63 protein-coding genes are annotated in these 56,747 nt (G+C 28.3%); 22 read left to right on the top strand and 41 right to left on the bottom strand.

Annotated features, from left to right (window positions below):
• Positions 1-192 precede the first annotated feature (192 nt).
• On the bottom strand, positions 193-993 hold the full coding sequence (thyX, locus tag QIA46_RS04845) for an FAD-dependent thymidylate synthase (protein WP_317268658.1): 801 nt from the start codon (positions 991-993) through the stop codon (positions 193-195).
• A 219-nt stretch (positions 994-1,212) separates the two neighbouring features.
• The gene (locus tag QIA46_RS04840; RefSeq protein WP_317268657.1) at positions 1,213-2,082 is read right to left on the bottom strand and encodes an OMS28 family porin; all 870 of its coding nucleotides are present in this window, start codon (positions 2,080-2,082) and stop codon (positions 1,213-1,215) included.
• 517 nt (positions 2,083-2,599) lie between these two features.
• Here QIA46_RS04840 and QIA46_RS04835 point away from each other — a divergent pair.
• The 11 genes from QIA46_RS04835 to QIA46_RS04785 all read left to right on the top strand — a co-directional run bounded on the left by QIA46_RS04835 (position 2,600) and on the right by QIA46_RS04785 (position 14,617).
• The gene (locus QIA46_RS04835; protein WP_317268656.1) at positions 2,600-3,478 is read left to right on the top strand and encodes a complement regulator-acquiring protein; all 879 of its coding nucleotides are present in this window, start codon (positions 2,600-2,602) and stop codon (positions 3,476-3,478) included.
• A gap of 214 nt (positions 3,479-3,692) precedes the next feature.
• The gene (locus QIA46_RS04830) at positions 3,693-4,502 is read left to right on the top strand and encodes a complement regulator-acquiring protein (RefSeq protein WP_317268655.1); all 810 of its coding nucleotides are present in this window, start codon (positions 3,693-3,695) and stop codon (positions 4,500-4,502) included.
• Positions 4,503-4,759: 257 nt separating this feature from the next.
• Positions 4,760-5,617 (top strand): complement regulator-acquiring protein, encoded by an 858-nt coding sequence (locus QIA46_RS04825; protein ID WP_317268654.1) that lies wholly within the window; start codon positions 4,760-4,762, stop codon positions 5,615-5,617.
• A 176-nt stretch (positions 5,618-5,793) separates the two neighbouring features.
• Positions 5,794-6,624: a complement regulator-acquiring protein gene (locus QIA46_RS04820; protein ID WP_317268653.1), complete on the top strand. Its 831-nt coding sequence runs from the start codon at positions 5,794-5,796 to the stop codon at positions 6,622-6,624.
• A gap of 254 nt (positions 6,625-6,878) precedes the next feature.
• Positions 6,879-7,673, top strand: coding sequence for a complement regulator-acquiring protein (locus QIA46_RS04815; RefSeq protein ID WP_317268652.1), 795 nt, complete (start codon positions 6,879-6,881; stop codon positions 7,671-7,673).
• Positions 7,674-7,915: 242 nt separating this feature from the next.
• On the top strand, positions 7,916-8,665 hold the full coding sequence (locus tag QIA46_RS04810; protein ID WP_317268651.1) for a complement regulator-acquiring protein: 750 nt from the start codon (positions 7,916-7,918) through the stop codon (positions 8,663-8,665).
• Between the two features lie 274 nt (positions 8,666-8,939).
• A complete protein-coding gene (locus tag QIA46_RS04805; protein WP_317268650.1) occupies positions 8,940-9,719 on the top strand; it encodes a complement regulator-acquiring protein in 780 nt (259 codons plus the stop codon).
• Positions 9,720-9,999: 280 nt separating this feature from the next.
• Positions 10,000-10,761 (top strand): complement regulator-acquiring protein, encoded by a 762-nt coding sequence (locus QIA46_RS04800; RefSeq protein WP_317260610.1) that lies wholly within the window; start codon positions 10,000-10,002, stop codon positions 10,759-10,761.
• A gap of 427 nt (positions 10,762-11,188) precedes the next feature.
• Complete coding sequence (locus QIA46_RS04795; RefSeq protein ID WP_317268649.1) at positions 11,189-12,442, top strand: complement regulator-acquiring protein; 1,254 nt, start codon at positions 11,189-11,191, stop codon at positions 12,440-12,442.
• 169 nt (positions 12,443-12,611) lie between these two features.
• The gene (locus QIA46_RS04790; protein WP_317268648.1) at positions 12,612-13,484 is read left to right on the top strand and encodes a complement regulator-acquiring protein; all 873 of its coding nucleotides are present in this window, start codon (positions 12,612-12,614) and stop codon (positions 13,482-13,484) included.
• A 167-nt stretch (positions 13,485-13,651) separates the two neighbouring features.
• The gene (locus QIA46_RS04785) at positions 13,652-14,617 is read left to right on the top strand and encodes a complement regulator-acquiring protein (protein ID WP_317268647.1); all 966 of its coding nucleotides are present in this window, start codon (positions 13,652-13,654) and stop codon (positions 14,615-14,617) included.
• Positions 14,618-14,867: 250 nt separating this feature from the next.
• Here the strand turns inward: QIA46_RS04785 and QIA46_RS04780 are convergent, their stop codons facing one another.
• Entirely contained in the window at positions 14,868-15,089 is a 222-nt protein-coding gene (locus QIA46_RS04780) for an Lp6.6 family lipoprotein (RefSeq protein ID WP_317268646.1), read from the bottom strand.
• Positions 15,090-15,335: 246 nt separating this feature from the next.
• Between QIA46_RS04780 and QIA46_RS04775 the strand changes: the two genes are divergently transcribed.
• From QIA46_RS04775 to QIA46_RS04760, 4 genes are all read left to right on the top strand, one after another.
• Complete coding sequence (locus QIA46_RS04775; protein ID WP_301341197.1) at positions 15,336-15,959, top strand: hypothetical protein; 624 nt, start codon at positions 15,336-15,338, stop codon at positions 15,957-15,959.
• Positions 15,960-16,311: 352 nt separating this feature from the next.
• Positions 16,312-17,175, top strand: a complete 864-nt coding sequence (locus QIA46_RS04770; RefSeq protein ID WP_301341196.1) for a hypothetical protein — start codon at positions 16,312-16,314, stop codon at positions 17,173-17,175.
• A gap of 99 nt (positions 17,176-17,274) precedes the next feature.
• Entirely contained in the window at positions 17,275-17,517 is a 243-nt protein-coding gene (locus QIA46_RS04765) for a hypothetical protein (protein WP_301341195.1), read from the top strand.
• 480 nt (positions 17,518-17,997) lie between these two features.
• Positions 17,998-19,176, top strand: coding sequence for a hypothetical protein (locus QIA46_RS04760; RefSeq protein ID WP_317268645.1), 1,179 nt, complete (start codon positions 17,998-18,000; stop codon positions 19,174-19,176).
• Between the two features lie 60 nt (positions 19,177-19,236).
• Here QIA46_RS04760 and QIA46_RS04755 read toward each other — a convergent pair whose 3' ends face one another.
• The 19 genes from QIA46_RS04755 to QIA46_RS04665 all read right to left on the bottom strand — a co-directional run bounded on the left by QIA46_RS04755 (position 19,237) and on the right by QIA46_RS04665 (position 33,119).
• A complete protein-coding gene (locus QIA46_RS04755; protein WP_317268644.1) occupies positions 19,237-19,806 on the bottom strand; it encodes a DUF777 family protein in 570 nt (189 codons plus the stop codon).
• Complete coding sequence (locus QIA46_RS04750) at positions 19,796-20,734, bottom strand: DUF693 family protein (protein WP_301341192.1); 939 nt, start codon at positions 20,732-20,734, stop codon at positions 19,796-19,798. Before QIA46_RS04750 ends, QIA46_RS04755 begins: the two co-directional genes overlap by 11 nt.
• 107 nt (positions 20,735-20,841) lie before the next feature.
• The gene (locus QIA46_RS04745; RefSeq protein WP_317268643.1) at positions 20,842-21,795 is read right to left on the bottom strand and encodes a hypothetical protein; all 954 of its coding nucleotides are present in this window, start codon (positions 21,793-21,795) and stop codon (positions 20,842-20,844) included.
• Positions 21,796-21,834: 39 nt separating this feature from the next.
• On the bottom strand, positions 21,835-22,398 hold the full coding sequence (locus QIA46_RS04740; protein WP_301341190.1) for a DUF792 family protein: 564 nt from the start codon (positions 22,396-22,398) through the stop codon (positions 21,835-21,837).
• Between the two features lie 15 nt (positions 22,399-22,413).
• Positions 22,414-23,793: a hypothetical protein gene (locus QIA46_RS04735; protein ID WP_317268642.1), complete on the bottom strand. Its 1,380-nt coding sequence runs from the start codon at positions 23,791-23,793 to the stop codon at positions 22,414-22,416.
• Positions 23,794-23,828: 35 nt separating this feature from the next.
• Positions 23,829-24,032 carry a DUF1322 family protein gene (locus QIA46_RS04730; RefSeq protein ID WP_301341188.1) on the bottom strand — a complete coding sequence of 68 codons (204 nt, stop codon included), beginning with the start codon at positions 24,030-24,032 and terminating at the stop codon, positions 23,829-23,831.
• Complete coding sequence (locus QIA46_RS04725) at positions 24,025-24,513, bottom strand: DUF1473 family protein (protein WP_316256553.1); 489 nt, start codon at positions 24,511-24,513, stop codon at positions 24,025-24,027. The genes QIA46_RS04730 and QIA46_RS04725 overlap by 8 nt, the downstream gene beginning before the upstream one ends.
• 99 nt (positions 24,514-24,612) lie before the next feature.
• The gene (locus QIA46_RS04720; protein ID WP_010257097.1) at positions 24,613-25,035 is read right to left on the bottom strand and encodes a DUF1463 domain-containing protein; all 423 of its coding nucleotides are present in this window, start codon (positions 25,033-25,035) and stop codon (positions 24,613-24,615) included.
• Positions 25,035-26,105 carry a DUF787 family protein gene (locus QIA46_RS04715; RefSeq protein ID WP_317268641.1) on the bottom strand — a complete coding sequence of 357 codons (1,071 nt, stop codon included), beginning with the start codon at positions 26,103-26,105 and terminating at the stop codon, positions 25,035-25,037. Before QIA46_RS04715 ends, QIA46_RS04720 begins: the two co-directional genes overlap by 1 nt.
• Before the next feature lie 107 nt (positions 26,106-26,212).
• Entirely contained in the window at positions 26,213-26,752 is a 540-nt protein-coding gene (locus tag QIA46_RS04710; RefSeq protein ID WP_301341185.1) for a DUF764 family protein, read from the bottom strand.
• Complete coding sequence (locus QIA46_RS04705; protein WP_301341184.1) at positions 26,733-27,026, bottom strand: hypothetical protein; 294 nt, start codon at positions 27,024-27,026, stop codon at positions 26,733-26,735. Before QIA46_RS04705 ends, QIA46_RS04710 begins: the two co-directional genes overlap by 20 nt.
• Positions 27,023-27,397 (bottom strand): DUF1506 family protein, encoded by a 375-nt coding sequence (locus QIA46_RS04700; RefSeq protein WP_317268640.1) that lies wholly within the window; start codon positions 27,395-27,397, stop codon positions 27,023-27,025. The genes QIA46_RS04705 and QIA46_RS04700 overlap by 4 nt, the downstream gene beginning before the upstream one ends.
• Positions 27,394-27,846, bottom strand: coding sequence for a DUF3890 domain-containing protein (locus QIA46_RS04695; RefSeq protein WP_301341182.1), 453 nt, complete (start codon positions 27,844-27,846; stop codon positions 27,394-27,396). Before QIA46_RS04695 ends, QIA46_RS04700 begins: the two co-directional genes overlap by 4 nt.
• 3 nt (positions 27,847-27,849) lie before the next feature.
• Complete coding sequence (locus QIA46_RS04690) at positions 27,850-28,767, bottom strand: hypothetical protein (protein WP_301341181.1); 918 nt, start codon at positions 28,765-28,767, stop codon at positions 27,850-27,852.
• Positions 28,768-28,797: 30 nt separating this feature from the next.
• Positions 28,798-29,409, bottom strand: coding sequence for a DUF228 domain-containing protein (locus QIA46_RS04685; protein ID WP_317268639.1), 612 nt, complete (start codon positions 29,407-29,409; stop codon positions 28,798-28,800).
• A gap of 130 nt (positions 29,410-29,539) precedes the next feature.
• The gene (locus QIA46_RS04680) at positions 29,540-30,136 is read right to left on the bottom strand and encodes a DUF1357 family protein (protein ID WP_317268638.1); all 597 of its coding nucleotides are present in this window, start codon (positions 30,134-30,136) and stop codon (positions 29,540-29,542) included.
• An 11-nt stretch (positions 30,137-30,147) separates the two neighbouring features.
• The gene (locus tag QIA46_RS04675; RefSeq protein ID WP_317268637.1) at positions 30,148-31,389 is read right to left on the bottom strand and encodes an anti-CBASS protein Acb1 family protein; all 1,242 of its coding nucleotides are present in this window, start codon (positions 31,387-31,389) and stop codon (positions 30,148-30,150) included.
• Positions 31,390-31,749: 360 nt separating this feature from the next.
• Positions 31,750-32,355, bottom strand: a complete 606-nt coding sequence (locus QIA46_RS04670; RefSeq protein ID WP_317268636.1) for a hypothetical protein — start codon at positions 32,353-32,355, stop codon at positions 31,750-31,752.
• Positions 32,356-32,477: 122 nt separating this feature from the next.
• Entirely contained in the window at positions 32,478-33,119 is a 642-nt protein-coding gene (locus QIA46_RS04665) for a hypothetical protein (protein WP_317268635.1), read from the bottom strand.
• Between the two features lie 413 nt (positions 33,120-33,532).
• Here QIA46_RS04665 and QIA46_RS04660 point away from each other — a divergent pair, with 413 nt between their 5' ends.
• Positions 33,533-35,119 (top strand): peptide ABC transporter substrate-binding protein, encoded by a 1,587-nt coding sequence (locus QIA46_RS04660; protein WP_317268634.1) that lies wholly within the window; start codon positions 33,533-33,535, stop codon positions 35,117-35,119.
• Between the two features lie 63 nt (positions 35,120-35,182).
• On the opposite strand, the gene QIA46_RS04655 is transcribed toward QIA46_RS04660, so the two are convergent.
• The 3 genes from QIA46_RS04655 to QIA46_RS04645 all read right to left on the bottom strand — a co-directional run bounded on the left by QIA46_RS04655 (position 35,183) and on the right by QIA46_RS04645 (position 38,603).
• Positions 35,183-35,650, bottom strand: a complete 468-nt coding sequence (locus QIA46_RS04655; RefSeq protein WP_301341174.1) for a hypothetical protein — start codon at positions 35,648-35,650, stop codon at positions 35,183-35,185.
• A 1,003-nt stretch (positions 35,651-36,653) separates the two neighbouring features.
• Positions 36,654-38,006, bottom strand: a complete 1,353-nt coding sequence (locus QIA46_RS04650) for a PBSX family phage terminase large subunit (RefSeq protein ID WP_317268633.1) — start codon at positions 38,004-38,006, stop codon at positions 36,654-36,656.
• Positions 38,007-38,009: 3 nt separating this feature from the next.
• Entirely contained in the window at positions 38,010-38,603 is a 594-nt protein-coding gene (locus QIA46_RS04645; protein WP_317268632.1) for a hypothetical protein, read from the bottom strand.
• 134 nt (positions 38,604-38,737) lie between these two features.
• Here QIA46_RS04645 and QIA46_RS04640 point away from each other — a divergent pair, with 134 nt between their 5' ends.
• The 3 genes from QIA46_RS04640 (at position 38,738) to dbpA (ending at position 40,735) form a co-directional block, all read left to right on the top strand.
• Positions 38,738-39,043 carry a hypothetical protein gene (locus QIA46_RS04640; RefSeq protein ID WP_317268631.1) on the top strand — a complete coding sequence of 102 codons (306 nt, stop codon included), beginning with the start codon at positions 38,738-38,740 and terminating at the stop codon, positions 39,041-39,043.
• Between the two features lie 453 nt (positions 39,044-39,496).
• A complete protein-coding gene (dbpB, locus tag QIA46_RS04635; protein WP_317268630.1) occupies positions 39,497-40,051 on the top strand; it encodes a decorin-binding protein DbpB in 555 nt (184 codons plus the stop codon).
• Positions 40,052-40,174: 123 nt separating this feature from the next.
• On the top strand, positions 40,175-40,735 hold the full coding sequence (gene dbpA, locus QIA46_RS04630) for a decorin-binding protein DbpA (protein ID WP_317268629.1): 561 nt from the start codon (positions 40,175-40,177) through the stop codon (positions 40,733-40,735).
• Between the two features lie 198 nt (positions 40,736-40,933).
• Here the strand turns inward: dbpA and QIA46_RS04625 are convergent, their stop codons facing one another.
• The 14 genes from QIA46_RS04625 to QIA46_RS04560 form a co-directional block, all read right to left on the bottom strand.
• The gene (locus QIA46_RS04625; protein ID WP_418905861.1) at positions 40,934-41,377 is read right to left on the bottom strand and encodes a DUF261 domain-containing protein; all 444 of its coding nucleotides are present in this window, start codon (positions 41,375-41,377) and stop codon (positions 40,934-40,936) included.
• A 472-nt stretch (positions 41,378-41,849) separates the two neighbouring features.
• Positions 41,850-42,395, bottom strand: a complete 546-nt coding sequence (locus tag QIA46_RS04620; protein WP_301341167.1) for a chromosome replication/partitioning protein — start codon at positions 42,393-42,395, stop codon at positions 41,850-41,852.
• A gap of 29 nt (positions 42,396-42,424) precedes the next feature.
• Entirely contained in the window at positions 42,425-43,177 is a 753-nt protein-coding gene (locus tag QIA46_RS04615; RefSeq protein ID WP_301341166.1) for a ParA family protein, read from the bottom strand.
• Positions 43,153-43,737: a DUF226 domain-containing protein gene (locus tag QIA46_RS04610; protein ID WP_317260591.1), complete on the bottom strand. Its 585-nt coding sequence runs from the start codon at positions 43,735-43,737 to the stop codon at positions 43,153-43,155. Before QIA46_RS04610 ends, QIA46_RS04615 begins: the two co-directional genes overlap by 25 nt.
• 55 nt (positions 43,738-43,792) lie before the next feature.
• Positions 43,793-44,989: a plasmid maintenance protein gene (locus QIA46_RS04605; RefSeq protein WP_317268627.1), complete on the bottom strand. Its 1,197-nt coding sequence runs from the start codon at positions 44,987-44,989 to the stop codon at positions 43,793-43,795.
• A gap of 590 nt (positions 44,990-45,579) precedes the next feature.
• Positions 45,580-46,476 carry an outer surface lipoprotein OspB gene (gene ospB, locus QIA46_RS04600; protein ID WP_317268626.1) on the bottom strand — a complete coding sequence of 299 codons (897 nt, stop codon included), beginning with the start codon at positions 46,474-46,476 and terminating at the stop codon, positions 45,580-45,582.
• 9 nt (positions 46,477-46,485) lie between these two features.
• The gene (gene ospA / locus QIA46_RS04595; RefSeq protein WP_317268625.1) at positions 46,486-47,307 is read right to left on the bottom strand and encodes an outer surface lipoprotein OspA; all 822 of its coding nucleotides are present in this window, start codon (positions 47,305-47,307) and stop codon (positions 46,486-46,488) included.
• 241 nt (positions 47,308-47,548) lie between these two features.
• Positions 47,549-47,914: a BBA14 family lipoprotein gene (locus tag QIA46_RS04590; RefSeq protein WP_317268624.1), complete on the bottom strand. Its 366-nt coding sequence runs from the start codon at positions 47,912-47,914 to the stop codon at positions 47,549-47,551.
• Positions 47,904-48,329, bottom strand: a complete 426-nt coding sequence (locus tag QIA46_RS04585; protein WP_316256532.1) for a BlyB family putative holin accessory protein — start codon at positions 48,327-48,329, stop codon at positions 47,904-47,906. The genes QIA46_RS04590 and QIA46_RS04585 overlap by 11 nt, the downstream gene beginning before the upstream one ends.
• Positions 48,326-48,505: a BlyA family holin gene (locus tag QIA46_RS04580; RefSeq protein WP_301341159.1), complete on the bottom strand. Its 180-nt coding sequence runs from the start codon at positions 48,503-48,505 to the stop codon at positions 48,326-48,328. Before QIA46_RS04580 ends, QIA46_RS04585 begins: the two co-directional genes overlap by 4 nt.
• Before the next feature lie 22 nt (positions 48,506-48,527).
• Complete coding sequence (locus QIA46_RS04575) at positions 48,528-49,574, bottom strand: DUF685 domain-containing protein (protein WP_317268623.1); 1,047 nt, start codon at positions 49,572-49,574, stop codon at positions 48,528-48,530.
• Between the two features lie 95 nt (positions 49,575-49,669).
• Entirely contained in the window at positions 49,670-50,296 is a 627-nt protein-coding gene (locus tag QIA46_RS04570) for a DUF735 family protein (RefSeq protein WP_317268622.1), read from the bottom strand.
• Positions 50,297-50,298: 2 nt separating this feature from the next.
• Positions 50,299-51,171: a DUF276 domain-containing protein gene (locus QIA46_RS04565; protein WP_317268621.1), complete on the bottom strand. Its 873-nt coding sequence runs from the start codon at positions 51,169-51,171 to the stop codon at positions 50,299-50,301.
• On the bottom strand, positions 51,168-51,503 hold the full coding sequence (locus tag QIA46_RS04560) for a contractile injection system sheath initiator (protein ID WP_301341155.1): 336 nt from the start codon (positions 51,501-51,503) through the stop codon (positions 51,168-51,170). The genes QIA46_RS04565 and QIA46_RS04560 overlap by 4 nt, the downstream gene beginning before the upstream one ends.
• Positions 51,504-51,672: 169 nt before the next feature.
• Here QIA46_RS04560 and QIA46_RS04555 point away from each other — a divergent pair, with 169 nt between their 5' ends.
• From QIA46_RS04555 to QIA46_RS04545, 3 genes are all read left to right on the top strand, one after another.
• On the top strand, positions 51,673-52,146 hold the full coding sequence (locus tag QIA46_RS04555; RefSeq protein ID WP_316256530.1) for a BBA07 family lipoprotein: 474 nt from the start codon (positions 51,673-51,675) through the stop codon (positions 52,144-52,146).
• Between the two features lie 401 nt (positions 52,147-52,547).
• Entirely contained in the window at positions 52,548-53,801 is a 1,254-nt protein-coding gene (locus QIA46_RS04550) for a hypothetical protein (protein ID WP_301341153.1), read from the top strand.
• Between the two features lie 100 nt (positions 53,802-53,901).
• Positions 53,902-54,750 carry a S2/P23 family protein gene (locus tag QIA46_RS04545; protein ID WP_317268620.1) on the top strand — a complete coding sequence of 283 codons (849 nt, stop codon included), beginning with the start codon at positions 53,902-53,904 and terminating at the stop codon, positions 54,748-54,750.
• Between the two features lie 75 nt (positions 54,751-54,825).
• On the opposite strand, the gene QIA46_RS04540 is transcribed toward QIA46_RS04545, so the two are convergent.
• Together QIA46_RS04540 and QIA46_RS04535 are read right to left on the bottom strand one after the other, a co-directional pair.
• On the bottom strand, positions 54,826-55,335 hold the full coding sequence (locus QIA46_RS04540; protein ID WP_301341151.1) for a BBA03 family outer surface lipoprotein: 510 nt from the start codon (positions 55,333-55,335) through the stop codon (positions 54,826-54,828).
• Positions 55,336-55,658: 323 nt separating this feature from the next.
• The gene (locus QIA46_RS04535) at positions 55,659-56,144 is read right to left on the bottom strand and encodes a P13 family porin (protein WP_301341150.1); all 486 of its coding nucleotides are present in this window, start codon (positions 56,142-56,144) and stop codon (positions 55,659-55,661) included.
• Positions 56,145-56,747: the final 603 nt, after the last annotated feature.

Raw genomic sequence — 56,747 nt, 5'->3', positions numbered from 1 at the left:
TAATAAGAGTTTATTAGTATACTAATAAACTCTTATTATAATGCCTCTTTTGTAATTTTATAACATTAATTTTTAATTTACATTTACATTTACATTGTCAAAAATTACATTTTACAGCCAGCGGCTAGCAATTTAATTTTTGATCGTAAATCGAAAATTCTTATAATTAAAGAATACTAAACCCTTAAAAAATTAATCAATTCCTAGCTTATCTTTTAATAGCTCCAATTTTTTAGCATCCATATTAAACTTATTTAAATCTAAAGCGTTAATAATTGCTATTATCTCTTCACTAGAAAATCTCTTTCCCCTTAAAAAATGATTTTCAAAACTATTAAAAGCCATGGGTACAATTTCTCTTACTATGCTTACCAATGCTTTAGCATATTCGCGCATTTCTTTTGGTGAATTCTCTTTAATTTCTTTTGGACTGTCTAAGGCTAATCGCAACTTAATAAAATGAAAAAGATTATTTAAATCAATTTGCCAATACCATTCAGTATATAAACTTAAAGGCAAAACTATTCTTGAGAGTTCTTTTGGAATATTAGAATTGATCATATCTTGATAAAGCTCATAAGAATGTTTTTGATGATGCTTTATTTTGTCTGATAAACTTTTTTTCAAAGGTTTAAATTCTATTTTAGATTTATTATTAAAAATTTGACACTTTAAATCTTCTTCTAAAGGAACATAAAATTCCTCTCTTGCCAAGCTGTAGCATCCAGAAACTTCATTAATCCTTGCGGTTCTATGCCTCATCCATTGCCTTGCAATAAATATTGGAGCTTTAACATGAAATGTAAAAACTACCTGCTCCAATGGACTTGTGTGCCCATTTCTTATCAAATAATCAATAAGTTCTTCATCTTTTCTTTTAACACCTTCTCCTCGATAAGAAATCCTTGCTGCTTCAACTATTCGCTTATCATCTCCCATAAAATCAATAAGCTTTAAAAACCCATTATCCAAAATTTTATATTCTTTATTCAAAAACTAAGCTCCTTGCTTAAGGCAAATTTATTAACCTTTTAAGAATGTAATTAATGTAATTATTCAAGTGAATATAGAATGTAAATATTATATCATAAACAACCTTAATAAGGGATTTAATATTGATCTTAGTAAAATAAAAAAAGGCAGAAGCTATATAACTTAGCTTCAAACCTTTTTGCTTTAACCTCTAATTATTTATAAATCTGTATAATCTAACTATCTCATATATAAAGAAATGGTCATTACTTTTGCAAGATCTCTTGCGCCTTGAGCCACCTTAACAACATTAGAAATAGCCTTTGCAACATCTTTTTTTGCTACTGCTTGATCCTTATTTGATGGATTTAAACCATTAACCATATTGAGAACTTTTTGAGCCTCTTGAACTGTTTCATCCAAAGCCCTTTCAGAAGCCATTAAAGTTTCTTTAACTTGCTCTACCTTAGCAAATTCTTCTTTTGTCAACTCCAATTCTTTATTATTTGGAGATTTATTTGACATTATTTGCTTTTCTATTAAGAATGTTGCTTCTCCAGCAACAGAAACAGCCTTTTGGGTTTCTTGAACAGCCTTTTTAGATATTTCAACAACTTTGTTTGCATCCTCAGCAACTATTCCTGAACACTTGGCCACAATAGTTGCTTCTCGTGATGCAACAACAGCTCCTTTGGCAACATCTGAGATTAAAGACATTGAACCTACAAACTTTTTAACTACCGCCGCATCATTTGACTCTACCAACTCAAGAGATGACTCTCTAACTCCCTCTAATTTACTAGTAATATCTTCGGTTACCTTGCTAATAGTATCTAGGGCCTGATCAACTTGATCTTTTTGATCCAAGTTTTTGTTATCCTTTTGATCCAAGCTTTTGTTATCTTTTTGATCCAAGCTTTTGTTATCTTTTTGATCCAAGTTTTTGTCATCTTTTTGATCTAATTTTTTGTCATCTTTTTGATCTGGTTGTTCTAAAACATTGGATTGAGACTTGAGAATATTTACATTGTTAGAATCTGCAAACACATTTAAATTTACAAATCCAAACAATAATCCATTAATTATTAAATTACTAAATATTTTAGTCATTGTTAATTCTCCTTATTTAAACATTTATTTTTAATATTTTAAAACATAACTAAATTAGAATCAATACATATTTGTATAAAAACATATAATTAACTTTTTTAATTAAGAATGACTTTGAAAAAATAAAGCTTTTAACAAAGATTAAACACTCAAAATTTACATTAAAATGGGGAGAACGGTGTTATTTTATAATATTTAGATTTATTATTATAAAATAACACATGAAAAATATACTGCAATCATCAGCAAAAACAAGACTGTTGGGGAATATTTTTAAAATTAATAAAAAGCAAAAAGTAAAACATTAATATTAACTCACTACCAACAAATTTAAAAACCAAACGGAAAATTTTTGGGTTTTAAGAATATGTTAAACGTTTTATTTATTAAATTTTATTTTAAATAAATAAAACAACCATTGAAAATTAAAGAAATTGAAATACATTTATATTAGAAATAAAAAATATTGAGCTTGCCAAATAATAACTAATGATTAATTTTTTTTAAGGATTATGTTTTGAATAAAAACACAATTTGGAAAACATTAAAGCTGTTTCAAATAACTTTACTGGTCTCATGTTCTTTTTATTCTAAATCAAACAACACAGAAGCAACAAGCGAATTGCAACCAAACCTCATTGAAGCTAAAAGCCTTGGCGTTAAAAAAGCAGTAAATCTCAAAAAGAGCCAAAATTTACAACAAAGCCAGCTTTTAAACGATGAAAAGGAAGCGATAATTAAAAAAATTGCACAGGAATTTGATGAGAATGAAAAATTAATTCAAAAAATTAATTCAAATATCGAAATATTTACTCAAAAAATAAACACAGATATTCAAAAAATCGAACCTGTTGATCAATTTGGAATAAATATTGCCGCATTCCCAGAAAAACAAGACATGAATATTGATTTCATGTTAAAAGAAAATCGATTTAGAAGATTGTTTTACTCATCTTTAAATTATGATGAAAATAAAATCAAAAAATTAACAACAATACTTGCACAAACATCAAGCTCAAATGGACACCATTACACACTTATTGGTTTAATTTTTTGGACAGGATTTAAGATCCAAGAAGCATTGGAGGGCGCCGTTAAGCTTTTAACCAAAGACGAGCAAAGACGCCTAATGTTTAACTTTAGAACAAAAACGGTAAAAGGGATTCAAGAAAAATTTGAAAAACTAATACAAGAGAAAAATTCTTGGATAAAAACTATTGACAACATTATTGGTGAATATGACAACAATACGGGGGGAGCCAAAACTGATGGAAAAATTTTAGGAGAAATAATAAGGGTTGGATACGAACATAAATTCAATCCAAATGAAAGTATGCAAATTTTAAATGATATTGAAACGCCGCTAAAAACCTGTTGTGACCACATACACTACTAATTATCGGTGTGTGTGGAATAGTGGTGTTACTAATTAAGGGGGTTAGAAATATTGGAAAAAACTTAAAAAATTAAAAACATAAAATATAAATTAAATTTTTTAATACTAAATAATAATATTGTTATTCAAAAGATCTTAAAATACAGTTGTATTATTTTGTATTAAAATCAACAAACATTAATTTTAACTTATAAATATGCACAAGGAGATTATTTTGACAAAAAATAAATCAAATAGCATTAAGCTTAATATCATTACAACAATACTAACTTTAATTTGCATTTCATGCGCTGTTAATCCAAATAATCCAAAAGTAAATAGCCGAACCGATATAAAAGAAAACTTCAGAGATTTTGAAAATGAATCTGAAAATCTAAAGTCTTTAAAGCAGCAACCTCAAGAAGAAACTACAGCCTCAAAATTAGAAGCAATTGGCAAGAAATTAGAAGCTCAAAAAATTGAAGAAACTGCAAAAATAGCTAACATTGCTTCTGCACAAGCTGATTTCATAGAAACTCTTGATAATAAAATCCAACCCTTTTATTTTTCTGAAAAACAAATGGCTGAAGAAGCTAAAAAAAATGTAAAAATGCAAATAAAACGAATGATTTACTCATCTTTAAATTACGACACAACAAAAATAAACAATTTAAAAGACATTCTTTACAGTATTATAGATAAGGATGAAGGGAAGCACAAAAATATAGCTTTAAAATTCTTTTATAAAACAACAACAGATATTCAAACACATCTGGAAAATCATTTACAATTAATAAAAACCAAATCATCTTTAACCCCAAAAGAATTAGAAGAGCTACTAATAAGCGCAGAATTTAGCTTAAAGCTAAAAGAAAAATTTGCAAAACAGTTAATAAAAACTGCTGAAGAACTGAAAACCCACCCAGCATTAACTGACACAGATTATTTGGTAGATGACATAGCGCTGCACATAGTGGACAATTACAATTACGATTACGCTATCGATGAAATTATTAAATATAACCAAAAAGAATTAAATAAATAAAAACTTAATAAAAGCAACAAATAAATGTTGCACTTGAAATTTTTTTCTAAAAAGAGAAGTTAATTCTTCTCTTTTTTTTTTAGGCTTACAATCTAAATCCGAATAAATCCAGATAAATCCAAACTAAACCCAACAATAAATTTAATCTGCAAATATCAAATAAGAATATTGTTATTTGACAATTGTTGCAATATAATAATATTATTAGATTGTATTAGAATTAATAAATACTGGTTTTAATTTATAAGGAGAGTATTTTGACAAAAGCCAATCCAAATATAATCAAGCTTAATCTCATTGCAACAATATTAACTCTAATTTGCATCTCATGCACTGTTAACCCAATTGATCCAAAAGTAAACGACTACACCAATTCAAAAGAAAACACCGAAAATCCTAAGAATACATCTGGAGAATTTACATCTTCAAATCAAAAATCTACAAAAGAAACTATAATCTCAAAATTAAAAGAATTTGGGAAAAAAATAGAAGCTCAAAAAATTGAAGAAACTAACAAAGTAGGCACCCTTGACAAGAACAATTTAGCAGATAATATTGGGGTCTACCCCGTGTCTTATGATAAAGAAGCTATAGAAAAACTTAAACAAACTTTAAAAACTCCATTAATCACAATAGATGAAGAAACCCAAAAAACTGAAAAACTACAAATAGAGCGAATAATTCAATCATCTTTAAATTACGACACAATAAAAATAAAGAATTTAGAAGAAATTCTTAAAACACTCAAAGATGGCAACATTGATGAGGAAAATGTAATCAGATCATTGCTTTATAGCAAAGCTTTGGGCATTCAAAAACAAATAGACAATCATCTGGGATTAATAAAAGAAGATAAATTAAACGCCCTAAGCGAAGAAGAATTAAAAGAGCTGCTAATGCACGTAGAATTTGACTTAACACTAAAAGAAAAGTTTAAAAAAACCTTGGAAAAAACTGTCAACGAATTTTACAAAGAAATTCAATACCCTGAAAATACCGAAAAAAAATATTATGTATTAGAGCACATAATTAACAATTTTCAAATATTTGATTATTTTACTTACGATGCTAAATCTAAACAAGAAAAATTCAATGCATTAAAATCAATAATCTAAAGAAAAAATAATATATTGCACTTAATGTTTTAAAAAAGAGAAGTTAATTCTTCTCTTTTTTTTTAGGTTTAAATTTCAAATAATAAAATTGATATTTTAACATATTGAAATATACTTACATGATTAACTCACATTAAAATTAACAAATATTAGTTTTAAGTTATAAGGAGAGTATTTTGACAACAACTAAACTAAACGAAATTAATCTTAACATCATTACAGTGATATTAACTTTAATTTGCATCTCATGCACCGTTAATCCAATTACCCCTAAAGTAAAAAGCTATACTAATTTACAAGAAAACACCGAAATTTTTGAAAAAAATCTTGAAGGCTTTGGGTCTTCTGATCAAAAATTTGTTGAAACTACAGCCTCAAAATTAAAAGAAATTGGCAAGAAATTAGAAGCTCAAAAAAATGAAGAAACCACAAAAGTAGCCGGAACACTTGCTGGGGTTAATTTAGTAGATAATCTTAAAATCTACCCTATGTATTATGGAAAATATGAAAAAGCTCAAGCAACTAAGTTTACTGTAGTAGATGAAGACACTCAAAAAACTGAAAAACTACAAATAGAGCAAATAATTTACTCTTCTTTAAATTACGAAAAAGAAAAAATCGATAAATTAAAAGAAATTCTTGAAAAACTCAAAGGTGAGCCCGATTGCGAAAATGCAGTTAGATCATTACTTTATCGCAAAGCTTTGGGCATTCAACAACAAATAGACAAACATCTAGAATTAATAAAAGAAGAAAAATTAAATGCTCTAAGCGAAGAAGAATTAAAAGAGCTGCTAATCCACGTAGAATTTGACTTAATGCTAAAAGAAAAGTTTAAAAAAACCTTGGAAAAAACTGTTAACGAAGTTGCCGAAGAAATTGAAGAAATTCTAGAAGATTATCAAAAAAATTACTTGGTAGGCTACATATATGAAAATTACGAAATATTTGATTATTCTAATTACGACATTAAATCTAAACAAGAAAAATTCAATGAATTAAAATAAACAATCTAAAAAAATAATATATTAAACTTAATGTTTTAAAAAAGAGAAGTTAATTCTTCTCTTTTTTTAGGCTTAAAGTCTAACTCCAAATAACCGTTTAAATACAAATAAATCCAAACTAAAACCAATAACAAATTTAATCTTTTTGAATACAAACTAATAATATTATTATTTGACAATTGTTACAATGTGGTTATAATATTATTTTGTATTATAATTAATTAGTATTAGTTTTAACTTATAAGGAGAGTATTTTGACAACAACTAAACTAAACGCAATTAATCTTAACATCATTACAGTGATATTAACTTTAATTTGCATCTCATGTGCACCTTTTAGCAAAATCGATCCCAAAGCACCTGGAAATACTAAGCTTAAAAAAACCTCTAAGCTTAAAAAAAATACCAATCGGGAAAAAATTCAAAACCCTGAAGATGCCCCTGGGGACTTTAAACCTTCCGGTCAAGAATTTATGAAAACTACAGAATTAGAATTAAAAGAAATTGCTAAGAAGCTGGAAGATCAAAAAAAAGAAGAAACTACACAAATGGCTAAAATTGCCAAGGAAGAATCTAATCTCTTAGATCCGTATATTAGTGCTCATGGCGGACTAGCTAACGAGGAGGATAGAATAATTTTAAAAAGAATGCTTTATTCGTCCCTAGACTATAAAAAAGAAAATATAGAGACATTAAAAGAAATTCTTGAAACACTTATAAATAATTCCGAAATTGATCATAAAATTTCTGGAATATTCCTTCATCGCATAACGATAGGCATTCAACTACAACTAGAAAATCACCTAAAATCAATAAATGAAAAACTGGGCACTCAAAGCAAAGAAAATTCAAAAGAAGATTTAAAAGGGTTGCTAGTACGCGTAAAAGCTGACTTACAGCTAAAAGAAAGGTTTAAAAAAGCCTTAAACGAAACTATTGAGGCTTACCGTAAAAATACTAAAAACATTAAAGACAATAAAATACTAGCGGAACACTTTAATCAAAATTTCAAAGAATTTGATACTTACAAACCGCCTATCTCTAAATAATCTTTAAGAGAAAAGAATATGTTGCACTTGATATTTCAAAAAGAGAAGTTAATTCTTCTCTTTTTTTAGGCTTAAAATTTAAATCTAGATAAACACAAATAAATCCAAACTAAAAATAGTAATTAATTTAATCTTTTAAATATTTAACAATAATTAAACTACTTGACAATTGTTACAATATTGTTATATTATTACTTTGCATTATAACTAATTAATATTAGTCCTAATACAAGGAGAACATTTTGAAAAACGCTAACCCAAACATAATTAAGCTTAATATCATTACAATGATATTAACTTTAATTTTTATTTCATGTATGCCTTTAAATAAAATTGACCCCAAAGCAAATGAAACCATTAATCCAAAAAACAACCAAAATCCTGAAGATGCCTCTGGGGGTTTAGGGCTTTACGATCAAAAATCCAAAAAAGATATAATCTCAGAATTAAAAAAAATCGGTAAATACCTGGAAGATCAAAAAAATGTATACCAGAAAGAAATAGCTATAATTACTGCTGGAAAATTTGATTTCCTGGAAACTTTTATACCCACAATCGTCCCTAACATTCTTCTTTTTAGTGAAGAGAACATAGCGAAAATGAAAATGACACTTTATTCATCTTTGCATTACAAAAAAGAATATATAAATACATTAAAAGAAATTCTTGAGAAACTTAACCAAGATCCTGAACACAAAATAATACTTACAAGATTTTCAAATCTTTTCTTATCTAGAATTCAAGGCAAACTAAATAGGAATTTAGAATCAATACAAAAGGGAGTAGACAGTCTAGACCTAAAAGAAGCCAAATCTTTGCTTACGAAAATAAACTCCAATTTAAACCTAAAAGAAAGCTTTCAAAAAACCTTAAACTATACTATGGAGGCTTACAATAAAAATACCGACAACATTAAAAGCGATGTAAATAAGCTAGCAGAACATTTTGATACATATTACGAAGGCTTTGGGAGTTTAATGCCTATATCTTAATAATCTTTAAGAGATATAATATGTTGCACTTGATATTTCAAAAAGAGAAGTTAATTCTTCTCTTTTTTTAGGCTTAAAATTCAAATCTAGATAAACACAAATAAATCCAAACTAAAAATAATAATAAAATTAATAAAAATTTAATCTTCTTTAAGCTTTTAAGATTTTAATCTTAAATAAGAATATTGTCATTTAACAATTGTTGCAATATGATTATAATATTATTTAATAATAAAATTAATAAATATTAATTTTAATTTATAAGGAGAGTATTTTGACAAAAGCCAAATCAAATATAATCAAGCTTAATATCATTATGGTGATATTAACTTTAATTTGCATTTCATGCGCACCTTTGAGCAAAATCGATCCTAAAGTAAATGAAAGCACCAATCCAAAAAAACGCACCAATCCAGAGAAAAGCACCAATCCAGAGAAAAGCACTCAAAATCCTGAGGATACCCCTGGAGACTTTAGGCCTTCCGATCAAGAACTTTTAGAAAATATAATCTCAGAATTAAAAGCAATTGGCAAGAAACTGGAAGATCAAAAAAAAGAAGAAGATACGCAAATAGCTAAAATTGCCGCTGATAATTTTGATTTCCTAAACACTTTTAAAGTCGCCTCTTTGGATACCATTGATGACAGTATTCGAATTAAAACAAAAAGAATTATTTACTCATCCTTAGATTATCAAAAAGAAAAAATAAATACATTAAAAGGAATTTTTGAAACACTTCAAAAAAATCCCAAAAACTATAATATAGTTGGGAAATTGCTTTACCACATATCAGTTAGTACTCAACTCCAAATAGAGGAGAGTTTAGCATTAATACAAAATGAAATAGACAATTTAAACCTAAAAGAAGCTAAATCATTACTAGCGGAAATAAAATCCGACTTAAAGAAAAAGAAAAGAATTAAAAAAACCTTAAACGAAACTCTTAAAGCTTACAATCAAGATGATCAAGGCATTAAAACCAATGAAGAAAAGCTAGCAGAACATTTTAATAAATATTACGAAGACTTCGATACTTTAATGCCTCTATCTTAATAATATTTAAGAAAAATAATATGTTGCACTTGATATTTCAAAAAGAGAAGTTAATTCTTCTCTTTTTTTTGGGCTTAAAATTTAAATCCAAATAAACCCAATTAAATCCAAACTAAAAATAATAACAAAATTAATAAAAATTTAATCTTTTTAAGATTTTTAGATTTTAGATTAAATATCAAATAATAATATTGTCAATTGACAATTGTTGCAATATAGTTATAATATTAATTTGTATTAAACTTAATAAGTATTAGTTTTAATTTATAAGGAGAGTATTTTGACAAAAGCCAAACTAAATATAATCAAGCTTAATATTATTACGGTGATATTAACTTTAATTTGCATCTCATGTGCACCTTTGAGCAAAATCGATCCTAAAGTAAATGAAAGCACCAATTCAAAAAAAAGCACAAATCCAGAAAAAAACATTCAAAATCCTGAAGATCTCTCTGGGGAACTTGGGCCTTCTGATCAAGAACTTTTAAAAACTACAATTTTAGAATTAAAAGAAATTGGCAAGGAACTGGAAGATCAAAGAAAAGAAGAAGATACACAAATGGCTAAAATTGTCGCTGATAATTTTGATTTTCTGGATACTTTTAAAGTCGACCCTCGCGATATTATTGAAGAAGACCCCAAAACAAAAATAAAAAGAATTATTTACTCATCTTTAGATTATGAAAAAGAAAAAATAGATACATTAAAAAAAATTCTTGAAAAACTAAAAGAAAATTCCGAAAACCATAATATAGTTGGGAGATTGATTCACCACATATCATGGGCCACTCAATTCCGAATAGAGAAGAATTTAGCATCAATAAAAAATACCGCAGACAATTTACACCTAGAAAGAGCTAGATCATTGCTAGCGGAAATAAAATCCGACTTAAAAATAAAGCAAAGGCTTAAAAAAACCTTAAACGAAACTATTGAGGCTTATAAGCAAGATGATCAAGGCATTAAAAACGATGAGGTAAAGCTAGCAGAACACTTTAATCAATATTACAAAAACACTGATACTTTAAGGCCTCTATCTTAATAATCTTTAAGAAAAATAATATGTTGCACTTGATATTTTAAAAAGAGAAGTTAATTCTTCTCTTTTTTTTAGGCTTAAAATCTAACTCCAACTAAACCCAATCAAATCCAAGCTAAAACACAAAAATGTCTTTCGATTTTTATAAGAGTTTAAATTTAAATTAAAATAATTTGATATACATTTGTAATATGTAATAAAAATTATTTTGTACCCCGCTGCTACATTTTTATAAAAGGAGAATATTGTGAAATAATGTAAAGCAAAAAAAATAAAAAAAATTAAACCTTTGCCAGATTAAAATATTTTTATTTATATTTATTGATTATTCTATAATTTGAACTAAGTTTTTAATAATTAGTAATTAATTTTAAATTTTAATTAATTTTGATTATTAAAATTCATTAAAAAGAAATCGAGGAATAGTATTTTGAAAATCAAACCATTAATACACTTAAAGCTCCTGGGATTGTTTTTATTTTCCTGCACAGTTGATGCTAATCTAAATGAAGATTATAAAAGCAAAGTAAAAGGAATGCTCAACCGCACAAAAGATGATAAAGAAAAAGCATCGGGTAATAAAAAACCAAACGCTGCAAAAAACATACCGGTAGTTGATAAAGTAGCAGCAGAGCTTAAAAAACAAGATCAAGTGGCAAAAACTCAAGCGGCAAAAACCAAAGGATTGCAAAATCAACCACAAATAGCAAAAGTAGCAACACAGCAAACTTTAAGTTTTGGAGCAGATCTATCAAATCTTTCAAAAACAACAAATATAAACACAAGCATACCTACAGAGGGCATAACAAAAACAAAAGATGTATCGCTGTCACCCCTGCCAATCATAAGAAGAACTACTCAAGGGGGTAAAGCTGCGCCCAGAACTACAAGCACCTTTAGCGGCACAAATAACAAACCACCAGCATTTACCTTAAGTTACACCTTTAGCCAACCAACAAGCCCGCCAACAAGCCCAATCATTGACGTGCAAGCAACAACATCTTCTAGCGGGAGAAGCAAATTACAAGAATTAAAAAATGAACTTATTAGAACAATTGCTGAAGAAAAAAATACTACACAAAACAACTTTGGATTTAGGGAAACTCACGATCAATTTAATATGAAAGATTATGTATTTGATCTAATAGATGTTATTTCAAGTGGTAAAGTTTTTGACAGAAGTTACGCGCCAAAGCTTAGCTCCGACACGCCAGAAGCAAAAAATGAAAGAAATAGATTATACGCACTTATGGATTTTGATCCAAGCAAAATTGCACGATTTGGATCAATAATGGACCTTCTTTACGATGAGGAGCAAAATCACAGCTTAATAAGAGAATTAATAATATCAGGGCTTGGAACACAAATTTCTTTTGAACTTGCACTAGACGAAATAAATAAAAAAATTGAAATCTTTAACGAGGATTACTTAAACACTAAAATTAACAGTTTTGATTTCACCTCTAAGCTAAACACGCTTCAATCAAAACTAGATCAAATAGTAGATGAAAAAGACGAATGGGCAAGACACGCCTTTGAGCTTATTAATTATGCAGACCCTAATTATTACTCAGGCGACTCTAAATCTTTAGCAGAGTACATTCAAAACAACTACTTAGACAAAATGCAAAATGCTCGCCAGTCTATTCTTGAAACATACATTAGTATCACAGAGCTCAAATAGTTTATTTAAAAAACGAAAATAAACTATTTTACAACTATTTAATCAAAAGAAGAGATCTGGACTCTTCTTTTTTTTATTGTTCTATTTTAAATTTGAACTAAATTTAAATCATTAAGTATTAATTTTAAATAATTAAAATTACTTAAAATTTTTATTAAAGGAGTAAATTTTGAATAAAACAAAATTATCAATATTTATCACATTAGGGATACTGACATTTTTCTCTTGCGATCTAGACAATAAAAGCAGTAAAAACAATAAAATCAAAGTAGCAAGCTTTACAGAAACAAAATACGATGAATTAAATCTTCAAAAAGACATAAAAAAGGGAGCAAAAAAACAAGCCCTTCAAAGATCAAAAAAAGACTTAAAAACTTCAAATAAAGGGGAATTAGATCTAATTGACAAGCTCTTTGAGATTTTAGCAAGAGAAATGACAATAATAAAAAAAGAAAAACTTCAAACAGAAATACCCAGTCAATTTGGACTAAAAAATAGCATGTTTGAGCTACTTAATGTTTACAAAATTGACCCCCAAAATGGCAAAAGACTTCAAGAAAAAATGAACTCAGGCCTTAGAGAATCTCAAAAAATGAGAAGACAGTTTTATTCATCACTAAGCTACAACACAACTGACATTTTCAATTTAGCAGAGATTGTAAACAAGCTTTACAACAACCCAAAAGCCCACGACACAATAAAAAAAATATCCGGGGGCATACGAATTCAACAAGGATTTGAAGTTGCGCTTGAAGACTTAGCAATGAACATGGACAAGCTAAGAGAAAATGATTTTAATAAAGATACTTTAGAAGAAATTTATAATTTAATTATTGAGTTTACCTTAATAAAAAAAGAATGGCTTAATACAATAGAAACATTGATTAAAAGTTCAAATTCCACCTTGGAGCTACAATACAATACAGAAAAGCTAAAAGACCACATCGAGCAACTCTACAAAGACAAAATGATTTCTCTTTGCTTGAAATCCGAGCAAACATTAATTTCTTTAGATACATTATTTAAATTTAATAATAAATAATTAAAAATTATTAAAAAATAAAACCTTATTCCCAAAGAGAGCTACAGCTCTCTTTTTTTTTGAATTCTTTTTGCACAATAACAATTTTGAATTAAAGTTATTAATTGGGTAATTAAAATTATTAATTAATAATTAATTACTTAAAATTTTTATTGAAGGATAACATTTTGAAAAATAATAAATTAATTGCAATATTTTTATTGCATACATTAACTGTGCTAATTTTGCTTTCTTGCTCTCTAGAGGTAAAAGATGGCGATGAAAATAAAAAGCATAAAAAAGAAAAGACAAAAATATCAAAAACGGAAAACAATTCGTTAAAAAATAAAAAGATGTCTAAAAACGGTAAATCAAAAATAGACAATCTGCTTGTTGCTATTAATACTCTAAAAAATCCGCCAAAAATCTCAGCTGGCAATAAAAACAAACCTAACTCAGCGGCTTTAAAGCAAAAAAACAATCCCAACAATGCTAATGTTGCTCCAAAACAAATATTAGATCCTGAGGCTACAGAACTAATACAAAAAATATTAGATAGATCTGAGAATATTATTCAAATAAGTGAGATTGATTCTTACAAGGGTGAGCCGGATGATCAATTCGGAATGAAAAAAGAAATATTTAGTAAAATATTTTTCAATGCAAACTCAACAGTGCATTTTGACGAAAACGAATATACAAGTGAAAGAAGAATGCTTTACACATCTTTAAATTTTAACGAAGGAAAAATTATAGAACTTGGGAAAATTTTATCAAAACTCTCTCAAGACTCAAACTACAGAGGTTTGGTTAAAGAAACCCTTATAAACAGAGGCTTTAGCATTCAATTAGCAATGGAAGAAATCAGCGCAAAAATACTAAATGTAAAAGACAAGCTACAAAATCTAAACAAAGCTAATTTAAAAGCACTCTATCACGATTTTGAGAAACTTACACCACTTAAAGAAAAATGGCTAAAAGACACAGATGATTTTATTAATGAGTACAATGCTAACAACGACTTACAAACCGACGTTTCAAAACTAAATGACGCCTTAAGATCAAAAAATTCAAGGGCTCAATTTGCAGACATTCACGATATAATTTTGAATTTAGTAAACACAACCACCAACATTCTTGCTCCAATTCAGTAATATTGGTTTTGCATTCAAAAAGGAAGGGGATTTTAAAGCCCCTTTCCCCTTTTTATATTTAATTTTAATATACTATTTTAATTTTTCTAAATCAAAATAATAAATAATAAATCAATCCACTTAACTATTATTGAAAATTAAAAATCAAAAACTTTTTCAATAAATTTATTAAAAAAGTTTTTTAAAATAGTTACTAGTGTTGTACTTAACTTATTTAAATTAAATTAATTAAAATTAAAAGCAAATATTGTTACTTTTTCATTGGTTTTGCCATTGGTTTTGCCATTGGTTTTGTCATTGGCTTCATCATATTCTTATCTGGCATTGATTTCATCATATTCTTATCTGGCATTGGAGCTGTAACTTTTGAATCTTCATCGCTAGTATTTTCCATCTCATCTGAAATTCTTGTAGTTTCGCAAGCAACAAATAATATCGCGCTTAAAAATATAGCGTACATTAATTTTATCATTGTTTATTCTCCTTCTTTAGAACTGATATTATATTAAAACATAATCTTGAAATAATCAATATCAATTGGTTTTTTATTCTAAATAAAAAAAGTATTAAATAATTCACAAACTATTGATAAAATCTGTATAAAATGATATCTTATGTAAATAAATTTGGACTTAAGAATAATTAAATATTTATATGTATGAAACTTTAAATATTTTAAAAAACAATTTAAATAAATTTAATATTACAAGAGATAAATATGAGTGCAATTGAAAACACCCTAATTTATAAAAATGAACATACAAAACCTTTAAACCCTATTCTTTGTACACAGTTTTACATTAGAACTTACAGCGTAGATTCAAATGCAGCAATTGAAATAAAATCAGAAGCACATTATTTAGACCAATACGATAAAATTACACTAACAAAAGGTAAGCTAAAATCAATTAGCATATTAGCTCACAAAACCAGTATGGATAAAAAAGGTTTAAAAAATCTGCTTCAATTAAAAAATCACAAAGATTATAATTATTTTTATGAAAATAATTTCATAAGATGTTGTTTGAATTTCGAAGATAAACAAAAAAAAGAACTGAATTTAATGCCCTTGTTTCATTATCACAGTTTATCAAGCATTAACAAGGCAATCCTAAGCAAAGACAAAGCCGGCAATTTGCAATTTGGAAGCTCATTTTACGTATCAACCAATCACAGCTGGAAATATCTAAGCTTTGCCAAATTTCAAAAAAGCCTAAATAAAGTTAAACTTATTTACTCAGCTTATTCTAATAAAAAATATTACATTAAAATAAGTCAAAGCATTTACGATACGCTAAAAATATTAATCAATGCTTCAAGGCTTAAAGAATTTATCAAATAATTTTATTTATTAAAATTAAATTAAACACTTCCCACACACGTTTCAAAGAGGCTCTCAGCAAGAGCCCTCTTTGTATAAACTTTAAAAACAAATAAAATTCGTATTTTAAAATATGAGCTATACTTTAAAGTAGCTGTATACTTAAAATCAAAGCGTAGCCTATAAAATCAATGAATAATACTACTTTTTAACTACCTCCAAAGAGGTTCTTTAACACATTAAAGAACTTCTTTTTGTAAAAATTAATTTCTACTATTTTTTTAAAAAATTTAATCAAATAGGCTTTAAAATACCTTATTAATAATTAATATTATTATATAATGAACAAATCAAAAGGGATAAGGAGAAATAAATGAGTAAAAGAGTAATTTTAATACTGCTAGAAATTTTAATTTTGTCGTGTGATTTACTTACAAACAAAGAAAAAAATCCTGAAAAGCAAGCATCTGAACAGCAAGTGCCCGAAAAGCAAACATCTGAAAAACAACCTCCTGAACAACAAGAGCCTGAAAAAAAGGAAATACACAAAGAACAAAAACCCGCAATAAAAATAATCCCCGTAGTATCCATTCAAACGATAGAAATAAGAGCATCAAATCAAGTTTCAACAAGCACCGAAGAATACTACAAACAAGCTTATCCGATTCAAACTTTCGATCTTGATTTTAGCATCAAAAGAGAAAAAGAATTTCAACAAACAGAAGATAAAATCTTGCCCGCTTCGGGAAAAGTGGAATCTTTGAGCATCTTAATAAATAAAAAATTGTTAGACTTTAAAAACCAAAAAAATACAAAAACCTCAACTTTAAAAAATCTCAAAGAGATTGAAAATATTGATAATTTCTTCAAAGATCAAGATTTATTATTTGTTTTAACCCTTAAAAATAAAAATGATGACAGCATTATTAGCGTCATGCTTAATCCCCCAAACGACACCCAAACACCCAAAGATTATTTATTAAAGGATCTTAAAGAAACAATTCAAAAGGGGATAAGTGAGAAATACTTAAATCCTATCTATAGATTTCAAATAAAAAACAACAAAGATTACCATTCAATAGATTACAACAAATTATCTATTAACGACAAAACAATAGAATTGGATCTAGTGCCTCACAATCAAGTTTTTCAAATGAACAAAAATTTCACTAAAATTTTAGACACCCTAACAGACATAAATAATCTAAAATTATTAATTCAAAAAGAATATATCTAAAATCAAATAGGGCTTTAAAAATAAATTACATTTAATTGATTAATATAATTTAATGAGATATAATTACACTTAAATTGCTTAGGTTAAAGGAATGATTAAATGGTTAGAAAAATAATATTTATTTCATTTTCAATATTTATTATGTCTTGTAGCGCGATTGGGCGTGGAATTTTAATAGATTCTATTCTTCATAATGTGCACAAAGAATTAGAACAAGAGCTAAAAGATGAAAATGGAAAAAAGAAAAATTCACAATCAAAACCCGCAATAAAAGAAAAGGCTGAGGACAGCTCTGAAGAAGATGAAAATGAAGATGGTGAAGAACAAGCTGAAGAGTCTTAGTAGAGCAATTAAATCATTTTAATATTTTTAAAATATTTTATTAGCTAACGGTAAAAATTTTAAACCTACATTTAAATATATTAATATATTCAAAGGAACATCGATTTTCACCCGATGTTCTCCTTTATTAGCAAATCTGAAAAATTTAAAGTATGCTGTACACTTAGTACAAAGCAAATCTTTTGTATCAAGATAAAATAAAGAAGAATGGTGCTGAAATTTTAGAAAAATTTATAAATTTAAAAACAGCACCACCACTTCAACACCAAATTACTAATGCCCCCAAAGGCAACAATTACAAATTATTAAATTTTAAATTCTACAAAACAGTAAGAATAAAAATTTAAAAATAAAAATACAAAATCTATGATACCCCCTTAAATCCCCTTAACGGGGGATTTTATATTTAAAATAAAATCAAAATCCAAAAAATGTGATATAATGTTTTTCAATATTCTTGTTTTAAAGGAGCGTAAGGCTTTGAAAGGCAAGTTTAAAAAAGCTTTAAAAATTTCAATATTTGCACCATTGCTGCTAGTTATTAGCTGTAATGCAAATATGGATACAAATGACAAAAACAAGGCCTTAAACGAATATAAATTACAAAATATCTCAGAAATCATTAAGAACAGCTTGCGGCTTGAATCAGACTCTGGCTTAAAAAAGGACCCCGAATCACAAATAAATCAAGAAACACCTCCTATTTTAGAAATTGAAAAAATTGAACCTGGAAAACAAGAGATTTCCTTAAAATCCGAATTTGAAAACGAAGGCTTAGTGCCGCCAGAAGGGCCAGAAGAAATACATATAGCAAAATCAGAAGAAGAAATTGCAAAAATACAAGAAAAATTATTGTTAATCGGGGCTGCTGATGAAACCACAGAGCAAGAATTAAGCGAAAATATGCAAAAATCTTTAAATCCAACTACAATAGAATTCAAAATTTCAACAACCACCATCAACGAAGTAATACTTACCCCAATTGAAGAAGAAGAAATCAATAATGAGAAAGACAAAGTTTTTGACCAAAAAGAAGAAAATGGCACTTTAGAAAATAGCACCTTAAGCAAAAGTGCAACACCCCCAACACAAAATCTGCAAAATCAATTCCAAAAACAAGGCACTCACTTGAGCAGCAATGGCAACCTTATAACAAAAGAATACGCAAATCAAGTTAGAGATTCTCTAGATAAAGCACTAAATGCAATAAAAAGTTTAGAAACATCTAAAGAATTTAAAGAGCTTGAAAGCTCCACCACAAACATAGAAACAACAAAAAATAGATTACTCGAAGAGTTAAAAAAAAGTGAGCTTGTTTTTGAAGAAACTAAAGATCCCTTAGGAACAAGCACAATAAAAAGAGCAATAGATGCTGCCAAGAAATGGGGAGAAAAAGAAAACACAAGCCAAATAGACTGGGATTTGGGCTTTAAGTTTCATCCAAACCCAAAGCTTTACAACAAATTACTGGTTCAAGAATACAAAGTTTTGGCCGAAAAATTTACTAAAGTAAAAAATGAATACCAAAACACAAAAGAACAACTAAAAGCTGACTCCAAATTAACAACCAACAGTATCGGCAAAATAATTGCCGCAACAGAAGAGTTTGCAAACCAAGTGAGAAACTTAATCTTATTGGCAGAAAACAATCATCAATAAAACTTTGACAGCAAAGTTATTCTTAAGAAAAGAAAAATTAAAAAAAATCAAAAACCCGCTTCAAGAAATCGGGCCTGTTTTCCCGGTTGTGGTTGTTGGTGCACCACTACTATTAACATAAGTTAGCGTACCAGAACTGTGCGTATGATTTTCAAACTTAGTTCCATTAATCTTTAAGTTGCCTTTAATTTCAATATTATCCACATCAATGATCAATTTTTTAGCTTTAAATTTTATATTCTCGCTTTGTGAATCAAAATCTTGCACACTTAATTTAAACTGATCAAGCTTAATGCCAATTTTCTTGGGATTAAGAACACTTAGAATGTAAAAATAATTTTTATCAAAATGATTATTATCACTTTCTTGGAAAATATTAAAATTACTTTGAAGTAAAACCACTTCATCTTCTGCTGCTAAATCAAGATTAAAGTTAGATATGCTGCAAGTATTAATCTTTAACCCTTCGTATTCTTTAATGGCAACAACGCCCGTTTGAGTTTTAAAGTCAAAGCTTTTAATAACACCTATTCTGCAAATAAAAACATTCTCAAAAAGATACTGCTTTACCGTGCCAACAGCAGAACCCTTCAAGCTACCCGACCCCACGCATAAATCATTATTTTGCATAATAGATTCCTTTTTTATTCTCACAGTAAAGCTCCAGATTTAAAACACACTCTCTGGCACTGCTTAATCTGGCACTGGTGTTTTTAACCCTGCAGTTGATGGTATTTCCATGTCTGTCTTTAAAGCTTAGATTATCTGCAATTTTAATGTTGTGCGTAAACATCACTTGTGCTTGATACAAACTCAAACCGGGCTTAACCCCCAAAGAATCTCTTTGGCACGGGACAAACAAAAGCCCATAATCCTCAAGTCCTTTGCACTCGCCAGAAACAGATTGTTCAAAATTCATAAAAATAAACCTTGAATCAACATCTTGCCCGGGACTGCCAATCTCAACAATAACAGAGTCAACGTACCCTTGTCGCCTTAGGTATTCTATTAATCCTTTTGGTGAATTGCAAGCAAAGCTCTCTTTGATCACTTTTGTTTTTTCAAGTTCATTCATAAAAAAGATTGCCTTGTCCTTAAACACATACTTTATTGCATCAGCAATAGTGCTGCCTTTGAAATTTTTATATTCAAATTTTCTCTCTAAAAAGGTCGCTCTGGACAAAAGGTACAATTCACACTCAAAGCTAAAATTCTCAAGCCCACCAATTCTTTCAACAGGCGCTTTTAAATATCCGGCCATAATAAACCGGTAATCTTGCTGGTCTGAGAACTTTTTATAATAAATTTTTACAATATCTGCTGCCTTAAAATCAGAAAAATCTAAAGGCGCATTAAAAATTTGAAGTTTGGCCTTTTTACTAGTTATTAAATTATTCTCAGAATATGTATTTTGAATAAAAATATTCAAATCGGGCATACCATTTTGAGTAGTAATAATAATTTTGGGCCTTGGGCCTGCAAGTCTGCCGCCAAGGCTATTTTTAGAATCAACTGCGCTGTAAAACTCAATCTTAAAATCGTATTGAAAAATAAACATCTTTTTTAAATAAAACTCCTTTTTAAATTAACAAGTTATTAATTAAATTAATATTAAATTAATAATATTTTAATAATTTAATTATTAAAATATGCAAATTTAAAAATTTAGCTAAACTGACCTCCAAGAGAATCAAAAAACTCATCTTCACTTTGATCTTCACTAAGCACATCAAATTCACTTTCTCTTTCATATTGGTAATCACTTTCTCTTTCATATTGGTAATCGCTTTCTCTTTCATCTTGGTAATCGCTTTCTCTTTCATCTCGGTAATCGCTTTCGCTTTCATCTTGGTAATCGCTTTCGCTTTCATCTTGATAATCGCTTTCTCTTTCATCTTGGTAGCTGCTTTCTAGCTCGTTTGAGTTTTGGTCTGGATCAGCCAAAAACTCACCTTCTGAACGGCCAAGATCATACTTATTTAAGATTTTTCTTTTGTTGCATTTTTTTACACCTTGTGGTCTTTTGGAAGGTTTAGAGCTTGAAAGCTTCAGGCCAACAGATTTGTTAGTTTTGCTTAAAGGCTTCAAGCTGCTTTGATCATCAAATATTCTTTTTTTAAAATTTTCACGAGAATTTTCACGAGATTTTACATTCTTAAGCCTACTACTACTAATACTTGATTGATAGCTTTCTAGAAAAAGAACTTTTTTAATAATTTTCTCTATAACAAGCTTTGTATATTCCGGATTTTCAATAAAGCTTTTATTTTTATAATTTCTTGTTAAATATTTATACTTTCTAATAATCTTAATTAACGGTAATTCCACCTCTTTTTGAAATCTGCTCAAAGCAAGTTTCTGTTTTATTATTTTTTGCAAATTATTACAATAAGCATTAAGCGCATTAAGCTTGGCAAGTATTTCTTTACTTTTGATGCTACCGGCTTTGTCTTGAGATTTGATTAAAATCCCATTGTCAATATCGTGCATTAATACATACGCCAAATCTATGTCTTTTTTGAAATTCCATTTTTTATAATTAAATGGTCTTGCCACACTTGCGTATGTCGTTGAAACAATAAATAAAAAAAATATTAAAATAAACTTAAATTGCCTCATTAATATTCTCCTAATATTTAGATGTTTTTAATTAATATTTTAACCTTTATAAGTCAAAATATTAAACGTTTTGCAAATTTTTACTTGCAAACTAATTTCAACCTCCTCAAGATAAACTGTGTCTTTAAGCTTTAAAGAATTAATGCTTACCACCTCGTGAAATCCTACCGAAGGGCTGTACATGCTGTAATAAACACCCAGATTAAACCTTTGCCTGAATTGCATTTTTATAAAATTGCTATTAAATTCTAAAACACTGTTCATAAAAGGGGTTTCTTTTAAAGCTCTTAGTAAAGTTTGATCATAAATAGATGACAAAATTCCTTTATTAATTGTTACAATCTCAGGCCTTGGAGTAATGTTAAAATTTACATATTCACTTTTTGTATTAGTAAAGTCAATTACCGCTCGATCTGAGCTTACGCTTGAGAGATTTTCTTCTATTAGATCGTGCTTTGTAAAAATAAAAAACAGTTGGGGAATGTACCCAAGACCTTTAAAATCAAGCCTTGGGAAAAGTAAAACAAAATTAGAAATGCTTGCTAAACTTGAGATTTGATTTACAATCTCTTTTATTAAATTACTGGCTTGCTCTTTAATCACTTAAAACCTCTTTTCTTAAGGCATTCTAAAATCATCATCAATTCCTCTTGAATTAAACTCACTAGCATTATTTAGCAAATTTGTAATGTGCTCAACCAAAGGCAAGCTTTCAAAAGCTTGTGCTAAAATAATGCCAAGATTTGAAAAAGTATTTCTTAAAGGGTCTAGCACGCTACTTGTAAAATCGTAATTTTTAGCCCACTCTAAAAGTTCTAAAGTTTTTTCTAAAATCGGGCCTAATCCGGGCTCAAAGGCAGCATTTATTATTTTGCTGCTATTTAAAATCTCAGGCTCAACCTTTGAATTTTTTAAAGAACTTGTTGGTATTTTAAAATTTAAAACTTTTTCTAAATTATTCTCACCCTTTAGAAAATCGCTTACCAGGCTAATCGCTTTTAAGTCATTTTTAGCGTACCCTTCGTTTTTTAAGTTTTGCGCAAGCTCAACAATAAAAGAGAAATCATTTGGGTTTGAGCTTGCGCTTGAACTTGTGCTTGAACTTGCACTTGAATTTTGCGAACTTTGAAGAATATAAAGTTTTCTTAAAAAATCATTTCTCTCAAGCTCTGTTTCAAAAGATCTTTTTCTTTTTAGTATTTTATTTGCACTTTCTTTTTGATTATCTTTGTATACCAAATTTTCAAGACTTAGCTTGGTCTTTTTGTCTTTTAAATTTTGAAATTCTTCTAAAGGCAAATTTAAATCACTAAAACCATTTTTTATATTAAAAAAATCAACTGGGCTTGGGCCTTTAAAAAGATTTCTAAAGGACATCAAATTTTTAAAAACAATCTGGCTGTTTTCGTTTTTCAAACCTAAAGGTTCTTGTAAATCCTTAAAAGGGGGTTTGTTAAAATTGGAATTTAATCTAAAGTCTTTTGGTACATTAGTTTGATCTTTGAAGGAATTATTAATAAAATTCTGCTTAAAAGTGTTTTTCATATTTTCGGTTTTAAAATATGAATGCTGGCTAGAGCCAAGATCTAATTTTTCTACTTTTGGCTTTAAATAAGAGCTTGGGCTGATTTTATCATTTAAATCCAAATCCAAACCACTAAAATCTTTAAAAACACTCTTTGGGGTGTTTTTCTGAGAATCATCAAAGCTTAGAAAATCCTTAAAATAATCTTTTTTGCCCAAAACATTCAAAGATTTAAAACTTGCTGATTTTTGAAAATTGTCACCTTTGGAGGTTTTATGGCTCTCGGGCCTTTTAAGGCTTAAAGATAAAAAATCTTTACTGCCTTTCCCAATCAAGCCACCAAACCCTTGGCTTAAAAAATTTTCCCTTTTTAGGCTTAAAAGCTCTTTTTTTAAATTACTCTTGGTGGCATTTCTGTCAAGAACACCTTCTAATGTAATTGTGAATTTATTATTATTGTTTTCTTCGTACATAAAACCCTTTAAAACAAAACCTTTAAAACATACTACTAAAACAAAAACCTCTCGTATATTTCCTTGTTAAGCTTTAAGCTTGCTACTCGGTTAACCTCTACAAGTTCTTTGTAGCTCATTTTTTTAACGTCTTTGTATGTACAAATGCCCATTACAATAGGAAAATAATACTTATTGGCTTCTCTTGTTAAATAGTCTATGTATTTAAAATAATTGGACGCAATCTCTTGCTTATTCATTGCCACCTTCTTGAAGAGAAGACTCAAAATCAGGCTTTAAAGAATCTTCAAAGCTTAAGTCTGAAGGCTTGCTTGTAATTAAAAAATCATAACTCCAACGCTCGTCAATGTAGTCATACTTAATGTAGTCGCCGTTTTTGTCTTGAAAACTTTCAACGTAAACTAAGCCGGGCTTTTTAAAACCTTCTATTGTTTCAAAAAGTGAATGCTGAACTGAAAAAAGAATTGTGGGAAGAGCGTACTTGTAAAGCTCAGAATATTTTCTCTCTTGGTTTAAAATTTCGTAAAATTCATCTAAAAAACCTCTTGAGATCATTAGTTTGGTTATTTCTTTTAATGTTCGCAGATCATTAAGTTTACTAATAAGTTCATCTCTTTCAACATCAAATCCCAAAATACTGTCCCACTCGTACATCGGAATATCTTTTAAAACGTATGTATGTGTTTTGGCTTTGGTTAATATTTTTAACTTGTATCTCATTTTAAATTTTTATCCTTTAATTAAAACTTTTTTAAAACTTTAAAACTTTTTTAAAAATTTTTATTGTTCAACAATTGCAATCAAATTGCTTTTAACTTTTTAACTTGCCTTCTCAACATCACAATTGATTGCATGAATTGTAAACTTAACAGTATCATTATCAGCTGAATACTTTCTAGTTGGAATTTCTGCAAAAAAGGCACTATTTGAAATAATTTTAAGTCCCATTTGATCGTTAAAAACCAATCTTTTTAACTTTTTGGATTTTGGTACATTCTCGTAAAATTGCTCATTGCTTAGCTTTGTTAAAAGCTTGTAATCAAGAGACCCTTTGCTTACTTCTAAGTCAAAAATATGAACAACGGTTCTTGGATCTCTAAAGCTTGGAATTGGAAAATTTCTGTCTTCTGTGCTTGCTTTGGCCATTACATTAGGCTCTGTGCTGTACTCAAGAGTGCCTGTGTCTATTAAATTGTCATTAAAGCTAAAAAATATTAAATCCAGTGAATAATATTCTCTCATTATGATACTCTCCTTAAATATTCGTTTATCTCTTGTGTTGTTATTACTAAATTAACACTATTAAAACTGTCATTGTACTTAAGTGCAACTGATAAACTTAAGCTTAAGCCCTCAGAAGAGTTAACTTTAAGTTCAATCTGTTTATAAGAGACAATAAGGCCTTTTTGTTTAAGTTCGTGAAAAAAACATTCAAGCCCTGCTGTGTATTCGTTTGGAAAATTGCCGTCCAAATTTAAAGCACCAAGCTTACTGTTAGCTCTATTGTTTTTATTCCAAATCCTAATAAGCTCTTTTATTGCTTCATTTTTAATGTAAAAAAGCGTAAAAGCTTCATCAATCGGGTCGCCTGAGAGACTAACTCCTTCTTTGAAAGCCAAAATGCCGTCATTGCCAGTTTCATTCAAAAGAGAGTAAAAATTAATATTGGATTTTCTAAGTGAATCAATTAAAAAGTCATCATAAACAGGAACAGAGTTTAAAATCATACCATAAGGATTAACAGCGTGAAAAATGCTTGCTTGATGCAAATAAACTGCTGTAAACTTAAGGTGCAAATTTTGATCCCCAGCGTAAACAGCAATAACATTTTTAAGCTCGCTTTTATCTTTGCCTTTTAAAAAATTTGGTAAGTTGCCATCTTTGGCAGAAATTACAATAAAATTGCAAATTTTTCTAATCTCTTCAAAATCACTACTAATAGTATCTTCTGATTGATTTACAAAAACAACAAACGGATGTAAATTGGATTTTAAAAAATCTTTAATCTCTTTAATCTGGTTGTAAACATAAAAATCAACAGACTTAAGTCCTTCTTGCCCAAAAAAATCATTGATTGCTTTTTTTAAAGCGCCTATTTGCTCTTCTGCTATTTTTTTCTTAGAAGAGTCAGACTCTTGGGTCTTTTGAATCTCAAGCTTTTCAAGCAGATCTTCTAAATTTGTAATACTTAATGCCAAGTGTTTGCTTGCTAAAACATTGCTTTTATAAATTAAAAGCGGACTGTAATAATTAATGTTGTTGAAAGCTAATCTGTTTTGCACCAAACTAATGCTTATTGTATCTTTTGGCATTTATCCTCCTTTTTAAATTTCTTTTTTTAATTTTTATTTATTTTTATTTTTATTTTTATTTTTATTTTTTCAATTTCTTTTAATTTCTTTTAATTCTTTCAAAGAATTTATCTCTCTTGTTTTAAAACCTGTATATTTGCAACAAAAATCTGATTAAAACTAAAACACATATTGGTATGCATATTAGAAACGCCAAGAAGCCCATCATTATTTAAATTGCTAATCGAGCACAGATAATAAGTTAAAAGCAAACAAGAACCACTCTCAAGCTCTTTTGTAAACTCAAACCTAAATCTATTCTCGTGTAAAAATTCTAAAAAGTGTTCATACACTTTGCAAATGTTCTCATAAGAATCTCTGTAAGCTTTAAGTAAAATAAAACTTAAAAAATAAAGCGAAAACCTTAGCCTAAACTCATTAAACTCTTTAAAAGAATTTCTACCCCCCAGATTTCTGGGCACAAGCCCCTCGAAAGACTCACTTTTTAATACAAGTAAATTACTAGTATTTGTGGCAAACTTTTCCAAATATGGGTGATTATAGGTATTTAAGATTTCTAATTCTATTTCTTTAAGATCCAAATATTTTTTAAAGTTTGTAAGTATTTTTATTAAAAACTGTACAGATTCATTTAGTCCTATAATCATGATTGTCCTTTTTAAAGCTTGGGTCTATTTGCCTGCTAAGTGAATAATTTTTATAAAAAAACTTAAACTGATCTTTTATTTCAACAAGCCCTTTTTGAATAGATTTTCTAAAAGCTGTTTTTATTCCTTTGTTTGAAAAAATATTAGAATAAAACTCTTTGTAAAAGGCTTTTGCTAGTTTGAAATCAAGCTCTCTTTTAAGTTCTTCAAATTTGATATTAATGCTATTTTCTGCATTAAAAGAAATGTTTTTAAATTTAATTTTTACACTCAAGAAGAGCTCCTTAAAACCAGAGTATTGTAATTTAGGCCTTCTTTGTAGCTCTTTAGCACCCCCAAGATCGAATAAACATCGTCAAAAACCTTAACCAAATCTCCGTACTCAAATTCCAAATTATCAAGAGTATACACCTTGGCGTAAATATTTTTATCAAAAATATTTACACCTTCAATCTCAACCACTTCTTCTGGATTTATTAACAAAAACATTCCTTTAAAAACAACAGTATCAGAATTTTTAAACATAGCCTCATAAGATGCACTTATTGGATCTTTAATTATTCTAAATTTACAGAAAAAAAGTTCTTGTGAATATATGCCTATAATATTACTTAAACCTGCATTAATCATCTCTAACGACTTCATTTAACCACTCCTATTAGAGAGCTTTTTGCTCTTAAATCTTTTATTAAACTATCTAAACATTTGCAAAAATCACCCCCACACCCGCTGGAGTCAAGATTTGTGGGGAAATATTCTAATGATATCTCTTTAAATTTTTCGGACTTGATGTTATTTAAACTAAAACCTTTTAATCTGTTTCGTTTTTTTAGCTCACAACCAATAAAATAATAAATCAAAACAAACATTGTAGAATCATTTAAATTTTTAATTCTTATTCTCTTATGAATTAAAATATTCTCAAGTAAATTTAAATATAAAGAAAATTCTTTAATGCTTAGATCTTTAAAATCAAGCATTAAAAGACTAAGTATTTGCTCATAAACTGTTTGAAGTGATCCTAAATTCTCACTCTTTAGAGTTTTTAAATTTTCACTTAAAGCCTGATTGGTATCTAATTTGCTATCATTCATTTTTTAGCTCAATTTTATTCTAAGGATTGAATTTTCTGTTGCCAAAATTGTTCCAATAGAAAAGTCAAGAAAACTTGTTCTAAAATTACTACTTGAAACTTCTGTGTATGAATTTAATATTGGCTGATGCCCATCTTTTAAAAGAAGAAGTTTGCTACTTCTTGGATATATTAAAATTTCATCGTCTAGCAAATTTGTAGTCTCAAGCTCAATATCTGCATCATTATTAATTGCGCTTATAAAATCAAAAAGCATGTCTTTGTATGAATAATTGTTGTTTGGAAGCCTTTCAAGAAGAAAACCTTTGATTTTGCTGGTTGTAAGTATTTTAAAAGGCACCTTTCTTTCATCTTCTAAATTAATCTTTGAAAGTTCATCATTTATTGATTTTATTTGATCTAATATGTTTGTCTGTTTAACTGTTTTGTCTATTTGGTTTGGAAGATTCAAAAGTCCGTACATAGTTTCATTGTTAGACTCATCAACAAGAAGAGTTCTTTTGCTGCCTCTTGAGAGTGTAAGCCCGCCCCTTAAATAGTGTGCACTGATTAACTTTTGTATCTCAATTATTGCTCCCAAGAGTCCTTCTCTCATATTAATATTTGTGTTTGCCTCTACGCTAACTTTTCCATCTGGCGCGTAGTACGTAAATGCATACTGAAAAGGCAAGTAATTAATTTTTACTATTTGTCTTTGAAATTTTATTGTTGAGACTGTGTTAAAATCATTAACCTTTAATGTGGGAATGTCTGTTAAATTAGAATACCACTTAATAATTCTGTCGCTTCCAAGAGAAATATTGCTACTTTGTATTTGCTGTGAATCTAGAAAATGATAATATTCCGGGATTGGGCATTCTTTAACCAAAACATCCCTTACTGTGTTTATATACTCGTCGTTATTTAATATGTTCTCATCCATTTCAAATTCTCCTATTTTAAATTCTCCTATTTAAATTGCATCTTTTATTTGCTTGACCAAAAAAAGAACTCTAACCCCGTAAACATCTCTTCTGTCTTTAAATTCTAAAGAAGGGCCTAATGCTAAAGCGTGAATAATTGATGCATTCTTGCTAGATTTTTCCAAAACCCCTTCGCCGTTTATTATTAATTTGTCTTCTGCTTTAATAGTTTTGTCTTTAGTAATCAAAACACATTCAAAACTACAAGTAATCGGAACAACCGTACCAGTTTTTGAAAAATCGTCAAAGTCCACACAAACCCCGTAAAGATCACTACCGCCGCCTCTTGCTATTTGAAGGTGCGAGCCATTAACAATCAGCTTAACCCCACACTTGTAGCAAAAATCTAAAGCTTGGTAATTTTCAAACTTATCAGCAGAAGAGCTTTTAAGTCCGCCTTTTTGAGAAAAATAAAACCCTTCTTCTTGAAATTTAGAACTGCTCTCAAACACTGGGTAACTGCCGGCAGTAACGCTTTGCAGTTTGTCTAAAACAATTTTTTGAGCCTGATTTTTCTTTAAACTTTCAAGCTGACTTTCAAGCTCTACTTTTGATGCTTTTAGTTTTTCTATCTCTTTTTGAAAATCAATTGAATCACTCATTAATAATCTCCTTTTTTAAATTAATTTTTTATTTAATTCTCATTAAATTTTCATTTAATTCTCATTTAAATTTTTCATTACAAGCTTAAATTACAAAAATTCAAACAAATTTAAGCTAACTAAAGCTAATTTAAGCCAATGATTTTTTATTATAATAAAATTCATTCTTAACCTCTTCCCACTCATTAAGCATTGCTTCTCTTAAATCATGATGCGTGTTTAAAAAAGTATTCCCGGCTCTTAAATTATTTTTTTGATCTAAGTTTATTCTTTGAAAATTTATAACTTTGTATGAATTTTCTGAATTCTTATTCTGATCAATGTTGGTCTTTGCAAGCCTTATTAATATCGCTCGGGAATGAAGGTCAATCTCTTCAAGGGGGCAAGTTCCAGCTACCGCAAATATTTGAGCTGATTTTACATACTTTCTAATAAGCTCTTCGGCTTGTCCTTTTACAACCTCTTTAAAAGAATACCCTTTTGCTAAAAGATTTTCTGTATTATACTCAAAACTTAAATTATCATTTGCAAGTTTATTTATCTCAACAGATTCTCTTAAATCATTGTGAAAAGAATTGCTGGATAGGTTGCTGCTTGCACTTTTGAGATTTTTATATTCCAAGAACTCTTTAAAAAGCACGTCGCTTAAAACTTCATTGTTTTTAACTTCAGGCTCTTTTAAATCTTCTTGGTTGATTTTGTCTGCACTTGATGCCATTTTTTCCATAATTACTCCTTTTAAATAACCAAACTTAATTGCTCTTTTAAATTTTCTTTTGCCTTGTCGCTTAGATCTTCATTTTCAATTAGCTTTAAATATTTAAAATAAACATCAAGAAGCAAATTGTCTTTTTGAAGTCTTTGCTCATAACTTAAAGCTTCAAGCTCATTAAATTTCATATTTAACCTGTAATATTTGTTAAGCTTGAGATTGCACGCATTAGCAACAGATTCTTGAACGCCTTTTAAATAATCATAATAATTGCTTTTGTCTCCCTTGCCGCTACTACCAAGCCCCTTGACTTGCTCATTAAAACTTCTAGTTAAAGGCTCTTTAGTATCAGCACCAATTTTTGCTTTAACAAGTTCAAATGCATCTTTTAAAAACTCTAAATCATATTTTATTACCTCAAGGCGTGCATTCTCTGATGCTGTATAAAAAATTCCATCATTGTTTAAAGCGCTTTTAATCTTGCTAAGTTCTCTGCTAAGCTGTTCAGAAGCACCACTTAATTCTTGAAAACTTTTGTTTGGCTGTTGAGCTTTAAAAAAGGTGGAAAATATTTTGCCTTTACTGTTTGCTAAAGTGTTAATTTCTTCTTTTGCAAGCTCTAAAGATTCAATAAGTTCTACCAAATGTTCGTCTTTGTAAAACAAAAAATTATAATTTCTTATTCTTTTTTCTATTTCAAAATAAATTTGCTCTAAAAGACAAATGTTAAGCAGCAAACTTTGCGTGTAGGCGGGTTCTTGCGTGCCTAAAACATAATCATAATTTTCATAAATTATTACTCTGCTTTTATCTATTTTTACAACTCTTGCCTTCTCAAAACCGTCCGGGTCTTTTGAATCAGAAAGATACTCTATGTAGCTAGAATCTCTTTTGTTAATAATTTTTTGAAAATCCAAATATTTAAAACCTGTGGGTAATTCGCTGTTAACCTTTTTGCTTAAATCTTCATATTCGCTTTTGGGTTTTACCAAAATATAACCTGCTCCATTAAATCTATAGCTTATCATTGCTTCAAGAAGAGCTTCTTTTAACTCTACCTTTAAACCAAAAAGAGAACTACTGCTTTCTTTCAAACAAGACGTTTCAAGCAGGCTTAAATTAATCCCATTCTTGAGCGCATCTTCTGCTGTACTTTCTATGTAATTTCTAAAAAAAATTGAATACCTATAAACATCAATAGGATTAATTTGGGATTTATTGTTTTTTATTTCCATTTTAAATTCGTTAATTATTTTTTTAAATATCATTATACATTATTATATCAAAAACAGTTTTTTATGCAAATTATTATTATTTAATATTAATTATCAAACAATACTGATATGCAAAATGCAAACATTAATGTAAATATTAAAATTAGTTTAAAATTTTAGAAAAAAACTAATACGTTTTAGAGGATTTATGCTAATATTAATTAAAGAATATAAGTAAAACTTACAAAATATTCTGCTTACTTTTGCTCGCATTGTTAAAAGATATAAATTATAAAATAATATTAAAAAGAAAATTAAATTAATACTTTATCCAATCCCAATAAATATTAAAAAGGTAGAGAGCTTTTTCTCTACCTTTTAATATTGAAATGCAGAAAATCCAATTGCATTCAACTACATATAAAAAAATAAACCCTGCTTGCCTTCTATTCCTCTTTGAGCAATAAAAGATGCCGCCAAAAGGGATGCTCTTATTGCCTTTATTAAGGCCTTGTCTGCCTGAAATGTGAATTTAATAACTAAAAGTAGCCCAGAAAGAAATTCTCTTTTCTTTAAATTTTCAATGCTACTAATCTCTTCTTCAGCTGATTTTATTCCTTCTTCATCTTCATGTAAAAAATCAATCTCTTTTAACCCCACTGAGTCAATTTCACTTACTGTATGAGAATCAAAATTGACTACTGTCCAATAAAATACTTTTAAAATCTTGTCAACAATCCTAAATGTTATAGGAATATCAAAATCAGAAATTTTATCAAATTCTAAAAGAAGGTGATTGTTTAACCTTTTGGCCAGATTGATCACAGAAATAAGTTTTGATTTTGATCTTTGAACCTTTAAATGAGCATCTTGTAAATCCTTTGTATTTAAAATTTTATTTAAATTAGTCTCCACTTCTAAGGCAGAATTAATGATTTGAGTTGATAATTCTTCGACAAATTCAATATTATTAAATTTGGAATTTTGAAAATTACTCTTTGCATTATTGTTCTCACTCATACCCTAATAAAGATATAGCCTTAAAAAGATACTTAAAGGTCAGAACTTAAAAGTCTTTTGAAAAATATAAAAACAGGTTCTATAGAGAACCTGTTTTTATAAAGAAATCGCATTTTATATGTTTAAACATTTCCACAATTTTCCAAATTTTTCAATTCTTTGTTGCTATCGCTTTGGGTAAATATCCTTTTAATTACTTTAAAAATCTCTTCATTGCATTTCTCAGGCTTTTGAACGCTATCATCATCGCCCTTTTTGTACTCATCAACACCAAACGCATCAGCTACCTTTTGGAAAAATAAACTTAAAGCCTCGCCTTTGCTATTTTTAATTTTGTAACAAACATATTCTTTAAAGCCCAAAGATTGCTGCTCGGCTCTTTGCTTTTTGCTTGCATCTACTGCTTTAGATACAATCCCGCAAATATTATCAAAAGAACTTATAAACTCTTTTTGTCTGTTAACATCCTTAGAAAGCCAATCAAAAAATTCTCTATAAGATTTTTCGTATACGGTTTTTAAAGTATCATCTCTACCATTAGCGCCCATTGCATCTTTTAAAAATACTTTTAAAGTCTCTAACTTTTCAGCTTCTTCGAAAGTTAAAGAGTTCTCTTCAGGAATCAGCTCTTTAACTACATCTACATCAGCAACAACAAGAGGAATGTCATCTCCAGAATAAATTTCTGTAAGCGACTTAACATCACTAAACTGCTTACAAGAAAACACCGCCAATAACATTAATAAAATACTTATCCTTTGCATCACAACCTCCGCTAAAATAAGTCGTCATTATAGTTCATTTTCTAGCATTCTCAAGATATGCAAATAAAGGTTTAATTTTATTTGAATTATTTGAAAAAAATAAAGAGAGATATATATTTGTCTTATTGTTATAAATCAACAATTCATTGAAAACTTCTTTAAAACTACAAATAGGGTCTTGAAGGCCTTATTTGTAGTTTTAAATAAAAAGTGCACAAAGTGGACAAATAATGTGCCTTTTTTTTGGGGCTTTTCTTTAAATTTCCTTTGAATAAAAACCATTTATTTAGCAAATAAATAAAAAATAACAAAGCCTTAAAGCGTCAAACAAAGACATAAAATATTTTAAAAAATTATATTGCAATATAATTTGCTATTAATTATTGCAAAAACAAAAAGGAGGCGCAAAGGATATGTTAATAAAAAAAAGGTTACTTTTAACACTGGGCATTGCTGCTGCAATATCTTGCACAATTTCTAAACAAAAAGATGATATTATCTTTGGCGTTGGAATTGGAAACAAACCAACATCACTTGATCCACACTTTTGCAGCGACAAAATAGGTAATTTAATTGTAAACGAACTATTTGTTGGGCTTTTAAGGGGGGATCCCAAAACGGGTGGCTACAGAGCAGGACTTGCAAAAAATTGGGACATTTCTTACGACAACACTTGCTACACATTCCACCTAAGAGACGACATTTATTGGAGTGATGGAGTTAAAATAACGGCAAGTACCATTAGAGATTCCTACATAATGGCCTTAGAAAATGAGATTGATGTACCAAATGTTAGCATACTAATATCAAAGATAAAAAATGCAAAAGAATTTCACGAAACAAAATTAAATGTAGATGAAGTTGGAATAAAGGTGATTAATGATCAAACCTTAGAAATAACTCTCTCTCGCCCAACAACATATTTTCTTGACATGCTTACACACCCAATATTCATGCCCATTCCTATTCACGTTGTTAAAAAGTTTGGGAATAAATGGACAGACGCAGAAAACATGGTTACAAACGGGCCTTTTAAGCTAAAAAGAAGCATTTTAAACGAAGAAATATCTCTTGAGAAGAATATAAAATTTTACGATGCTAAAAACGTTGCCATTAATGAGCTTATATTTGTTACTATAAGCGACGCCCGCAGAATTTACAGCATGTATGAGCACAACGAAATAGATGCTATTTTTAACAGCATTCCCTTAACCCTTATTAATGAGCTTATTTTAAGAGAAGATTTTTATTCAGCCGACATTAATCAAATTGGTTTTTTTTCATTAAATACAAACGTTAAACCTCTTAACAACCCAAAAGTAAGAGAAGCATTGGCTCTTGCGGTTGACAGAGAAACTCTCGTCTACAGAGTGCTTGATAACAACTTTAAAGCAACAAGAAAAATAAGCCCTAATATTAATAACTACAATTATGGGAAAAAGCTAAAGCCATACAACCCAAGAAAAGCAGAAAAACTTTTAGCCGAAGCGGGATATCCGGATGGAAAAAATTTTCCAACACTTACAATAAAATACAACAAAAATGACCTTGAAAAAGAAGTTGTAAGTTTTATTCAAAGCCAATGGAAAAAAGTTTTAAATATTGATATAGAAATTGAGCCTGAGACATGGACTAACCACATATCAAACATTCTAAAAGGTCAATATGAGATCTCAGTAAGTTCCTGGCAAGGAGATTATTTAGATCCCATGGCATTCTTTAATATATTTGAAACCAAAAGTGCACATTTTGCATCTTACGGCTATTCAAATCCCGAAATTGATGAGCTTATAATCAAATCTGATCTTGAGGGGGATGAAAAACTAAGATTAGAAATCTTAAAAAAGATAGAAGAAATAATCATTGAAAATGATTATCCAATAATTCCATTATACAGTGTTGCGGGAAATTATCTTTTTAAAAATGATAAATGGACAGGGTGGAATACAAACAATTCAGAAAGATTTGCCCTATCAGAAATAAAACCTTTAGAAGAATAAATGCTTTTTTATAAGTAGAGTCTGTAATTTTGGGCTCTATTTATAAAAAACTTATTATAAAACTTATTTTTGCATTAGCGCTAAAGAGCTCTCTTTTAAATGCATCAAATCCTTTAAAACCTTATTAAAGTCAACGCTATTGCTAAGAATACAACTACATATTTCTCTTAATTTTTCATCTATATCTGAATATTTTTGATTTAAGAGCCTCAATTCTGGCTGTGGATCAAAAGCGGCACAACTACCACCACTTAACATATTAAGCCTGCTTAAGCTGCTGCTGCTTTTTTCTATTAACCCGTGCTGTACTTTTAAAATCTCCAATATTTTGCTTAAAAGATTAATTTTTTGTTCGCTAGATTCGCTAAAAAAATTGCTAACTTTAATCTCACTATAATTAGATATCCTGGAGCTTATTTTATCAGTTAAGCTTTTAAATTTTCTTTGAATTTTTAAAATAGCATTTTCTCTCTCGGATAAAGAAAGCTTCAAAAAATTTAAATCATATTGATTAAAATTATTTTGTTTCATATTAGAAAAATCATTTAAATAACAAGACCTTGCTATTACCACAAATATATATACATAAATATATCTCTTCGTATATATTCTCCTAATCTAAATTTAGGAGGAAATTTAATTTATCTCAAAAGTACAAAATCATTTTAAATAACCAAAAAACATACATCTTTTGCTAACGCCATTCAATTTAAATATATTGCTTAACATTAAAATTACTTTAAAATTTTTAATAAGCTTAATAAGCTTAATACGTTTAATTCTTTCTGATTAATTTAAGCTTTTTTATTTCTACGATATCGCTCTCTGGCTCTTAATTTAAGTTTTTCTTTGTTTTTTTGATAATACGCTCTGTTATAATCTGAGGCTTTCTGCTTATTTTTGGACAATACTCTTTTATTGTTTAATTTCTTAAAAGAACTACAGGCCAAAAAACACATTAAAAAAAAAAGTACACAAGCAATTCTCATATTTCCCTCTCCTTGAAATACATTTGAATAGACAAATTGTAAAAATACCTTAAAACAGGCGAATTCGACAATTTTATTCAATTTTTAGAAAAATTTTATAAAAGCATCGAATTCAATCAAAGTCTATTCAAAATTGATGTAAAAAATAACTTTCTTTCTAAAAACAACCTACTTGAAATATCTTCAATTCTAAGGTTCTCGAGAGAAAAATAAAAAAATTCTGATATTCATAAACACTATCCCTTCAAAAAAAATAATAAAAATTAAATTATAAATCATATCAACAATATTCCCCAAAAAAATAACCTTAAAAAGGAATTTTTCAAAACTTTTAAAAGATTAAATATTGGCTTTTTATTTTTTATAAAAAATTATATTTATTAATAATAAATTTTAACTACTTTAAAAATTTATTTAATATTGCTTTGATCTAGATTTAAGGCAAATAGAAATTTTTTAAAAAAACTAGCAAAAAAAGATAAAAACTTTTTAAATAATTATTAATAAGAAAAAACTTAAATTAATACCCAAAAATTTAGATCAAATTATAAATATTTAAACTTGCCGAAATGAAATAATTTTTCTTTATGATTTAGCGTTAAAAGAAGATAAGCATTTGCAAGAGAATCAAGTGCATCATCTTTTGTTTTGCCGTCTCCTTTGTAGCTGTAAATATCAGATACTACATTTTTATTTATTATTTTTAAAAATTCTATTTTGCGGCTTTCAAACAAAGGAATAAGCGCGCAGATTCTTTTGAATTTATTGCTTGAGGGCTTAATTGGCGCAACTTTAAAATAGTTAATGCTTTTGCTTCTTAAAAAAAGAATTGTCTTGGTTAAAATCCCATCTCCTTTGGTACTATCTCTCTCTTCAATGTAAACAGTATTTACATTGAAATTTTCTATTAAAACTTGAATAGAAGAAAGCATTAAACTATCACTTACTGGTTTTTGATCTTGATAAATATATGCATAAAACTTCTCAAAGGTGCGCTCTAAAACACAAACAGCTGTATTGTCTCCACCCACTGAGAATGCAGGATCAATGTACATTATTGGGCTTTTAAATTCATAATCTTGATTGAAAATCATTTCATTAAATAGAGTAGATTCATTTAAAATCCATTCCCCGTAAAGCACGCGCGCCTTATAAGCGGGAAAACGTTTGTAAAGTTTCTCCTGGGTTTGAATAAAATCTGCTGAATTTAAAGGGTTGTCGTACGTTGTAAAATTATATGTTTTAAAAACATCTGTATTTTCAATATAGTCTGTTTTGAAATAGTGCGCTGGATGATCAGGATTTGTATCAAAAATAATTATTTCTTTGCCCTTTCTAAGCCTTTTGACCACTTCAAGTAAAGTTTCTCTGTGAATTACTGTTGCCTCATTTACATAAATTATTGCACTATTGCCCCCACGAATCTTAGAAAAAGCATCTCTGTTTTTACCCCCGTAAATATTAAGCTTAAGGCCTGCTATTTTGCAAAAAGACTGCCCACTTTTCTTTTTCTGATATTCAATTCCTAGCAAGCTGCAAATTTTTTCTATTTGTTTTATGGTATTTGTCATCAATAAGCCAATAGAATTGCCGATAATAAAATTATTGGTATCTTGCTCATAAAAAGATTTGTTTTCAATTAGCTTTTTAACAAGCAAATATGAGGCTAAAAAAGTCTTGCCACTTGCAATCCCGCCGCTAAATATTACTTTTGAATAATTATTACTTTCTATGTCAAAAAGAACTTCCTTTTGCTTAACAGTTAAGTATTTGTTTTCAAAATCCTTAAAACAAATGTTGGTTGGTTTTGGCTTAATATAATCCAAAATATTAATATTAAACTTATTTTTAAACTTTTTCTCAAGATTGAGAAATGCCGGAAATCTTAAAAATTTCAAATTTTACTCCAATTTTAAATTCTTACTACTTAAAACAGACTTAAGCTTAACAAGAGCCTCAAAATCTTCTCTCATGCAAATAGTAATAAGCTTTTTTTCAATCTCTTCTCTTTCTTTAATCTTACAAGAAAGCTCTCTCTCAAGGCTTTCTTGTTCTTTAAGGCCTCTTTTTTTATTGCCGCTAATCTCGCTTTGAAGTTTGCTAATTTTTAAATCTAAGATTAATGCATCCTTTTTTATTGCTGCTAAGCTGAGATTTTTATATTTGTTGTAAGAATCAATAAAAGAACGAGCCATCTCGTAGAATAACTTTTCAGTTTCGTTTTTGGCATTTTCAAGCTCACAGGCCTTTTTTGTAGCAAGTAGTATTAAATTGTTGAAATTATCCTCGTTAAAAGGCTCTTTGGTAATACTTTCTCCTGCCCGGTTGCTAGAAATAGAGCTCTTTTTGAAAACAGAATCATCGGATTTAAAATATTTGTTTCGGGCTTTTGCTACAAAAGACTCACTAACGCCTAAAATTTGAGCAATGTCTAAATCTTTTAAACCTTTTTTAAATAAAAAAATATATTCTTCTTTTCTATTTTTAAATATCATTGTTTTATTTTAATTAAGTTCTTTTAAAAACTCAAGAAAAATTATTATTTTTTTATTGTGAATAATTTAATTAACGAGATATATTTTTTAAATAGAATAAAATTAATAAAAATAAATGGTAAAAGAAAAAAGAAATGTTTAAAATAAAATATATTTTGTTGCCAGCGGTAATGTTATCGTGCAATATGGACGGCGGGGCATTTACTGGGGAGCAAAAAGCAAAAATCAAAAAAATCGTTGCTAACAAACAAAACAAAAGATTAAAACGCTTAATAGAAACCGCTGGGAACAATAAAGCTAATGAAAGTTTGCTGAGCATAATAATCAAAGGAAAAAATAAAATAGTCTCTGGAGCTGGCAAAACAGAACAATTTTTTAAGGAATTAAAAGGCATTTTCAAGCCTTATGGGTCCGCTGGCCGCACTCCTCTTCTTAATTAAAACAGTGTCAAAATAGTCAAAATACTCAAAAGAGAAGCCAATAAATTGCGGGAGCATGGCTTCTCTTTTATTTTTAAGACCTAAATTTTAGATCTTTGTTTTAATTTACAAAATAATACAAAATAACTAATTTGTATTATTTATGTCAAACTGGAAATAAATATCAAAATTATAAACCCGCTTAAAAGGCCAGCTTATAATTCCAAACAATGTTACTGCTATATTTGCATAAAACAAATTCATGCCCTCCTAACAAAAATAAAATTAAAACCAACAAGGCTTAAAAATAACGGATTTAAAATAACGGATTTAAAATAAAAGTTTTGCAACTTAGTACAAATGCACAAATTGCATTGACTTTTTACATCAAAACTATTACTAATTTATTTTATTTTTAATAAACTGGGCTAAAATTTAGATTTATTTAAACAAAATTAATATGCAGGAGGTTAAATGAAAAAATTAAATTTAATAGCTATAGCTTTGTTTTTTACTCTATTGGTTGCATGCAATGTTGGACTAATAGAAAAAACAAAGCTAGTGCTTGAATCATCCTCTAGAGATTTAAAAAATAAAATTTTAAAAATCAAAAAAGAAGCCACTGATAAGGGCGTGCGTTTTGAAGCTTTTACAAAAAGTAAAACTGGCTCTAAAGTGACAAATGGTGGGCTTGCATTAAGAGAGGCAAAAATACAGGCCATTGGCGAAACAGAAAAGTTTCTCAAGATAATAGAAGAAGAAGCTTTAAAAATTAAAGAAACTGGTAAAAGTAGTCAATTCTTGGCTATGTCTGACTTTATGCTTGACATTGTAGAATCACTAGAAGAGGTTGGAATAAAAGATGTAAAAACCCGTGTTTTAGAGGGCACTAAAAATACCCCTATAAACACGGCCGAAAAATTGCTTGCGGTTAAAGTTCAAATAGAAAATCAACTAGAAGCAATTAAGGCAAAACAAAATCTTGAAAATGAGGAGAAAAAAAATAATAACAGCAAAAAAAAGAAATAAATATTAAAAATATTGTCATTAGAATGGACTAAAAATAAAATTTTTAGCTCGTCCTAATATTTACAATTTAATAATATTAATATTGATTTGCTGCTTTTATTAAAATTCAAAAAAGGATAAGTTATGAATAAATATCAAAAAACTTTCAAAATCTTTAATTTTAAAAATTTACTTAAACTAACTTTACTTGTTGCCCTGTTTATATCATGTGGCTTAACAGGAGAAACAAAAATTATATTAGAACGAAGAGTTCAAGATATTACAGATAAAATAGATCAAATCTATAAAGCAGGCGCTTTAAAGGGTATAAAATACGAAGATTTTACCAAAACACAAACAGGTGGCAAAGTATCCGGACAGCCGGAATTTATAAGAGAAGCAAAACTACAAGCTATTAAAGTAGCAGAAAAATTTTTAACAGCGATCGAAGAGGAAGCTAGCAAACTTAAAGAAATTGGAAGTAGTGGTGAATTTTCAGCAATGTACGACTTAATGTTTAATGTCTCAAAATCATTACAAAAAATTGGAATACAAAGAATGTCAAAAACAGTTACAGATGCAGCTGAAAAATATCCCACAACTACAGCTGAAGGAATACTTGAAATTGCAAAAGCAATGAACATAAAATTACAAAATGTTAAAACAACAAACTCTAAAAAGAATGGTAATGCTAACTCCAAATAAACACCATTTTTATAATCAGTTTAAAACAAAAACCCAACCAAATCCATCTGGTTGGGTTTGGTCTTATAATTTAAATACTGGCTTGCAATTAAAATCAACAAATATTAAACTTTTCACCCGACAATCAAGACATAAAATATGTTAAGGCTAAACCAATTCACCCAAAAGGCTTAAAATTTAAAAATACAATTAATCTTTTCAAACAAAATAATTAAATATTCTTTTTGATATTATTTGAAATTTCTTTCCTTTGGGCTTTAAATCAAGGCTGTCGTAAAGAACCTTATTATTATCCATTACAAGAAAATGCACAAACACTTGACCTTTAAGCTTAACCTGTGTTATTTCAAACTCTCTGCCAGTTTTGGGCAAATAAAGAGAACTCTCATATCTAACCTTAGAAAATATTTTATAACATCTGAGAATTTCACATGGATTTAAAATATAACAATCATTTCTAATGTAGCCTAATTTTAAAAACCGCTGATAATTTAAATTAACGTCTTTTGGCGTAAAATCAAAACCCTTTAAAACAAATATCCAATAGTGCAAAGATAAAAAATAACATCCGGACTTTTGAATGTCTTTAAACAATTCTGCATCGCTTTGTAATATTTTCTCAATAAACATTTTTAAATACACAATTTTTAAATTTAATTTTTAAATAATTAAACATTTCTGATAAATTTTTATTTAAACCTTAGAATCCAAAAGCTTAATAAGAAAACATTCGGGTTTTAAGAATCTTTAATATATTAGAACCAAGCCACTCAAACCCATTGTGTTTAATGACAAAAGTTTTTAACAATTTGCAGTATTCTTTCCTTTTGATCTTATTAAGCCTTTTCATCTTAACCCCTAATATAAGTTTTTTACTAATACTATAGTATAAAAAAAATTATGTTTTGTAAATACTTTTCTAAATTTTTCTAAAATTAATATTAAAAAATAAAAATTTTCATTTAAAAGTTAAAGGGTTTATTGGAATTTCTTTTAAAAGAATCCCCAATAAACCCTTTAAGGTAACAGGTCCTTATATTAAGAGCGACACATTGCGTGTCAGTCTGTACCTATAAAGTATACACTAACTTTTCAAGTTTTGCAAATAAATATTTTATTTTCGTTTATTTCTTAAAGTTTCAAATTCTTTTATTATTTTTGATAAAAAATCTTTTTCTTCAAAAAAAATTTTTTCCAAAAGAAAGCCTGTAAGCTTTGCATTTTTTTTATAAAAAGAATAAGCTTCTTCCTTTTTAAGCTGAAATCTTAGTGGTTTTATTGGGTTTTGGTTGGATTTTTTTAAACTTGGACTTTCTTTTGTTTTAAGAAGGCAAATTGTATCGTTGATTCCGTTTTTAACTACATATTTTTCTTCAATTAAACCTTCTTCTATTGCTGTTGCAATTTTAAGATATTTATATGTTTGAGTTCTGGCAAGTCTATAATCTTTTGCAAAATCATCAAAACTAGAATAGTTATCAAGTTTATAATATTCTTTGTCTTTAATTTCCTTTAAAACCTTCATTGCTTCTAATTTGCAATAAATTTCTTTTTGGAAATTAATGTTTAATTTTTCTTTAAGCTTATTATAATGAATAAGCGCCTGTTCTTCTTCTCTAACGCTCTCAGATAAATTTCTTTTATTTATCTTTATTTCCACCTGTCTCCTCCTTTACAATCTGAGTACACTTAGTGTACGTAACTTGATTTATTTAAAAACGCCGTGAGTGTATTTTGGTACTCTATTATGTAATCCTTCGTCAAATCAAATCTGTCATTTTTTGCTATTCTTTTATTTAAATCTTCTCTCTCAGATATTGTGCCTAAAAAATTACTATTTTTCTCTAAAACTCTTAAAAGTTCTCTGTGCGTGTTGTTTTTTTTAAATTTAGTATTGATTAAATACATCGGCAAAGTCAATAATAACTTGTTCATGAAAAAAGTAAACAAATCTAAACTTTCAACGGCCCATTTCTCTGCTGTTATTGGTATTATTATGTAATTGCTGCACACAAGAGCATTTGTTAGGGTAAAATCTAAGCTGGGATTTGTATCAAGTATTATATAATCGTAATGATTGCTTATTAACTTTAGCTGTTCTTTTAATTTAAATTCTTTATATGGAATGGATTCTGAATTAAATTTATGTAATGTTAAATAGCTTGGAATTAAATCCAAATTTTCGTTGATTGTTATTATTGCATTGTCTATATGCAAATTTGATATTAATACCTCATATATATTTTTATTTATTAAATCTACATTATTGTCTTTGATTTTATTGAAAAAATAGCTTGTTGTTGAAGCTTGTGTGTCAATGTCTATTAAAAGAACCTTACATTTGATTGAAAGCAATGTGGCAAAAATTAAACTTGTTGTGCTCTTGCCAACACCACCTTTTATGCTTGCAACTGTTATTACTTTTGTCTCTTTTTTATCCATTCAGGAATAATTCCCCCTTTTGCCAATTTTTTGCTATAAAAAGTGTAGAGTTCGGTTTCTAGTTCTAAAATGATATTTAAAAGTGTGTTGTAATAGGGGCTGTCGACCCTATCTTTTTTAAGTAAAATATGAAGACCGTTTAAATAACAAAAAACAGAACCTTTTTTAAACTTAAATTCAATGTATTCACATTTCCTAAGAGTGTATGTTTCTTTCTTATTGAAATTCTTTACAATAAATGCCTTATCAAGCTTTCTTATTCCATAATAAATTCCCATGAATTCATCATCTTCTCTTATAGAAAATAAATGAAACATACTTATGTCTTCTATATTGAAGATTCCTCTTAAAGAAATGAAAAATTTCGTAGGTTCATTTTTGCTTATTCCAAATGTATAAAAGTCATTAAAGATTTTAGTATGGTATATCTTTCTACCTTTAACCTCCTCAATCTTAGAAAAAACATTGGCCTTTTCCCCCTTTTGGGACTTTGGTTTGTTGTCTGTGCTTAATTTTAATTCTTTTTGTTTTTGCTTTAATCGTTCAAGTAAAGCCGTCATTTTTTTCCTTTTTCCTTAATAGTAAAGCCAAACTGTACATTTTCTTTCTAATTTGCTAGCTCACTATTTCAATTAAATTATTATAGTAGGAATTGTCAAATACCTTGCTATATTTAAGGTCAGGCTCATTCTCAATGAATTTTTTTAAAGTAGGGATTAACTTATCTTCATCTACTTTATGCCTTAACTGTTCTAATAATATACTAAAAATGTTGTTTTTTATACTTTTTAACTTTAGCATTTTGTTTTGAATTTTGGGAATCTCTGTTTTTGCTCTTTTGACTAAATTATCTAAATCTGGATATTTTTTATATTCTATTATGAAATGTGGTTTTATTTTGTAAATTTCGTATGTTTTGCTAAAAAACTTCTTAAGATCTTCTTTTTTATATTGTTCATTTTCTAATTCTTTTATTTTATTTTCAATTATTTTCTTTAAAATTTCTTTTTTGTTTTTAGATTTTTTATCTGTTTCTTTTATTTTGTTTATTGTTTTTTTATATCCACTGTTTTTGAAAAATTTGCATAGGTATCCTGGGTTGTTTACATTTTCTTTTATTGCACTTGATATGTGCTTTTCAATGTTTCTAGGATCTATTTCTTTAAGGTCATTTTCAATGTTTTTTAGATTTCTTAAGTGATGTATTTTAATGATGTTTGTTGTCTTTAAATCCAGTATTAGAGACGGAATTTTTGTTTTGAAGTTACATTTGCTTAAATATTTTTTTATTTTTTCGTTATTTGTTGTTTTTTTGGAATTTTTGTGTATACTTCTATATTCTTTATATTTATATATATTATTAGTATTATTAATACACTCCCATTTAACACTACTATTTATTTGATAAAATTTTTTTATTCTTTGTGTAAATTCGTTAATTTTATTGATTACTTTTTCTTTAAAGTATGTGTTAATTATTAAATAGCATTTTTCTTTTTTGTATTTAAGTTTATAATAAGTTTCACTCCCAGAATTTTTCCCCAAATGTTTACAGTAGTTTAGTGTGACTTTGAATTTTTTATCTAGTATGTATAAATAGTTTTGCAGTGTTTTGAGTTTTATGGGGTTTTGTTTATTTCTTTCAAGGTTTTTGTTTAAAAAATAAAGTATGTTTTTTTGTGTGTATTTTTTAAAGTTTAAGTTGATAAAGTTAAGAGTAGAGATTAATACAATCAAATTATGTTGGAAGTTCCTTGTAGTTTTCTTTGTCTTTTTTGTAGTGTTTTGTGCTTTTTGTTTTAATGTTTTCAATTTTATACTCCTAATATAAGTAGTTTCTTTAATTATAACTTAATTAATAGTACAGTTTCTTAAAAAAGTAAAGTATTTTTATATAAAAAATATAAAAAAAAGTATGTTTAATGCATATTTGTTAAATATACTTTACAAAAGTAAGTTTTTGTAATAAAATATTATCAGTAATAAACTTATATTAGGAGTAAATTATTTTTACGCGTTAATTTTTATTTAAAATAGTGAGATGATTAGCGATGGGTTTAATTTTATTAAGAATTGAAATTATTTTATTTATTTATCCTTCATTCAAGAGTTAGGCTTGAGTGAAGGAATTAACCCTGTTAATTTGCTTAAATTTTAGCTATGCATTCAGTTTATTGGCGCTTTATATTTTGATTTTAAATATTTAGAGATTTAAAGTTAAAGATTAAAACTCTAAGCGGTTTGACTTGTTATTGTTATGTTTTCTCTTTTTAAAAGAGAAAAAGTCTCCTAAGAGACTTTTTCTAGAAGTAACAAATTGAAAAATATATAAATTCAATTTTTAGGTTGTAATAAACCCTTCCTACATTGGCTTTTGCCTTGTAGGGGGGTTTACTTATATATTATTTTAAAGCACCTTTAAGTTCTGAAAGGTTTTTAATTTCAGCTGGTTTACCTTCAAGGGTGGTTCCTGCTGAGTCATAATTTTGCACTGTAATTGTACCGTCTGTTAAGAATACTAGATCCTTAGTTTTTTTGCTGTCAGCACTAATTGTTAAGGTGCTAGTAGTTTCTTGCCAGGTAGCTGTTTTTTTAGTAGAACCAGATGCAGTATCATTCAAATAAACTTTTACTTTTCCATCTTTTTCAATTTCTCTTGTAAGAGTAACAGTGCCTTCTGTTAGTTTTAATGTTGTTTTTCCACCTACAAGATTTCCTTCAAGCTTAATGCCATTTTTTAGAGTTTCTACTGCTTTTGTGGCATTGTCAGCATCTGTCATTTGTGAGTATTCAAGTATAGTTTCGTTTGATCTTGTTAATTTTTTTGAGTCTAATTTGTTAGCTTTGAGAGTTTCCTCTGTTATTGACCCATGTTTTACAGTAACTTTACTTGAAGCTTTTATTCCAGAGCTGTCAAATGTTTCTAAAGTTACTGTGTTTAGATCGTCAGAAACTGTTAATTTTACTTTACTCTTGTCAGCTTTTACGCCTTCAAGGCTTCCAGAACCCTTGTTTTTATCGGAAGTTCCTTTAAGCTCAACCTGATCAATTATTGTTCTTAAATCGTATTTACCGGAGCTATTTTTTTCTTTACTTACGAAAATTTCATTACCACTGAACAAAGACACTGTGTCTTCTGTCACCGCAGGAAGGGCTTGTTTAGCGTCTTTTGGCGCCTTGCTTGAGTCAATAAGTTCTTGATCATTGTACTTTTGAGAAGTATTTTTTGGCTCAGCACCTTTTTGTGCACATCCTATTAAAGCTAACGCTAAAGCAAATCCTGTTAAATATAGTCTCATAAATTCTCCTTATTTTAAAGCGTTTTTAAGTTCATCAAGTGTTTTAATTTCGACTGCTGTACCTTCCAAGTTGGTTCCTGCTGAGTCGTATTTTTGTACTGTAATTGTGTCTTGTTTTGTAAATACAAGGTCTTTGGTTTTTTTGCTGTTTACGATAATTGTTAAAGTTGAAGTTCCTGCATCCCATTTTCCAGTTTTTTTAGTAGCTTGAGCGCTGTCAGTGTCATTAAGCTCAGCTGTTACTTCTCCGGATTTTGAAATGTGCTTACTTAAAGTAACAGTTCCTTCTTTAACTGTCAGTGTTGCTTTTTCAGCAGTTAGAGTTCCTTCAAGAACATATTCTTTTAAAGTTTCTTTAGCTTTTCCGGATCCATCGTTTTTAATTTCTGTGTATTCAAGTCTGGTTCCGTTTGCTCTTACCATTGTTTTTTCAGATAATTCGCCTTTGTCATTGAACTTTTCTTCTGTTGATGACTTGTCTTTAGAAGTTGTTTTTTTTGACACGAATGTTTTGCCATCTTCTTTTAAAACTTCAAGTGTAGTTGTGCTGAGATCTTCAGAAACTGTTAATTTTACTTTGCTTTTGTCAGCTTTTACGCCTTCAAGTACCCCAGATCCATTGTTTTTCTCAGAAGTTCCTTTAAGCTCAAGATTGTCTACTGTTGCCATTAGACTGTACTTACCATCTTTGTCTTTTTCTTTACTTACAAGAACTTTCATTTCACCAGGTAAATCTACTGAAACGCTGTTTTTCTCGTCAAGGCTGCTAACATTTTGCTTACATGCTATTAAAGCTAATATTAGACCTATTCCCAATAAATATTTTTTCATAATATATTCTCCTTTTATATTAATATAACTTAATACAAATATAATTATAGTATAAGATTAATAAATAACAAATAGAAAATTGAAAAAAAATAAAATGATAATGACTTTAATTGAAATTTAGTTTTAATTAAGTTTAGTTTTAATTAAGTTTAGTTTTAATTGAGTTTGATTTTAATATAGGTTTTTATTTTTTAAAAAAGTCCCGCAACCGGGACTTTTAGGAAAAAGAAATTAAATGTTTTTAAGGTATATTTTTTGAGTATTTTTTGTAAATTTGCATTGCAATTGGTTTTATTTTGTCAATGTGATTTTTTAAAGCAGCAATGTTTGTTTTGATTGATTTTAGAGTTTGGGCTTTTTCTAATTTGCTTGTGTCAAAAAGCGTAAACTCAGGATAATTTTTATTATTTACTTTTTGTTTAGTCTTCACAAGAAATGTTTGTAAGTACATAAGATAGCTTGAAAGATGAGCTTCATATAAGCTTAAGGCCCTTAATGTTGACTCTTTTGGGGATGATGGCTCTTCTGGAAGGCTTGCTATTGTAGAGCATGAAAAGATTATAAAAATATTTAATAAAAACAAAAAAGGAAAATTTTTAATTTGCAATTTTATCTCCTTTATCTTCTTTTAAGTTTTGGGTTTTGTTGCTAGTATTTCTTGGATTTTCTGAGAACTCTTTTATTTCTTCTTGGAGTGCTTGGGTTTTGATTGCCATTAGCTCGTTTCTCTCTTCTCTTAAATGTTCAATAATACTTAAATCTCTCTCATCATTAATGCTTGATATAAGTTGAGTAATTTTATTGTTAACGTTTTCAATTTCATTTAATATTTTTAATGATTCTTCCTTTTCAAGGGTTGTGATTTTGTCTTTGTAGATGCTCATTATTAAATTGTAAAGATTAAGTCCTAAATATATTCCCTTTTCCACTTTGACTTCTGTTGGAGAATCGCTGCTTTTTAGAAAATCATATAAATTATTTAAAGCCTCAATTCCAGAGTTGATATTCATTTTACTATTCATTTTTTTCCCTTTTTATTTGTATTTTTTAAAAATTTTTTAATAAGAAAATTTAAATTTTCTCTAAACGGTGGCTTTATTGCGAAAATCATTGGCAATATTGCAAGCACAATAAATCCTCCTAATATAATTAGTTTTGTATTGTCAATTGTTGACAAAAAAATAAGTATTGTATCCATAAATATCTCCTTTTATTTATTTTTATACTTTGTTTAAAATTGGCATTTCTTCTCCCATGCTTAGTTTGCCCGATCCAACGTAGTACCAGCCATTGTAGATTGGCGTTTTAAGTGTGGGCATGTTTTGGGAAGAAAATGAAGCTATTAGAATTTTTGCAGAGCTTTTTTCAAATTGAAGGTAAAATTGTTTATTGTCATCTTCTGTTGAGCTTGAATGTCTGATTTCTGCATCTATTTGTAAGTAAATATAACTATCTTTGTATGATTCGCTTATTACAATTGATGTACTGCTTCTGTTTTTAAGCACAACGGTTGTAGCTTTGTTCTTGTATTGGAATTCTATTATTGTAGCATCGTCAATTATTGTGTGTAGCCCCCCAAAGTCGCGGGGTTTTCCTTGCCACCAAATGGGAATGTCTACAATTTGTGGAATTTCATTTTGATAACAGCTTACAAGCTGTTCATTTTTTGTATCAAGAGTTTGTTTGGGGATTGATTTAAAAGAGTTTCTAAATTTGTCTGTAAAATCTTTTATTTGCACGTAATTTGTTAGGTCGCTTTTGAGTTTGTTTATTTCTTCTTTTTCTGCAAGAATTTCTTTTAAACTTTCAATAAAGATTTCAAATTGAATAAGTTCAATGTCTTTTGTGTCTGAGTTGTAAATTGAAATTTTGTTTGAAGATGGTTTTGTGTTTGTGTGTTTTAAGCTTTCAATAAATGTAGATTTGATTTTTCTAAAAACAGTATCAAAATCTATGTTTTCGGGCATGTTCTCAGGCGGTGCGCTTAGCTCTAAAAGCTTTGAAATTACTTTAATGTAAATATTTTTTATATATTCTTTGTTTTTTAAAAGCTCCTTGCTAATTACGGCATTTATTGCTTTTTTAAAGCACCCAAATTCGTTGTTATAAAATGTATCGTTTTGTATTTGTTCTAGGAGGTGTTTGTATGTGATTGCACAAGTATCTTCTACTATGTCATCAATAGGGATAAGATCGCTTTGATTAACTTTTGTTTTTCTGTTTAAGTCTTTTATTTGTACGCTTTCTTGTGGTTCGTTGGTATTCATAAATTCTCCTTTTAAATTTCTTAGGTTTTTAATTCTGCAATTTTTTAATTTTTGCAATTTTTAAATTACTATTTACACGCTATTTAAGCAGTAGATCAAAAAAAATGATCTGCTGTGCTAAAGTTTTTTGTTCTTGTGCTTTTTATTTCTATTTGTTTTTTGTCTATTATTTTAACTATCCTTCCTGTAGGAACTAATATTTTAATAAATTCATATACTGAGCTTTTGTAATCTTTGGGCATGTAGTTAGAAGTTAGAGTTTTTTTAAATCCCGCGTGTTTTGCGGTTATTTTTTTTAGCTTGTTTTGATTTTTTGCTGCAATATTAAATTCAATAGGGGATTTAATGTTTCCCAGCAATTTTATTATTATTTCTCCTGGAGCGTTTTCGTTTGAGCCGACTTCTACATTTGCGTGTAAAAAAGCTTTAAAGAGTACAATAAAGCTCTCGTCAGTGCCAATAGACTTTATTGCAAAAATAATGGCATCTAAAAAGTTGACAAGATTTTTATCCAGCTCTTTTTTAAAGTGAAATGCATTAAATATTGAAAGCATTAACAGTGCAATGTATTTGGAGTTAATGCTCTTTTTAACGTTAATTGTGTTGAAGTTTGCAAGCAGTTCTTTCAGTTCTCTTAATATCTCTTTTTTGTAATCAAGTTCATTGCAAATGAATTTTTCAATTTGGGTATTTTCTAAAAATTTTGGTATTTCTTTATTCATTTTTATTCTCTGTTAATAAGTAATCTTTTGTTTGTATCAAAAATAATAATTTCATCCTCTTTGGCGTTTTCGTCTTTGTTGAATGTAAAATCATTGTCATTAAGTTGTGTGATTTTTTTTGTATCATCACTTTTAATGCAAATTCCGATTTTCAGTTCTTTTATTCCCCGGATAATGCTAACTGGCGCAAGAAAGTCTTGATATCTAAGAGATGTCCCCATTTCAATGTATTTGTCGGTTAATATTTTGTTATAAATGTCTCTAATTTGGGCATCTATTTCTTTGTAGATTGCGTCTTTTGCTTCTGTTTTGTAGATCGCTTTAAGATATGCATATTTCTTCTTGCCTAAGCTGAATTTGTATGTTTTTTTTTGGTTGTGTTTGTTTAAAAACTCAATCTCAATCTCGCCTTTAAAAACTGTTCCGCTTGGTGCTGTATAGTAGATTGCTTGCCAAATATTTTCTTTAGTTTCAATTTTAATTTGCTTTTTTTCTTGGTCTTTAAAGCAATCGTCTTGTAGTATTAAGTAGAGATTAATTGTTCCAGGCCCACTTAAAATATTTATGTGTTTAACCCCCTCAACATTTAGCAGAGCCCTTCTTATTGCTTCATAAGTTGAGCTTTTAGGTGTGCTTAGGTCTTCTTTGAGTGCATTAAAATAGCTTCCATTTTCTTTAATTTTGGAAAAAAGCTCTTTTAAGACTTCTGATATTTGTTTGTCAATGCTTGAGCTTGGAAAGTTTATTATGTCGTAAATTGAATTGTCTTTAATGTTTATTCCGTATTTTGTTCTAAGCATATGTTTTTTTTCGTTTTGAATTTCTTCTATTGTTTTTTCCAATATTCCTAAGTTTTTATCAAAAATTATACTCATATTTTAAAATCCATTTTTAAAGTGTCTTTTCCTAAAAAGAAAAAATTTATTGTTATTGTTTTGTTTTTAATGCTTGTCCTTACGTTAATAAGGTCTATTTTGAGTTCTTTTGAAAGGTTTAAAAAAAAATTTTTAATAGATTCTAGTTTGTTAGCTTTGCAAAGTTTAACGTAAAAGCTGTAGTCAAGCCCATAATTGGGATTTTCTTTTAAACTGCCTTTTGGAGTCTTAAGATAAAAAAATAAACGCTGTTTTTGTTCTTCAACGTTTTCTATTAACTTAAGATCGTTATTAAATACTATATTAAATTTTTCGTCAATTTTAATTTCCATTTTTAACTACCAAAGTCATTCTAGCATATTTTATTTGATATTTCTATAAACTTTTACAAAATGTTTATTATTTTAAATGTTGAGATATATTATAATTTATATTTTTTTTAAAAAAGTTTATTTAATTTTTAAATTTAAATATTTGCGTAATCGCAGTGTGGGAGACTGTATGAAAAATATTTTATTATTTGTTATTTTATTGTTCTTTTCTTGTAAAGAATTTAATTATTCTGATCTTAGGAGAAGATCCTCAAAGCTTTTAAATACTTCTGATAGCACGGCAAATAAAGAGCTTAAAATGTCTTTTGTAGACTCTTTAAATGATGACCAAAAAGAAGCTTTGTTTTTTCTTGAGCAGGTGGTTCTTGATAGTAGGCCAGATAAGTTTAATCAAATTTTTAATTTAAATGAAGAGAAAATAAAAGAAATGCTTGCTACTGTTGTTAAGTGTTTGCAGGCCAAAAGAAAGGCCAAAATGAACCTTGAAAGCTCAAATGATCCAAATGTTGCTAATGCCAAGCAGCAGTTGTTACAGGTTGAAAAAACCTACATAGACAATGTGCGACAATCTTTTATGACTACTAAAAACATTGAAGAGGCTTGCAATCTTGTTAAAAACTATGATCCATCCGCTTCGTTTTAGCTTTTTTACTTTAATCAACTCTTAGATTAACTCTTACTGCAAGAGTTAATCTTTCTGTTTATGTTTATTTTGTTGTAGATATGTCTAAATTTGAAAATTTAAATTTCTATGATTTGGGTTGATATTAATGATTTTAATTTATCTGTGTAATTTATAAATTATTAAATAATCTAGATTATTAATACTTATTTGCTTTAAAGGGTAGTAATTGGATTAATTTGGGCTTTAAACTTTATTTAAGTTGTTTTAAATAGGTTTTTTATTTTAAAAAACAAATTCTTAAAACAACAACAAGCCTAATTCTTTTTGTAATAAGAAATAATGTAATTTATACATTTAGTGTATGTAAAGTGAGCTATATTTTTATTTAAACCAATAATTAAATAGAGGAAATTTAATTTATGAATAAAATAGGAATTGCAGTTATTATTAGCTTTCTGGTTTTTGTTAATTGTAAGGGCAAATCTTTAGAAGAAGATTTAAAAAGTACCACTTATGAAAATAAGCAAAATTTAATAGGCAATGAAAAAAAATCTTTAGATTCTGGAAACAATAGGCTTAAAGATTTTAGTTTAAGCAATTTGAAAAATAAAAAGAATGATCAAGCATTAAGCAAATCTAAAGGCTTTAAAAAGGATTTGCAAACTTTAAGAAATTCTGAAAATTTAATGCCCAACACCTCGGAGCAGTCGAGCAATGATTTTGACGGTTTAGATAATTCTAAATCTTTGCAAAAAACTTCTTCAAAGCACAATATTGGCAAATCAAGATATGGTAAAGCTTTGCTGAAAAATGATCATGATGAGATTTGGATTCCCCATTTAAGTTCGGAAGAGGTCAAAAATTTTGAGTTTTTCAAGAAATCTTTGCAAAATGATGAGAATAGATATGCTCTTGGTGGATGGCTTTTAAACAATGATGAAGTGCTGGCAAAATATAGATACAGCGAAAAAGATGTTAATCAGTTTTTGATTGATATAGGGAAAAAGCGTTGGGAAGATTTGTCTTCTAAAATGAGCACCTTGGTGCGATTGATTGAAAATTATTCTGATAAGAGCGATAGGGAAGATGAAATGTCTCTTTTAGATATGAATTTGTGTCAACAGTTTTATCTAACCAAGATTAATGCCGGCGGTTCGGGCACAGACATTCTTGTTGCTCTTGAAAAAACAATCGATCAACAAATTGGCAGTGTTAGCAAAGAACTTCTTGAATTAAAAAATTTTTCTCTTACTACAAAGTCAGAGCTTGATTGGCATTTAAATTGGAAACGCAATTTAACAGACGAAGAAGAAGAAATTTTGCAATGTTGCAGGGTTTTGCTAGACGGAGAATTAGATTTTGAAAATGTTGACGATTTGTTTAAAAGGCTTGGAAAGGAATATTCTAGATTGATATTAAGAAAGCTAGAAGAAATAACATTAAATTACGATGTTAATAGGTTTTTAAAAGAAATGGAAAAATCACGTAAATCTTTCAAACAAGCATTAGGCTCTGTTGGCAATAAAAGCAAAAGAGTTTTGATTTTTAAAGTTAGAAGCTCTCTTTTAGAAATTTTTAAACTTTATTACAACAATATTGGCAAGAATAAAAAACTTTATGATTATATAAATCGAATGTTAAACAGCTTGATAAAAGAGATTAGCCGGCGTTAAATTTTTAATTTTGATTTTTTTGTTAATTGATCTACATTTTCTTCTAATACTCTAATTTAAAAACTTTAAATATTAGATAAAAATTTAAAGGGGGAGCGTTTTGAAAAGAGTCATTATATCTTTTGTAGTTTTAATTCTAGGGTGTAATTTAGATGATAATTCAAAAATAGAGAGAAAGAGTAGTAGTAGGTTTATTGGAGAAAGTGGAGTAAATAGGCTGGATCAAGAAAAAAGAGCTTTTGGATCGATGAATTTTGGGGGTTTTTCTGAAGATTCTGATGTAGTTTATAATTTCCAAAATTATGATACTTTAAAAGCTCTTGAGAATAAAAATAAATTTATCGATTACTCTAAAATAGAGTTTTTAGAAGGAGTAAAATCAATAAATGTTTTTATTTGGCCGGTTCACATTCGTTGGATAAAAATTAAAGCTAGAGATTTGTTTGGGGAGCGCGGAGATTTTATTAAAGAACTTAGTGGCATTAAATATTCTTACCTTCTTTCTCCTGTTGATGGAGGATATCTTTCTTATGCCATGCCTTTAATAATTTTTGAAACTACTAGAGAGAGTGATCCGCTTTATTCTATTTCTGGGTTTAAGCTAATAAGCAAGGGAAGTGATATAAACTTTAATGAAAATAAAGGCGGATTTTTTGGGGGACTTCCAATGTCTGAAAAATCAGTTGAATCTGGGCTTGTAACCGCATATCCTTTTGGTTCTAGCGATGCCAAAAAAGTGGTTGAGGCTTTTGTTTCTCTTTATAATAATGGAACTTGGAGCGATATGATTGCCGAGATTACCATTAAGTCCAAACAACATCCAAAAAATGAAAAAGTTTACAGAATTTCACTTGATTCTCAGCTTTTTAATGTTACTATGAAAAAAATAATTGAAAAATATCCTAATATAAAAAGTGCAAGTTTTGCATTTAATTCTTTGATTAACTAAAAAGTTATTTTAAAAGCTAGCAGTTTTAAACCACTAGCTTTTTTAAATTAATTATAAATTTTAGCCTTGGTTTGGCTATATAGTATCTTTAAGAGTGTTAAGTATGGTTTTGGAATCTGCTTGATTAAAAATCCCATCAAATCCACTAGCAAGTATGCTTTTATAAGTATTTAACTCTTCAGAATCTTTTTCTTTCATATCTTTATTTTCTTTGATTTTTGCAAGCAGTTCTTTTATTTCATCTTCTTTGAGATCTGATAGAAATTTTTGCACAAACTCTTCTATTTTGCTTTCATCTCCACCAGTATTTTTAAAATGTAAGCCAATATTTGGGTCTACTAGTTTTTCTTTTAATAAGTTTGTTAAAAATGTTAGTGTTTCTTTTTCAGTGTTGTTTAAATTTAATCTACTTATTAATTTTTCCAAAGGTGTTGCTTTGCTAAATTCAATCCTATCCTCATCAACTAGATTTGAGCTGGATTGTGATTTTTCATCTAGATTGTTGGCTGGCTCGGTATCATTACTTTTGTTTTTACAATTAAGCATAAATGCCAATATTATAAATACAATAATTGTTTTTTTCAAAATAGTCTCCTTAAAAAGTATTTTAATTATTAATAATTAGTAATTATAGCATGTTAATAGTATGTTTAGAACATTTTAATTAATAATTGTTATTATTAGTTATTAAAAATATTATAATAATTTATTATTAAAAATAATTTATTAATTAGGTTGAATATTGCGAGATTAAGATTGCAAGAGCTTTTGTATTTTAAAGGGGAATGGAGGCATTTTAAGTACAATTGATAAGCCAACAGAGAGAGTATTAACGGAAATACTTTCTTTGTTGGCAAATTTATTTTTAATTTTAAATTAAATCGTAAAAATTGTTATCCAATATTTATTTAATAATTTTTTTTAAACAATAATTGGAATCCGTTTATTCCAAGGCCAAAATGGGGCTCAAACCCTGCAAGCTCAGCGCTGAGTCTTTTTTTGAGATTTTCGTTGTGCCTATTCGCAAATGTGAATGGGATAATAAGTGAAGCTGTGTAGGATGTTAAAACCATGCTTGCTCCTACTCCTATTAGTATGTATCCGGTTAATTGTGCTTCACGATGGTTAAGAATCATTCCAGTTCCCCAAAGTATTGCTCCTAATAAATTAAATCCAAGCACTGAGCCTCCGCCAATATAATCTCCTTGGACAAATGATCCTATTCCAAAAGGCAAAAATAAATTTAAAAGGAAAGGTCCGATTGGATTTTTTTTCTCTTTATCGTATTTATTAAAACTTTCAATGCCTTTTTCAATTCTGCTTTGTGTATCTTTTGTGGCAAAGATTTGTATTGTCAGCCCAAAAATTAATATTAATATGAAAATTTTTTTCATGTTTTTATTATCTCCTAATAGTAAGCGTTGACAAGTAAAATATTAGCGCATTTTATAATAAATTAATATCAGCTTGTTTGTTTAGTAATAGATTTTTTAAAAATTTTTAAGCTTAAGAAGATAAATATAAAGTAAAAGAAGATTTTTAAAAAGCTCAATTTAGATGTAAAAAGCAAGTTTTAAAAATGTAAACCATTAATTAAAAATTATTTTGCGAGAATAATACTATCTACCAGTTATCCACGTTATTTGGGATTTTTTGACCAAGAAGGTAAAGATAAAAGAGTAAATCTTCTAGCTTTAATAAAACTGAAAGAAAGGTGGTGTGATTTTAGGTTCAATGGGCTTTAGGCTGTTTTAAAACTTTGAGTTTTATTGTATTTATTTTTTGTTGTGAGCTTGGATTATTATTTTTATACTTTAATTTTCTAATTCGTTTTTATGTTTATGTAATTTTTAATTACTAATTCAAATTAATGTTTACAATTATATTTTTAATAAAAGTTTTTAATAGATATATTCGTATTAAAAAGCAAAATTGTATTTATTATTGATACGCACTGTCATATTTTACATATCAAGATTACAAAACAATATTTATTA

It is taken from the genome of Borreliella carolinensis (assembly GCF_032595855.2).
In the GTDB taxonomy this organism is placed as follows: Bacteria; Spirochaetota; Spirochaetia; order Borreliales; family Borreliaceae; genus Borreliella; species Borreliella carolinensis.
Note: the sequence above shows the minus strand (reverse complement) of the source record. Positions and strands in the feature narration are given on the sequence as shown.

Bases quoted from the DNA above. Each gene is read 5' to 3' on its own strand.
- QIA46_RS04840 (WP_317268657.1), bottom strand. From the start codon at position 2,082: ATGACTAAAATATTTAGTAATTTAATAATTAATGGATTATTGTTTGGA.
- QIA46_RS04780 (WP_317268646.1), bottom strand. From the start codon at position 15,089: ATGATAAAATTAATGTACGCTATATTTTTAAGCGCGATATTATTTGTT.
- QIA46_RS04775 (WP_301341197.1), top strand. From the start codon at position 15,336: ATGAGTGCAATTGAAAACACCCTAATTTATAAAAATGAACATACAAAA.
- QIA46_RS04770 (WP_301341196.1), top strand. From the start codon at position 16,312: ATGAGTAAAAGAGTAATTTTAATACTGCTAGAAATTTTAATTTTGTCG.
- QIA46_RS04765 (WP_301341195.1), top strand. From the start codon at position 17,275: ATGGTTAGAAAAATAATATTTATTTCATTTTCAATATTTATTATGTCT.
- QIA46_RS04755 (WP_317268644.1), bottom strand. From the start codon at position 19,806: ATGCAAAATAATGATTTATGCGTGGGGTCGGGTAGCTTGAAGGGTTCT.
- QIA46_RS04750 (WP_301341192.1), bottom strand. From the start codon at position 20,734: ATGTTTATTTTTCAATACGATTTTAAGATTGAGTTTTACAGCGCAGTT.
- QIA46_RS04745 (WP_317268643.1), bottom strand. From the start codon at position 21,795: ATGAGGCAATTTAAGTTTATTTTAATATTTTTTTTATTTATTGTTTCA.
- QIA46_RS04735 (WP_317268642.1), bottom strand. From the start codon at position 23,793: ATGTACGAAGAAAACAATAATAATAAATTCACAATTACATTAGAAGGT.
- QIA46_RS04730 (WP_301341188.1), bottom strand. From the start codon at position 24,032: ATGAATAAGCAAGAGATTGCGTCCAATTATTTTAAATACATAGACTAT.
- QIA46_RS04725 (WP_316256553.1), bottom strand. From the start codon at position 24,513: ATGAGATACAAGTTAAAAATATTAACCAAAGCCAAAACACATACATAC.
- QIA46_RS04720 (WP_010257097.1), bottom strand. From the start codon at position 25,035: ATGAGAGAATATTATTCACTGGATTTAATATTTTTTAGCTTTAATGAC.
- QIA46_RS04715 (WP_317268641.1), bottom strand. From the start codon at position 26,105: ATGCCAAAAGATACAATAAGCATTAGTTTGGTGCAAAACAGATTAGCT.
- QIA46_RS04710 (WP_301341185.1), bottom strand. From the start codon at position 26,752: ATGATTATAGGACTAAATGAATCTGTACAGTTTTTAATAAAAATACTT.
- QIA46_RS04700 (WP_317268640.1), bottom strand. From the start codon at position 27,397: ATGAAGTCGTTAGAGATGATTAATGCAGGTTTAAGTAATATTATAGGC.
- QIA46_RS04695 (WP_301341182.1), bottom strand. From the start codon at position 27,846: ATGAATGATAGCAAATTAGATACCAATCAGGCTTTAAGTGAAAATTTA.
- QIA46_RS04690 (WP_301341181.1), bottom strand. From the start codon at position 28,767: ATGGATGAGAACATATTAAATAACGACGAGTATATAAACACAGTAAGG.
- QIA46_RS04685 (WP_317268639.1), bottom strand. From the start codon at position 29,409: ATGAGTGATTCAATTGATTTTCAAAAAGAGATAGAAAAACTAAAAGCA.
- QIA46_RS04680 (WP_317268638.1), bottom strand. From the start codon at position 30,136: ATGGAAAAAATGGCATCAAGTGCAGACAAAATCAACCAAGAAGATTTA.
- QIA46_RS04675 (WP_317268637.1), bottom strand. From the start codon at position 31,389: ATGATATTTAAAAAAATAATTAACGAATTTAAAATGGAAATAAAAAAC.
- QIA46_RS04670 (WP_317268636.1), bottom strand. From the start codon at position 32,355: ATGAGTGAGAACAATAATGCAAAGAGTAATTTTCAAAATTCCAAATTT.
- QIA46_RS04665 (WP_317268635.1), bottom strand. From the start codon at position 33,119: ATGCAAAGGATAAGTATTTTATTAATGTTATTGGCGGTGTTTTCTTGT.
- QIA46_RS04660 (WP_317268634.1), top strand. From the start codon at position 33,533: ATGTTAATAAAAAAAAGGTTACTTTTAACACTGGGCATTGCTGCTGCA.
- QIA46_RS04655 (WP_301341174.1), bottom strand. From the start codon at position 35,650: ATGAAACAAAATAATTTTAATCAATATGATTTAAATTTTTTGAAGCTT.
- QIA46_RS04645 (WP_317268632.1), bottom strand. From the start codon at position 38,603: ATGATATTTAAAAATAGAAAAGAAGAATATATTTTTTTATTTAAAAAA.
- QIA46_RS04640 (WP_317268631.1), top strand. From the start codon at position 38,738: ATGTTTAAAATAAAATATATTTTGTTGCCAGCGGTAATGTTATCGTGC.
- dbpB (WP_317268630.1), top strand. From the start codon at position 39,497: ATGAAAAAATTAAATTTAATAGCTATAGCTTTGTTTTTTACTCTATTG.
- dbpA (WP_317268629.1), top strand. From the start codon at position 40,175: ATGAATAAATATCAAAAAACTTTCAAAATCTTTAATTTTAAAAATTTA.
- QIA46_RS04615 (WP_301341166.1), bottom strand. From the start codon at position 43,177: ATGGATAAAAAAGAGACAAAAGTAATAACAGTTGCAAGCATAAAAGGT.
- QIA46_RS04610 (WP_317260591.1), bottom strand. From the start codon at position 43,737: ATGACGGCTTTACTTGAACGATTAAAGCAAAAACAAAAAGAATTAAAA.
- ospB (WP_317268626.1), bottom strand. From the start codon at position 46,476: ATGAGACTATATTTAACAGGATTTGCTTTAGCGTTAGCTTTAATAGGA.
- ospA (WP_317268625.1), bottom strand. From the start codon at position 47,307: ATGAAAAAATATTTATTGGGAATAGGTCTAATATTAGCTTTAATAGCA.
- QIA46_RS04585 (WP_316256532.1), bottom strand. From the start codon at position 48,329: ATGAATAGTAAAATGAATATCAACTCTGGAATTGAGGCTTTAAATAAT.
- QIA46_RS04580 (WP_301341159.1), bottom strand. From the start codon at position 48,505: ATGGATACAATACTTATTTTTTTGTCAACAATTGACAATACAAAACTA.
- QIA46_RS04575 (WP_317268623.1), bottom strand. From the start codon at position 49,574: ATGAATACCAACGAACCACAAGAAAGCGTACAAATAAAAGACTTAAAC.
- QIA46_RS04570 (WP_317268622.1), bottom strand. From the start codon at position 50,296: ATGAATAAAGAAATACCAAAATTTTTAGAAAATACCCAAATTGAAAAA.
- QIA46_RS04565 (WP_317268621.1), bottom strand. From the start codon at position 51,171: ATGAGTATAATTTTTGATAAAAACTTAGGAATATTGGAAAAAACAATA.
- QIA46_RS04560 (WP_301341155.1), bottom strand. From the start codon at position 51,503: ATGGAAATTAAAATTGACGAAAAATTTAATATAGTATTTAATAACGAT.
- QIA46_RS04555 (WP_316256530.1), top strand. From the start codon at position 51,673: ATGAAAAATATTTTATTATTTGTTATTTTATTGTTCTTTTCTTGTAAA.
- QIA46_RS04550 (WP_301341153.1), top strand. From the start codon at position 52,548: ATGAATAAAATAGGAATTGCAGTTATTATTAGCTTTCTGGTTTTTGTT.
- QIA46_RS04535 (WP_301341150.1), bottom strand. From the start codon at position 56,144: ATGAAAAAAATTTTCATATTAATATTAATTTTTGGGCTGACAATACAA.